At 67.6% G+C, this 57,671-nt stretch carries 53 protein-coding genes and 2 tRNA genes (1 of these 55 only partly in view); 21 read left to right on the top strand and 34 right to left on the bottom strand.

Going from position 1 to position 57,671, the window contains the following annotated elements; translation table 11 throughout:
* Positions 1 to 146 precede the first annotated feature (146 nt).
* The gene (locus J2S53_RS22405) at positions 147 to 770 is read right to left on the bottom strand and encodes a TetR/AcrR family transcriptional regulator (RefSeq protein WP_456242645.1); all 624 of its coding nucleotides are present in this window, start codon (positions 768 to 770) and stop codon (positions 147 to 149) included.
* A 300-nt stretch (positions 771 to 1,070) separates the two neighbouring features.
* On the opposite strand from J2S53_RS22405, the gene J2S53_RS22400 reads away from it, so the two are divergent.
* Positions 1,071 to 3,185 carry a RecQ family ATP-dependent DNA helicase gene (locus J2S53_RS22400; RefSeq protein WP_456242644.1) on the top strand — a complete coding sequence of 705 codons (2,115 nt, stop codon included), beginning with the start codon at positions 1,071 to 1,073 and terminating at the stop codon, positions 3,183 to 3,185.
* A gap of 249 nt (positions 3,186 to 3,434) precedes the next feature.
* Here J2S53_RS22400 and proB read toward each other — a convergent pair whose 3' ends face one another.
* The 11 genes from proB to ndk all read right to left on the bottom strand — a co-directional run bounded on the left by proB (position 3,435) and on the right by ndk (position 15,448).
* The gene (gene proB, locus J2S53_RS22395) at positions 3,435 to 4,571 is read right to left on the bottom strand and encodes a glutamate 5-kinase (RefSeq protein WP_456242643.1); all 1,137 of its coding nucleotides are present in this window, start codon (positions 4,569 to 4,571) and stop codon (positions 3,435 to 3,437) included.
* On the bottom strand, positions 4,568 to 6,076 hold the full coding sequence (gene obgE, locus J2S53_RS22390; protein WP_456242859.1) for a GTPase ObgE: 1,509 nt from the start codon (positions 6,074 to 6,076) through the stop codon (positions 4,568 to 4,570). The genes proB and obgE overlap by 4 nt, the downstream gene beginning before the upstream one ends.
* 167 nt (positions 6,077 to 6,243) lie before the next feature.
* The gene (gene rpmA, locus J2S53_RS22385; RefSeq protein WP_092923565.1) at positions 6,244 to 6,501 is read right to left on the bottom strand and encodes a 50S ribosomal protein L27; all 258 of its coding nucleotides are present in this window, start codon (positions 6,499 to 6,501) and stop codon (positions 6,244 to 6,246) included.
* Positions 6,502 to 6,515: 14 nt separating this feature from the next.
* The gene (gene rplU, locus J2S53_RS22380) at positions 6,516 to 6,824 is read right to left on the bottom strand and encodes a 50S ribosomal protein L21 (RefSeq protein WP_092630791.1); all 309 of its coding nucleotides are present in this window, start codon (positions 6,822 to 6,824) and stop codon (positions 6,516 to 6,518) included.
* Positions 6,825 to 7,115: 291 nt separating this feature from the next.
* The gene (locus J2S53_RS22375) at positions 7,116 to 7,976 is read right to left on the bottom strand and encodes a hypothetical protein (protein WP_456242642.1); all 861 of its coding nucleotides are present in this window, start codon (positions 7,974 to 7,976) and stop codon (positions 7,116 to 7,118) included.
* On the bottom strand, positions 7,973 to 8,554 hold the full coding sequence (locus tag J2S53_RS22370) for a DUF6114 domain-containing protein (RefSeq protein WP_456242641.1): 582 nt from the start codon (positions 8,552 to 8,554) through the stop codon (positions 7,973 to 7,975). Before J2S53_RS22370 ends, J2S53_RS22375 begins: the two co-directional genes overlap by 4 nt.
* 103 nt (positions 8,555 to 8,657) lie before the next feature.
* Positions 8,658 to 9,290, bottom strand: a complete 633-nt coding sequence (locus J2S53_RS22365; protein WP_456242640.1) for a DUF6230 family protein — start codon at positions 9,288 to 9,290, stop codon at positions 8,658 to 8,660.
* Between the two features lie 258 nt (positions 9,291 to 9,548).
* Positions 9,549 to 9,740, bottom strand: a complete 192-nt coding sequence (locus J2S53_RS22360) for a hypothetical protein (RefSeq protein ID WP_456242639.1) — start codon at positions 9,738 to 9,740, stop codon at positions 9,549 to 9,551.
* 463 nt (positions 9,741 to 10,203) lie between these two features.
* The gene (locus J2S53_RS22355) at positions 10,204 to 13,500 is read right to left on the bottom strand and encodes a translation initiation factor IF-2 N-terminal domain-containing protein (RefSeq protein ID WP_456242638.1); all 3,297 of its coding nucleotides are present in this window, start codon (positions 13,498 to 13,500) and stop codon (positions 10,204 to 10,206) included.
* A gap of 998 nt (positions 13,501 to 14,498) precedes the next feature.
* A complete protein-coding gene (locus J2S53_RS22350) occupies positions 14,499 to 15,035 on the bottom strand; it encodes a GNAT family N-acetyltransferase (protein ID WP_456242637.1) in 537 nt (178 codons plus the stop codon).
* The gene (ndk, locus tag J2S53_RS22345; RefSeq protein ID WP_092975575.1) at positions 15,032 to 15,448 is read right to left on the bottom strand and encodes a nucleoside-diphosphate kinase; all 417 of its coding nucleotides are present in this window, start codon (positions 15,446 to 15,448) and stop codon (positions 15,032 to 15,034) included. The genes J2S53_RS22350 and ndk overlap by 4 nt, the downstream gene beginning before the upstream one ends.
* 209 nt (positions 15,449 to 15,657) lie before the next feature.
* On the opposite strand from ndk, the gene J2S53_RS22340 reads away from it, so the two are divergent.
* Entirely contained in the window at positions 15,658 to 16,758 is a 1,101-nt protein-coding gene (locus J2S53_RS22340; RefSeq protein ID WP_456242636.1) for a zinc-binding dehydrogenase, read from the top strand.
* 193 nt (positions 16,759 to 16,951) lie between these two features.
* On the opposite strand, the gene J2S53_RS22335 is transcribed toward J2S53_RS22340, so the two are convergent.
* The 3 genes from J2S53_RS22335 to J2S53_RS22325 are packed head-to-tail and all read right to left on the bottom strand — an operon-like array spanning position 16,952 to position 21,485.
* The gene (locus J2S53_RS22335; protein WP_456242635.1) at positions 16,952 to 17,416 is read right to left on the bottom strand and encodes a DUF4233 domain-containing protein; all 465 of its coding nucleotides are present in this window, start codon (positions 17,414 to 17,416) and stop codon (positions 16,952 to 16,954) included.
* The gene (gene folC, locus J2S53_RS22330; RefSeq protein WP_456242634.1) at positions 17,413 to 18,780 is read right to left on the bottom strand and encodes a bifunctional tetrahydrofolate synthase/dihydrofolate synthase; all 1,368 of its coding nucleotides are present in this window, start codon (positions 18,778 to 18,780) and stop codon (positions 17,413 to 17,415) included. Before folC ends, J2S53_RS22335 begins: the two co-directional genes overlap by 4 nt.
* 56 nt (positions 18,781 to 18,836) lie before the next feature.
* Positions 18,837 to 21,485: a valine--tRNA ligase gene (locus J2S53_RS22325; protein ID WP_456242633.1), complete on the bottom strand. Its 2,649-nt coding sequence runs from the start codon at positions 21,483 to 21,485 to the stop codon at positions 18,837 to 18,839.
* 88 nt (positions 21,486 to 21,573) lie between these two features.
* On the opposite strand from J2S53_RS22325, the gene J2S53_RS22320 reads away from it, so the two are divergent.
* Positions 21,574 to 22,251 (top strand): maleylpyruvate isomerase family mycothiol-dependent enzyme, encoded by a 678-nt coding sequence (locus J2S53_RS22320; RefSeq protein ID WP_456242632.1) that lies wholly within the window; start codon positions 21,574 to 21,576, stop codon positions 22,249 to 22,251.
* A 173-nt stretch (positions 22,252 to 22,424) separates the two neighbouring features.
* Positions 22,425 to 22,886, top strand: coding sequence for a DUF6247 family protein (locus J2S53_RS22315; protein WP_092975593.1), 462 nt, complete (start codon positions 22,425 to 22,427; stop codon positions 22,884 to 22,886).
* 107 nt (positions 22,887 to 22,993) lie between these two features.
* On the opposite strand, the gene J2S53_RS22310 is transcribed toward J2S53_RS22315, so the two are convergent.
* Genes J2S53_RS22310 through J2S53_RS22300 form a run of 3 tightly spaced genes read right to left on the bottom strand, consistent with a single transcriptional unit; the run spans position 22,994 to position 24,339 of the window.
* Positions 22,994 to 23,203 (bottom strand): DUF397 domain-containing protein, encoded by a 210-nt coding sequence (locus tag J2S53_RS22310; RefSeq protein ID WP_456242631.1) that lies wholly within the window; start codon positions 23,201 to 23,203, stop codon positions 22,994 to 22,996.
* Between the two features lie 9 nt (positions 23,204 to 23,212).
* Positions 23,213 to 23,437, bottom strand: coding sequence for a DUF397 domain-containing protein (locus J2S53_RS22305; RefSeq protein WP_092975602.1), 225 nt, complete (start codon positions 23,435 to 23,437; stop codon positions 23,213 to 23,215).
* A complete protein-coding gene (locus J2S53_RS22300; RefSeq protein ID WP_456242630.1) occupies positions 23,434 to 24,339 on the bottom strand; it encodes a helix-turn-helix domain-containing protein in 906 nt (301 codons plus the stop codon). Before J2S53_RS22300 ends, J2S53_RS22305 begins: the two co-directional genes overlap by 4 nt.
* A 131-nt stretch (positions 24,340 to 24,470) precedes the next feature.
* Between J2S53_RS22300 and J2S53_RS22295 the strand changes: the two genes are divergently transcribed.
* On the top strand, positions 24,471 to 24,791 hold the full coding sequence (locus J2S53_RS22295) for a hypothetical protein (protein WP_456242629.1): 321 nt from the start codon (positions 24,471 to 24,473) through the stop codon (positions 24,789 to 24,791).
* Between the two features lie 175 nt (positions 24,792 to 24,966).
* Positions 24,967 to 25,428, top strand: coding sequence for an Imm1 family immunity protein (locus J2S53_RS22290; protein WP_456242628.1), 462 nt, complete (start codon positions 24,967 to 24,969; stop codon positions 25,426 to 25,428).
* A gap of 274 nt (positions 25,429 to 25,702) precedes the next feature.
* Here the strand turns inward: J2S53_RS22290 and J2S53_RS22285 are convergent, their stop codons facing one another.
* A complete protein-coding gene (locus J2S53_RS22285; protein ID WP_456242627.1) occupies positions 25,703 to 26,380 on the bottom strand; it encodes an AMIN-like domain-containing (lipo)protein in 678 nt (225 codons plus the stop codon).
* 263 nt (positions 26,381 to 26,643) lie between these two features.
* On the opposite strand from J2S53_RS22285, the gene J2S53_RS22280 reads away from it, so the two are divergent.
* Both J2S53_RS22280 and fdhD read left to right on the top strand, forming a co-directional pair.
* The gene (locus J2S53_RS22280) at positions 26,644 to 27,000 is read left to right on the top strand and encodes a peptidoglycan-binding domain-containing protein (protein WP_130466660.1); all 357 of its coding nucleotides are present in this window, start codon (positions 26,644 to 26,646) and stop codon (positions 26,998 to 27,000) included.
* Between the two features lie 159 nt (positions 27,001 to 27,159).
* Positions 27,160 to 28,002 (top strand): formate dehydrogenase accessory sulfurtransferase FdhD, encoded by an 843-nt coding sequence (gene fdhD, locus J2S53_RS22275; RefSeq protein WP_456242626.1) that lies wholly within the window; start codon positions 27,160 to 27,162, stop codon positions 28,000 to 28,002.
* A gap of 27 nt (positions 28,003 to 28,029) precedes the next feature.
* Here the strand turns inward: fdhD and J2S53_RS22270 are convergent, their stop codons facing one another.
* From J2S53_RS22270 to tig, 5 genes are all read right to left on the bottom strand, one after another.
* Entirely contained in the window at positions 28,030 to 28,659 is a 630-nt protein-coding gene (locus tag J2S53_RS22270; protein WP_456242858.1) for an RBBP9/YdeN family alpha/beta hydrolase, read from the bottom strand.
* 315 nt (positions 28,660 to 28,974) lie between these two features.
* On the bottom strand, positions 28,975 to 30,261 hold the full coding sequence (clpX, locus tag J2S53_RS22265; RefSeq protein WP_456242625.1) for an ATP-dependent Clp protease ATP-binding subunit ClpX: 1,287 nt from the start codon (positions 30,259 to 30,261) through the stop codon (positions 28,975 to 28,977).
* 422 nt (positions 30,262 to 30,683) lie between these two features.
* Positions 30,684 to 31,316 (bottom strand): ATP-dependent Clp protease proteolytic subunit, encoded by a 633-nt coding sequence (locus tag J2S53_RS22260; RefSeq protein ID WP_092630842.1) that lies wholly within the window; start codon positions 31,314 to 31,316, stop codon positions 30,684 to 30,686.
* 52 nt (positions 31,317 to 31,368) lie between these two features.
* Complete coding sequence (locus J2S53_RS22255; protein WP_092630845.1) at positions 31,369 to 31,995, bottom strand: ATP-dependent Clp protease proteolytic subunit; 627 nt, start codon at positions 31,993 to 31,995, stop codon at positions 31,369 to 31,371.
* 224 nt (positions 31,996 to 32,219) lie between these two features.
* Positions 32,220 to 33,614 carry a trigger factor gene (tig, locus tag J2S53_RS22250; protein WP_456242624.1) on the bottom strand — a complete coding sequence of 465 codons (1,395 nt, stop codon included), beginning with the start codon at positions 33,612 to 33,614 and terminating at the stop codon, positions 32,220 to 32,222.
* 189 nt (positions 33,615 to 33,803) lie between these two features.
* Here tig and J2S53_RS22245 point away from each other — a divergent pair, with 189 nt between their 5' ends.
* Positions 33,804 to 34,736, top strand: a complete 933-nt coding sequence (locus J2S53_RS22245) for a sucrase ferredoxin (protein WP_456242623.1) — start codon at positions 33,804 to 33,806, stop codon at positions 34,734 to 34,736.
* A gap of 97 nt (positions 34,737 to 34,833) precedes the next feature.
* Here the strand turns inward: J2S53_RS22245 and J2S53_RS22240 are convergent.
* A tRNA-Pro gene (locus tag J2S53_RS22240) sits at positions 34,834 to 34,907 on the bottom strand.
* 164 nt (positions 34,908 to 35,071) lie between these two features.
* On the opposite strand from J2S53_RS22240, the gene J2S53_RS22235 reads away from it, so the two are divergent.
* The 3 genes from J2S53_RS22235 to J2S53_RS22225 all read left to right on the top strand — a co-directional run bounded on the left by J2S53_RS22235 (position 35,072) and on the right by J2S53_RS22225 (position 37,658).
* Positions 35,072 to 35,143: transfer RNA gene (locus tag J2S53_RS22235), tRNA-Gly, on the top strand.
* A 323-nt stretch (positions 35,144 to 35,466) separates the two neighbouring features.
* Positions 35,467 to 36,921 carry a DHA2 family efflux MFS transporter permease subunit gene (locus J2S53_RS22230; protein WP_456242622.1) on the top strand — a complete coding sequence of 485 codons (1,455 nt, stop codon included), beginning with the start codon at positions 35,467 to 35,469 and terminating at the stop codon, positions 36,919 to 36,921.
* Between the two features lie 113 nt (positions 36,922 to 37,034).
* The gene (locus J2S53_RS22225; protein ID WP_456242621.1) at positions 37,035 to 37,658 is read left to right on the top strand and encodes a 2'-5' RNA ligase family protein; all 624 of its coding nucleotides are present in this window, start codon (positions 37,035 to 37,037) and stop codon (positions 37,656 to 37,658) included.
* Between the two features lie 116 nt (positions 37,659 to 37,774).
* Here the strand turns inward: J2S53_RS22225 and J2S53_RS22220 are convergent, their stop codons facing one another.
* Positions 37,775 to 38,581: an Fpg/Nei family DNA glycosylase gene (locus tag J2S53_RS22220; protein WP_456242620.1), complete on the bottom strand. Its 807-nt coding sequence runs from the start codon at positions 38,579 to 38,581 to the stop codon at positions 37,775 to 37,777.
* 111 nt (positions 38,582 to 38,692) lie between these two features.
* Positions 38,693 to 39,163: a ribose-5-phosphate isomerase gene (locus J2S53_RS22215; protein ID WP_092975641.1), complete on the bottom strand. Its 471-nt coding sequence runs from the start codon at positions 39,161 to 39,163 to the stop codon at positions 38,693 to 38,695.
* Between the two features lie 104 nt (positions 39,164 to 39,267).
* On the opposite strand from J2S53_RS22215, the gene J2S53_RS22210 reads away from it, so the two are divergent.
* The gene (locus J2S53_RS22210) at positions 39,268 to 39,969 is read left to right on the top strand and encodes a 2-phosphosulfolactate phosphatase (protein WP_456242619.1); all 702 of its coding nucleotides are present in this window, start codon (positions 39,268 to 39,270) and stop codon (positions 39,967 to 39,969) included.
* A 127-nt stretch (positions 39,970 to 40,096) separates the two neighbouring features.
* Here the strand turns inward: J2S53_RS22210 and J2S53_RS22205 are convergent, their stop codons facing one another.
* Entirely contained in the window at positions 40,097 to 40,717 is a 621-nt protein-coding gene (locus J2S53_RS22205) for a mycothiol-dependent nitroreductase Rv2466c family protein (RefSeq protein WP_456242618.1), read from the bottom strand.
* Between the two features lie 319 nt (positions 40,718 to 41,036).
* Between J2S53_RS22205 and pepN the strand changes: the two genes are divergently transcribed.
* Both pepN and J2S53_RS22195 read left to right on the top strand, forming a co-directional pair.
* On the top strand, positions 41,037 to 43,610 hold the full coding sequence (pepN, locus tag J2S53_RS22200; protein ID WP_456242617.1) for an aminopeptidase N: 2,574 nt from the start codon (positions 41,037 to 41,039) through the stop codon (positions 43,608 to 43,610).
* 216 nt (positions 43,611 to 43,826) lie between these two features.
* A complete protein-coding gene (locus J2S53_RS22195; protein WP_456242616.1) occupies positions 43,827 to 44,573 on the top strand; it encodes a response regulator in 747 nt (248 codons plus the stop codon).
* Positions 44,574 to 44,716: 143 nt separating this feature from the next.
* Here the strand turns inward: J2S53_RS22195 and J2S53_RS22190 are convergent, their stop codons facing one another.
* Positions 44,717 to 45,223, bottom strand: coding sequence for a DUF5130 family protein (locus tag J2S53_RS22190; protein ID WP_092975653.1), 507 nt, complete (start codon positions 45,221 to 45,223; stop codon positions 44,717 to 44,719).
* The gene (ctaJ, locus tag J2S53_RS22185; RefSeq protein WP_092976281.1) at positions 45,210 to 45,458 is read right to left on the bottom strand and encodes an aa3-type cytochrome oxidase subunit CtaJ; all 249 of its coding nucleotides are present in this window, start codon (positions 45,456 to 45,458) and stop codon (positions 45,210 to 45,212) included. Before ctaJ ends, J2S53_RS22190 begins: the two co-directional genes overlap by 14 nt.
* Before the next feature lie 489 nt (positions 45,459 to 45,947).
* Between ctaJ and J2S53_RS22180 the strand changes: the two genes are divergently transcribed.
* Positions 45,948 to 46,340, top strand: coding sequence for a hypothetical protein (locus tag J2S53_RS22180; protein WP_456242615.1), 393 nt, complete (start codon positions 45,948 to 45,950; stop codon positions 46,338 to 46,340).
* Here the strand turns inward: J2S53_RS22180 and J2S53_RS22175 are convergent.
* On the bottom strand, positions 46,332 to 46,982 hold the full coding sequence (locus J2S53_RS22175) for an HNH endonuclease (RefSeq protein WP_456242614.1): 651 nt from the start codon (positions 46,980 to 46,982) through the stop codon (positions 46,332 to 46,334). The two genes, J2S53_RS22180 and J2S53_RS22175, sit on opposite strands and share 9 nt — an antisense overlap.
* 250 nt (positions 46,983 to 47,232) lie before the next feature.
* Between J2S53_RS22175 and J2S53_RS22170 the strand changes: the two genes are divergently transcribed.
* From J2S53_RS22170 to J2S53_RS22150, 5 genes are all read left to right on the top strand, one after another.
* Positions 47,233 to 49,350, top strand: a complete 2,118-nt coding sequence (locus J2S53_RS22170) for a prolyl oligopeptidase family serine peptidase (RefSeq protein ID WP_456242613.1) — start codon at positions 47,233 to 47,235, stop codon at positions 49,348 to 49,350.
* Positions 49,351 to 49,559: 209 nt separating this feature from the next.
* Positions 49,560 to 50,540 carry a mechanosensitive ion channel family protein gene (locus tag J2S53_RS22165; protein ID WP_456242612.1) on the top strand — a complete coding sequence of 327 codons (981 nt, stop codon included), beginning with the start codon at positions 49,560 to 49,562 and terminating at the stop codon, positions 50,538 to 50,540.
* 25 nt (positions 50,541 to 50,565) lie between these two features.
* Positions 50,566 to 50,949 (top strand): globin, encoded by a 384-nt coding sequence (locus J2S53_RS22160; RefSeq protein WP_092923663.1) that lies wholly within the window; start codon positions 50,566 to 50,568, stop codon positions 50,947 to 50,949.
* A 389-nt stretch (positions 50,950 to 51,338) separates the two neighbouring features.
* A complete protein-coding gene (locus J2S53_RS22155; protein ID WP_456242611.1) occupies positions 51,339 to 52,637 on the top strand; it encodes an alpha-amylase family glycosyl hydrolase in 1,299 nt (432 codons plus the stop codon).
* A 234-nt stretch (positions 52,638 to 52,871) separates the two neighbouring features.
* On the top strand, positions 52,872 to 54,101 hold the full coding sequence (locus J2S53_RS22150) for an alpha-amylase family glycosyl hydrolase (RefSeq protein ID WP_456242610.1): 1,230 nt from the start codon (positions 52,872 to 52,874) through the stop codon (positions 54,099 to 54,101).
* Between the two features lie 64 nt (positions 54,102 to 54,165).
* On the opposite strand, the gene J2S53_RS22145 is transcribed toward J2S53_RS22150, so the two are convergent.
* From J2S53_RS22145 to J2S53_RS22135, 3 genes are all read right to left on the bottom strand, one after another.
* The gene (locus tag J2S53_RS22145) at positions 54,166 to 54,807 is read right to left on the bottom strand and encodes a hypothetical protein (RefSeq protein ID WP_092975677.1); all 642 of its coding nucleotides are present in this window, start codon (positions 54,805 to 54,807) and stop codon (positions 54,166 to 54,168) included.
* Positions 54,800 to 55,240, bottom strand: coding sequence for an acyl-CoA thioesterase (locus J2S53_RS22140; protein ID WP_092975680.1), 441 nt, complete (start codon positions 55,238 to 55,240; stop codon positions 54,800 to 54,802). The genes J2S53_RS22145 and J2S53_RS22140 overlap by 8 nt, the downstream gene beginning before the upstream one ends.
* 190 nt (positions 55,241 to 55,430) lie before the next feature.
* On the bottom strand, positions 55,431 to 57,671 hold the end of the coding sequence (locus J2S53_RS22135; RefSeq protein ID WP_456242609.1) for an NAD-glutamate dehydrogenase. 2,751 nt of this gene lie beyond the right edge of the window; the window shows 2,241 of its 4,992 coding nt (coding positions 2,752-4,992); its start codon lies beyond the right edge, outside the window — the gene reads right to left on this strand; the stop codon is at positions 55,431 to 55,433.

The raw sequence follows: 57,671 nt of genomic DNA, 5'->3' as shown, positions 1-57,671 counted from the left end.
CGAGACGACAAGTAAGCAACCGCTTACTACCCGCATAGTAAGATCCCGGACCGTGCCACGCATTCCGCCGAACAGGTAACGGAAGCACCCATCGCCCGGAAGTACCCGCGCTCGGAGTACGCCCCGGAACGACCGGAGAACATCGGTCACTCGTCGTCGGAAGGCTCGTTCCGCTCCAGGAGCAGCGGAACGGCACGCATCAGGTAGTCGACGATCAGCTCGGGCGAAGCCTCGGCCAGCGGACTCTTGCGCAGCACGGATCGCATCATGCCCACACCGAAGAACCAGGCCAGCACGAGGTCGGCACGCAGCTCGGCATCCGGGGCGTCGGTGAGCGAGGCGAGCCGCTCCGAGTAGGAACCACCCAGCTCGTCGCGCAACAACGTGGCCGCCCGCTCATCACTGAGGGAGCGCAGCAGGGCCACCAGCGTGTGCTCGGCACCGGAACGCGTGTGCTCGGAGAGCACGCTCTCCAGGATGCGACGCGGCAGCTCCGCCGCGGGACCGCTCCGCAGCAGGGCCTCACTGTTGTGACTGAGCACCTCGGCGAACAGTTCCTGCTTGGAACCGAAGTACCGGAACAGCAGTGCCTGGTTGACCTCGGCACGCGCGGCGACCTCGCGGACCGTGGTCTGGTCGAAACCGCGCTCCGCGAACAGTTCGCCCGCCGCGCGCAACAGCGCCGTCCTGGTCGCCGTCGGATCGCGCTTTCGCCGTGGCTGCCGGTCCTCGCACAAACCCGCCTCCCGAGACGGTGCCGACACGCTCATCCGATCACCGGAAGTAACTCACCGAACGCCGGAAATCGTGACACGGCCCACTACAACACAGGAGTGAGGCGAGGAACACTTCAGCAGTGTCCGATTCGTGGTCACCTCACACGGTCAGCCGTGCTCGTCGGTACCCTATCGCTCCGCTCGGTCGTCCGCCGCGTGTTCGACGGCCGTACTGGCGTGCCCGCGAGGCGCGTGGGGTCGCGGGCGATCCGATGACACCCGAGAAGTCATCGGACGATGGACGGCAACCCACCCGTTAACCCGACGACAGCGGGTTTCGGTAAGAATCGGCCCGTGGACGAACAGGCGCTTCGAGAAATGGCCGAACAACACCTCCGTGCGCTGGCCGGACCGACGGCCACGCTGCGCGAGGACCAGTGGAGCGCCATCCGCGCCCTGGTGCTGGAGCGGCGTCGGGCCCTCGTGGTGCAGCGGACCGGTTGGGGCAAGTCAGCCGTCTACTTCGTGGCCACGGCCCTGCTGCGCGACCTGGGCGAAGGACCGACCGTCATCGTCTCCCCACTGCTGGCGCTGATGCGCAACCAGGTCGAGGCCGCCGCCGCGGCGGGGGTGCACGCCGCCACCATAAACTCGGCCAACCAGGAGGAGTGGGCCTCGATCGAGGAGGAAGTCGCCGTCGGCGATGTGGACGTACTGCTGGTCAGCCCGGAGCGACTGAACAACCCCGACTTCAGGGACAACGTACTGCCGGAACTCACCCGCAACACCGGGCTGGTGGTGGTCGACGAAGCCCACTGCATCTCCGACTGGGGACACGACTTCCGGCCCGACTACCGCAGACTGCGGACCCTGCTGACCGAGCTGCCCGACGGGGTGCCGGTGCTGGCCACGACCGCCACCGCCAACGACCGGGTGGTGCACGACGTCTCCGAGCAGCTCGGGGTCACCGAGGATTCGGACGCCCCCAACACCCCGCTGGTGCTGCGCGGCTCGCTGGACCGCGAGAGCCTGCGACTCGGCGTGGTCCCGCTGCACTCCACCCGGGAACGCCTGGCGTGGCTGGCCGACAACCTCGAACGACTTCCCGGTTCCGGGATCATCTACACCCTGACGGTGTCCACCGCTGCGGAGGTCGCGGACTTCCTGGGTGACCGCGGTTTCGCTGTCAGCTCGTACTCCGGGCGCACCGAGGCGAACGAGCGGGCCGCAGCGGAGTCGGCACTGCTGAACAACGAGGTCAAGGCACTGGTGGCGACCTCGGCACTGGGTATGGGCTTCGACAAACCGGACCTCGGTTTCGTGATACACCTGGGCGCACCCGCCTCCCCGATCGCCTACTACCAGCAGATCGGCCGCGCCGGACGCGGTGTGGAACGAGCCGAGGTGGTGCTGCTGCCCGGCGACGAGGACCGTCGGATCTGGGACTACTTCACTTCACTGACCTTCCCCGGCGAGGACACCGTGCGCGCGGTACTGGCGACCCTGGAAAGCGCCGACAAACCGCTCGCCACCGCCGCGCTGGAACCGCACGTGGAGCTGAGCAGGTCCCGGCTGGAGATGGTGCTCAAAGTGCTCGATGTGGACGGCGCGGTGCGGCGCGTGAAGGGCGGCTGGACCAGCACCGGCGTCGAGTGGTCCTACGAGAGCGAACGTTACGAACGGATCGCGCGGCAGCGAGAGGTCGAACAGCAGTCGATGCTGGAGTACCAGCGAACCACGAAGTGCCGCATGGAGTTCCTGCGTGCCGAGCTGGACGATCCCCACGCCGCACCGTGCGGACGTTGTGACAACTGCACCGGAACGGTCTACTCCACCGAGGTGAGCCCGGACACTTCCGAGTCCGCCCGGCAACGACTGGAGCGCGCCGGGATCACGCTGAGCCCCCGCAAGATGTGGCCGAACGGGATGCGGGAGGTCGGGATCCCCGTCTCGGGCAAGATCCCACCGGCCGAACAGCACGAACCGGGACGTGCGCTCGGCAGGCTGAGCGACATCGGGTGGGGTGACAAGCTGCGCGAGCTGCTGCGTCCGGACACTTCCGATCGCGAGGTTCCGGAGGAGCTGGTGCAGGCCTGTGTACGGGTGCTCGCCGAATGGGAGTGGAAGGAACGACCGGTGGGGGTCGTGGCCATGGGCTCGTCCTCGCGACCGATGCTGGTTTCCGGGCTGGCGGAGCGCATCGCCACCATCGGCAGGCTGCGGTTGCTCGGTCACGTGGCACACGATCCGACTCGGACACCGCGACGCAGTCACAACAGTGCACGGCGGTTGGCCGGGCTGTGGTCACGGTTCAGCCTGCCGGAGGAAGTCCCCCTCGCCGATCTCGGCGGGCCGGTGCTGCTGGTGGACGACTACGCCGACACCGGATGGACCCTCACCGTGGTGGCCCGCATGCTGCGCAAGTCCGGCGCGTCCGGGGTGCTCCCCCTCACCCTCGCCAGCACGTGAGAATTCTCGGGACCGTTGCCGTGGGGTGCTTCCGCGGTGGAACCTCCGACGGCGCCCTTGGTGCTCCGAAAGCCGAACCCCCACCACCCTCGCATCCGGCACCGCCGCGGGTACTCCCGGGCGGCTCTCGCGAGGAAGGCCCGACGTTGTGCAGGTCGCTACCCGATGTCGGGTCTCCCCGCAGCGAGAGCCGTGCCGGAGGTTCCGCCACCCGAGCACCTGCGGAAAACGCGGCGGCGAGACATGTAATCAGGTGAGGGGGGCCAGGTCATCTGCGTGCACGACCTCACGCCGCTGTTCGAACGGCAGCTCGTGGCTGGAACGGCCGATCAGGTCGGGCAGCTCGGCGGCGTCGAAGCACACCACGCCGCGTGCCACCACCGCACCGGACGGTCCCGCCAGCTCGACGACGTCGCCGCCCTCGAACGCCCCCTCGACACCGGTGACACCGGCGCTCAGCAGGGAACGCCGTCGCCGCAGCACGGCGTCAACGGCTCCCTCGTCGAGGTGCAGCCTGCCCTGTGCTCCGGCGGCGTGTGCCAGCCAGAAACGTCGTGCGGACAACCGCGGTCCGGTCGCCGCGAACACGGTGCCCACGTCGGCCTTCCCGAGGGCGTCGCCGGCCAGGTCCGCCGAGGTAAGCAGGACGGGGATACCGGCCGAACAGGCCACCCGGGCGGCCTGCACCTTGGAGGCCATCCCGCCGGTCCCCAGCCCGGAGGCTCCGCTCGCCCCGACTGTGATCCCTTCCAGGTCCCGCGCCGCCGAGATCTCGCGAACCGGACCGGCCGCACCGTCACGCGGGTCGCCGTCGTAGAGCGCGTCGACGTCGGAGAGCAGCACCAGGGCGTCGGCACCGACGAGATGGGCCACCAGCGCCGCCAACCGGTCGTTGTCACCGAAGCGGATCTCGGCGGTGGCGACCGTGTCGTTCTCGTTGACCACCGGGACGGCACCGAGGTTCAACAACCGGTGCAGCGTGCGGTGCGCGTTGCGGTAGTGCGCCCTGCGGACGACGTCGTCGGCGGTCAGCAGTACCTGTCCCACGGTGAGTCGGAACCTCGCGAACGAGGCGGCGTAGGCGTGTGCCAGCGCCTGTTGCCCCACGCTGGCGGCAGCCTGCTGGGTGGCCAGGTCCTTGGGCCGTTTCCCCAGTTCCAGCGGAGCGATTCCCGCCGCGATGGCTCCGGAGGAGACGAGCACGAGCTGACTGCCCTCCGCCATCCGTGCGGCGACGGTTTCCACCAGAGCCGCCAGACGGTTCTCGTCGAGACCGCCCTCCGCCGTGGTCAACGAGGAGGAACCGATCTTGACCACGACCCGGCGCGCCGCCGAGATCGCGTTCCGGGTCGGAGATGTCAGGGCGGCGAGTTCACCGGAACTCATAGCGAGTCGTCCTCGTCCTCGGAGTCCTCGATCGTGTCGTACTCGGCCATTGGGTGCCCGGACTCGTCGGTCGTCCCGGTACGTCGGGCACGTTTGGCGGCCTTGCGCTGGTCGGCCGAGGTCCGGGGCTGTCCCCCGGCACGAGTGGCACGCACGGCGGCGTTGCCCTCCGGGGTGGTTGGTTCCCAGTCGAAGGTGACCGAACCGATCGTGACCTGACTGCCGGGCTGGGCCCCCTGCCTGGCCAGTTCCTCCTCGACGCCGAGTTTGGCCAGCCTGTCGGACAGGTAGTCGACGGCCTCCTCGTTGTCGAAGCTGGTCTGCATCACCCACCGCTCGGGCTTGTCCCCCCGCACCACGTAGGCGTCGGGCTCTTCGGGATCGGCTTCCACGGTGAAACCACCGCTGTCGACGGCCTTCGGCCGCACCGTCGGGCGGCTGGGCTCGGGGGCGGGCAGGCTCGCCCGGAACCGCTCCACTTCCTCGGCCAGGGCGAAGCGGAGTTCCCGAAGCCCGTCGTGGGTGGCGGTGGAGACCTCGAACACCGGCCAACCGCGTTCGCGCACCTGCTCGTGAACCAGATCGGCCATGGCGCGGCCGTCGGGGATGTCCATCTTGTTCAGCACGATCAGTCGCGGTCGTTCGGCGAGGTCAACCGCGCCCTGCTCCTCGCTCAGGGCAGGGGTGTAGCGATCCAGCTCGCTTTCCAGCGCGTCGATGTCGGAAAGCGGGTCGCGCTCGGGGTCGAAACTCGCGCAGTCGACCACGTGGACCAGCACCGCGCACCGTTCGAGATGCCGCAGGAACTCCAGCCCGAGGCCACGTCCCTCGCTGGCACCGGGAATGAGCCCGGGAACATCGGCGACGGTGAAGACCTTGTCGTCCGCGCTCACCACACCCAGGTTGGGGGTCAGCGTGGTGAACGGGTATTCGGCGATGCGGGGTTTGGCGGCGGAAAGCACCGACACCAGGGAGGACTTGCCGGCCGAGGGGAACCCGACCAGCCCCACGTCGGCTACCGACTTCAGCTCCAGCACCACGTCCTGCCGCTGGCCGGGCTCGCCCAGCAGCGCGAAACCGGGAGCCTTGCGGGCCCTGGAGATGAGCGCGGCGTTGCCCAGTCCGCCTCGGCCGCCATTGGCGACCACGAACCTGGTGCCCTCACCGACGAGGTCGGCCAGTACCTCCCCGTCGGGGGTGGAGACAACGGTTCCCTCCGGAACCGGCAGTTCCAGGTCCGCACCGGCGGCGCCGTTGCGCATACTGCCGCGGCCCTGGGTACCGCGGGTCGCGGTGACGTGCGGACGGTAGTGGAAGTCCAGCAGGGTGTGCACCCCGGAGTCCACCACGAGCGTGACGTCACCACCCTTGCCCCCGTTGCCGCCGTCCGGTCCCCCCAGTGGCTTGAACTTCTCCCGGTGGATCGAGGCGCAACCATTACCTCCGTCACCTGCGGCGACATGAATCGTCACGCGATCGACGAAGCGCGACACGAAAACCTCCAGGACCGGGGAGAAACCAAGCGAGGGGCGGGTCACGGTGCACGGACCGGACCCGCCCCTCGCGGAAAACAAGTGTGTGCCCGAAAGCGGATCGCCCTACCGGAGTCGATCACCTCGTGCGAGGGAGTCCGGTCAGAGAGTTCCCACTCGGGGCACGCGGCGAAGCCGGTTCAGGCCTCGCTCGGTACGACGTTGACAAACTTCCGGCCGCGCCTGCGCGCGAACTCCACCGAGCCGGCCGAGAGCGCGAACAGCGTGTCGTCACCGCCGCGCCCCACGTTGCCGCCGGGGTGGAACTTGGTACCGCGCTGCCGCACCAGGATCTCGCCTGCGTTTACCTTCTGGCCGCCGAAACGCTTCACTCCCAGGAATTTGGGATTCGAGTCACGGCCGTTCCGAGAGTTGGACGCGCCCTTCTTGGTTGACATGTATTCTCACGCCCTCACTTGGTGATGCCGGTGACCTCGACGCGGGTCAGCTTCTGCCGATGTCCCAGCCGCTTGTGATAGCCGGTCTTGTTCTTGAACTTGTGGATCCGGATCTTGGGACCCTTGGTCTGCTCGACCAGCTTGCCGGTCACCGAGACCTTCCGCAGCGCTTCGGCGTCGGCGGTGACTTCGGAGCCGTCGACGACCATCAGCGCCGGGAGGGTGACCTCGGAACCCTGCTCGCCCTCGAGCTTCTCAACCTCGACGACGTCCCCGACGGCCACCTTGTACTGTTTGCCGCCGGTCTTGACGATCGCGTACATGAGTCGGAAGTCTCCTGCTGCTCGGTTTCGCTAGTTCACCAGTCTGCGACGGACGCCCTCCCCGGCTGTCCGGAGATCCCAGTACGCCGACCAGGCGGCGTCACAGGGGGTTCTCGCCACAGCGACGAAGCTGACCCTGCCGGGTGAGCCCCATTCGGATGAGCCCCGTCTCCTACAGGCGTGGAACCCCTGCCGCCCGTCCGGCGGCGAGAATTTCCCGCTTATCATACAGTCCGACATCCGGCGCCCCGCCGCAGGGGCCGAACCGTGCCGAGCCGGTGGGACAGTCGATCATTCCAGGGCTATCCCCGCACCCGGTATGAACAGTTTACCGCCACTGAGCTCGGCGTTGCGCACCACCGCGTCGCTGAACGTCAGCTCGGGCAGTTCCAGGAAGCCGAGATCCACGTCGGGCAGCAGGAACGCCTCGGGCGACATCTCCACGGGGACCAGCGGATAGCCGACCACGTTGAGCGTGCCGGTCAGTTTCTGGGTGTAGAGCTCGATGGGCCCCTCGGTGATGGTCGAGACCGACCCCGGGTCCGCCGCCACCCGGGCCACCTTGCCGTTGCCCAGGTCACCACGCTGCACGAGGTCGCGGATCAGCAGTTCGTCGACGGTGAAGTGCATCGTACGCACCTGCTCACCCGCGACTTCCCGCATGGCGAAACCGTGGTAGTGCACCCCGCGCAGCGTCAGGGAGCTCGCGGTCAGCGTCCAGCTGCGCCCCGGGCCGGGGCGCACGTCCGGGGATTGTTCCGAGGCGAGCGGGAGCCGGGTGTCCCCGTTCTCGGAAGGGGATGTCGTGGCACCGGTCTCCGTGGAAGCCGGGGGCGAGGAGCTCGTCCCGGTCTCCGAGGAAGGTGCCTCTGATGCCGGGGGGACCGTGGATTCCGGAGACGCGGTTCCGTCCGGAGCAGCGGTGGTTTCCGGCCCGGCGGACGGTGAACCGGGTTCGCTCGGCGCCGCTTCCGAGCCCGACGGCTGCGGCTGTTGTGCCGCCACGAGAGCGGGCCGGGCCAACCCGCCCGCGCTTCCCAGCACCACCAGCCCGGCGAGCAGCGCGGCCACGGCGCCGACACGGGGGTGAGGGGGCACCAGTCCCGACACTCGCCCCGGGCCGCCCCGCCGGGTTCGCTGTTCCTCCCTCACTTGTCTCCTTCGCCGATTCTCGTAGCCTCGGTCAAGTCTGCCGTCTCCCCGCCGCGTGCCGTCTCCCCCTCACGCGCCCCGTTCTCCCTAGGAACCGGGGAGGGCTTGTACGCGGCAGGCCCCCGTCGAGCACGCTCGGAGCGTCCGGAGCGGTCGGCGGCGGTTTCGCGGGTTTCGCGTCCCGGCGCGCGCCGGGGCGACCAGGCGATCGCGAGCGAGGAGCCGATCACCCCCAGCGTCGTTCCGATCAGGAAGGACCCGAGATTGACCACCACCAACGCGACCAGGGACAGCAACAGCGCCACGATGCCCGCGGACAACCGCCACTCGGGACGGATCCAGAACGACAGGGCACAGGCGATCATCACCACTCCGATCACCAGAGCGGAGATACCGGCCGTCGTACGCAGTGACACCTCGATATCGCCGAACTTCAACGAGGCGTAGGGCGGGTACAACAGCAGCAGGGCCGCGAGCAGGGTGAACAGCCCACCCCAGAAGGGTCTCGTGCGACGCCAGCGCCGGAATCCGGCCAGTACAGCCGGGACACCGCCACGGTTGCCGATGGTTCCTCTCACCGTTGGTCCTCCCTCCCGGTGCGACCGAGCCGTGGGCCCGTTCCTTCTTCCCGAGCGGACGCGAGGCCGCCCGCCGCGTAATCAGAAGCGGTCCACCGCGTGATCAGAAGCAGGGGTGATGACCGGGTTTGGTCGTGATCTCGACGTCCCGGAGATTGAGCGTGGAGGCGGTGGTCGACCACGCCTGCTGCCGCAGACCGTCGATCTGCGCACCGGTGGCCTGGATACCGAACGCTCCAGGAGAACCGCCCACGCCCTCGGGGCCGAGGTCCAGCTGGGAAGCGTCCCTACCGATCTGCACGTCGTTGAGGGTGAGGTCACCGTTGACCTGCTCCACTCCGAGCACGAGGCGCTGCGCCTCCATACCGCCGGGCGCCTCGATGCGGACGGTGGCATCACCGATCCCGGGTAGGTCTTCCACCACGAAGGACTGGCAGAAATCACTCAGCTCGGCGTGCTTGAACGCGTTGACCAACACGGGGTGGTTCTTCTCGCCGGATCCCTTGTCATAGGCGCCGAATTGGGCCACTCCCTCGGCCACCAATTTGTCGGCCGATGCTTTGTAGGTGACTCCCGACACGGCGAAGTTGGCGGCCATCGCCCCCTTGGAAAGACCGGTCAGCATCAACGCGATCGCGGAAAAACTTCCGAGCAACACCAGCGCGAAGACGCGCCACCGGGTGCGCCCGTTGGACGCGTTGCCGTCATCGGTTTCGATCTCGCGATTCGCCGCCATGTATTCACCTCGGTGTGTGCGGTACTTGATCGGACAGTCCCCACCGGAGCGTTGCGACACAGAACACAGTGAGTGACCTGCATTACTCTTACCGAGGAGTAACCATAGACGGAAATCACAGCGAACACCATACCGTGACACTAAACACGAATGTTTTTCGTGAAGTTAGTCACGCTCTGCCACTGTACGTGTCCAGACGAGTCGGCAAGGTCGCCACCCGAAACAACGATCTCGCCACGAGAATCTCGCACGAAAGAATCAGACGGAACCGATCAAGCTGTCCGCGCCCCACACGATTGAGTGGATATCGATCGCGAAGCGGAAGAAATCGAACACGGCGGCCGTCATCACCGAAGCGTTCGGCGAAGTCGAAGACTCGATCTCAACCGCCGCGAAAAACCGAAATCGGCCGGGACGGCGAAAGTCACGCACCGGGAGCGGTGCCGCCACGTCCCGGAAACCGTTTCCCGATTCGGGAAGAACCAACACCCGCGACGTGCCGAACGGGCAGACCGAACTCCACGCGCGATAAACGAAATGTCGGACCTGCCCGAAAGCACCGTCCGAACACCGCGGGTGTTTCCGCGCCACCGTCCAACGGCCGGTGGCTACCGGCGAACCGGTCGGAACACCGGCTCGCAGATGTTCTCAGACGTGCCCGACCACCGAAGAACGCCCCTCAAGTCGGCCCATCGTCGGCCTCGGGTCGGCGCCCGGACGGTAACGGGCACGCGACGTGGTGGTGGGGCTCCCGCCTCGCCTTCTCCCGGGGAAGGACCGACGTGGTACAGCTGTCCACTCGATGTCGGTCCCACCCTGCGAGCGCGGGCGGGAGGATCCGCCAACCGGATGTCCCGGCGAACCGGGACGACAACACTCCGCTACGACCCGTCACGAAACGACAGGATCGGTATCACTCCGACTCGGAGCCCGTCCCCGCCTCCGCGGGAGGTCCGGCCGCACGTCCGGCCGCACGCCGGGACGAACGTTGTACCGGACCGGCGGAAACCGCCGTGGAACTCGTGGAGCCGGCGGGTTCGGAGACGTTGCCCTCGGTCCGCTCCGCGGGATCCAGCACGACAGGCTGTGGGGCCGTGCCGGTGATACCGGTCGGCCTGCTGGCCTTGCGCCTGCCCCGCTGAGCCGGTTCGGTTTCGTGCTGAGCGGTCTTGTCCGAAGTGGCACCGTCCGCTCCGAGCTTGCCGGCGGTTGGCTCGGCGGCTGGCTCGGCAGCGGCGGTCCGCTGAGCCACCGGCGCAGCCGAGGTCTCCGGAGCAGCCGAGGATTCCGACGAGCGCGCACTTCCGTTGGAAGCCGGTTTGGCAGCCGACTTGGCAGGCTGCTCGGCCACGACGTCCTTGGTGGCCTCGGCGGTCCGAGGCACCGCCTGATCCGCGTTGCCCGAACCGTTCTGACGTCGCTGACGTCGACGGGAACGGGAGTCGGATCCGTTGTCACCGTCGGCACGGGTGGTCTCGCTCTCGGCCGCCGTGGTCTCCGCACGAGCGGATTCCGTCACCTCACCGGTGCTCTCGGCCTGCTGACCCGACTTGTTGCGCTGCTTACCCCGGCGGGAGCCGCTCGTGGCCGTGACGTGCTGACTGTGATCGATCGGTTCCGTGGAAACGAGGACACCGCGACCACGGCAGTGCTCACAGGTACTGCTGTAGGCCTCCAGCAGACCCGTACCGACCCGCTTGCGGGTCATCTGCACCAGACCGAGCGAGGTCACCTCGGCGACCTGATGCCGGGTCCGGTCCCGGCCGAGGCACTCGGTCAGCCTGCGCAGCACCAGATCACGGTTGGCCTCCAGGACCATGTCGATGAAGTCGATGACGATGATGCCACCGATGTCGCGCAACCTGAGCTGACGCACGATCTCCTCGGCGGCCTCCAGGTTGTTGCGGGTCACCGTCTCCTCGAGATTTCCGCCGGAACCGGTGAACTTGCCGGTGTTGACGTCGATGACGGTCATCGCCTCGGTGCGGTCGACCACCAGGTATCCCCCGGAAGGCAACCAGACCTTGCGGTCGAGCGCCTTGGAGATCTGCTCGTCGATCCGGTACTCGGTGAAGACGTCCTTGGTGCCGACGTGCTTGCTCAGCCGGGTCATCAGATCCGGTGCCACGTGCTTGACGTAGGCCTCGATCGTTTCCCACGCCTGGCCGCCCTGCACCGCCAGCGAGGAGAAGTCCTCGGTGAACAGGTCCCGAACCACCTTGATCAGCAGGTCCGGTTCGGCGTAGAGCAGCTGCGGGGCCTGCGCTCCGGAGGCCTCGGCCTTGTCCCGGATGTCCTCCCACTGCGCCTGCAGCCGACGAACGTCCCGGTCCAGCGCCTGCTCGCTGGTTCCTTCCGAGGCGGTACGGATGATCACGCCCGAGTCCTCGGGGACGATCCGCTTGAGGATGTCCTTGAGCCGCTTGCGCTCGTTGTCCGGCAGTTTGCGGCTGATACCGGTGGCGCCGCCGCCCGGCACGTACACCAGGAAACGTCCCGGAAGGCTGACCTGGGTGGTCAGCCTGGCGCCCTTGTGCCCCAGCGGATCCTTGGTGACCTGCACCAACACGCTGTCGCCCGTGGAGAGAGCCTGCTCGATCCGGCGGGACTTGCCTGCCAGCCCGGCGGATTCCCAGTCGACCTCACCGGCGTAGAGCACCGCGTTACGGCCCCTGCCGATGTCGACGAACGCGGCCTCCATGCTCGGCAGCACGTTCTGCACGCGCCCCAGGTAGACGTTACCGACCAGTGAGCCACTGCCGGAGGAGGTCACGAAGTTCTCGACCAGGACGTCGTCCTCCAGGACGGCGACCTGGGTCTGTCCCTCGTTCTCACGCACGACCATCTTGCGGTCGACCGACTCCCTGCGTGCCAGGAACTCGGACTCGGACAGCACCGGAGCACGTTTGCGGCCCGCTTCCCTGCCGTCCCTGCGCCGCTGGCGCTTGGCCTCCAGCCGGGTGGAGCCCTTGACGGAGCGGACCTCGTCCTCCGCGTCCTGCCGGGAGTTGTCGGGCGCGGTCTCGCGCACGTGCACGACGGTGTTCGGCGGATCGTCGTCCCGGCTGGCCACGTTCTCGGACTCACCCGAGGACTTGCGGCGCCTGCGTCGTCTGCGCTTGCTGCCGGCGCCACCACTGCCGGAGTCGGTGTCCTCGTCCACCGCACCGGAACGTTCGGCTTCCCGCTCGCTCGTCTCGGCCGGTTCCTCCGAGCCGGAGCCACGGGATCCCCCGCTCCGCTGACCGCTGGACTTGTTCTCACCCTCCGCGGACTTGTCCTTCTTGTCCTTCTTGCTCTTCTTGTCCTTCTTGGATCCCCGGGAGGATTTCTCGACGTTGTCCGGTTCGGCCGTGGTCTCGACTTCCGCGCCGGACTCGGAACCCGAGTCCTCGGAGTCGGCGGAACCCTCGGAGTCGCCCTCACCGCCGCGCCCACGACCACGACCACGCCTGCCCCGACGCCGCCGACGGCGCGTGGCGACGCTCTCGGACTGCTCCTCCTCCGAAGGCGTCCCGTCGGAGTCCGAGGAGGGCTCCGCTGCCTCCGTCACGGCCTCGGTTGCGGATTCCGCGGATTCCGACCGCGACGACGAGCCCGTCTCGGACGGAGCCAGGAACATCGCCTGCGGGGCCGCGAAGGCCGGCGCGAACGCACTGTTGTCCGAAGTATCGTCGCCGGTGGCGGCGACCCCGTCGGAACCGCTGTCACTACCCGTCCGCACCTCGTCGGAGGCGGTGCCGCTCTTCACTGCCGCATCCTCACCGCTGTCGGTTGCCGACCCCTGGTCCGTCGTCGACGTGCCCGTGGCGGACCGCGCCTCGGACGCACTCGACTGCCGGGAACCGGAACCACCCGCCGAATGGCCGCCCCCGGCGTCCGACGTCGTGACCCGCTCGTCGGTGGCCCGCTGTTCGGATCTCCCCTCCGACTCGGACTGGATCCGGTCCGGACGCAACGAGCGCACCACGTTGAGCGCGACATCCCGGGTGATATTGGACTGCGCACTGCGCACGGACTCACCGAGTTCACCGAGTGTGGCTATGACCTCGCGGCTGGTGGCCCCCAGCATCTTGGCCAGCGCGTGTACCCGCAGCTTGGCGGGCATCTCGAAAGTCCGGTGAGCGGATTCGCCCTGTGCCCGCTCCTGCTGCTCCGATGTAGCCGAAGATCCGCTGGAGTTACCAGCGGACGTCTCCCTGTTCAACATTCAGCTCCTTCGCCCCCGGGCGCGTCCGACGCGGACGCGGCCGCACGAGGGTCTGCATACGTTCGCTGCCCTCCGCCACTGGTGGCGGTAATTCTGTTCGCTCCCCCTGCTTCCCTGGTCCGAACCCAGGAACCGCACGGTGGGTCGACGGCGCCCCCGCCGAATCCGTCACCCTAGGGTGAGATCCACCTGTCGAGATCCGGCCGCCGCCCTGTCCTCGGACAGCGGTTCGGCGATCGCGCCTCCTCCGTCGGGCCGACCCTGCGCCAACCGTGTGGCTCGCGCAACCCCCGGCACGGGCAAGTCGGCGACGACGCGAAGGGCGTCGAGTACGTCGTCGGGTCGCACGACCGGAGTAGCATGCCGTACGACCATTACGATTATCCCATATTGTCTCGCGCGATCCGGGCAATCGTCCGTCTGTGGGGCGTCAACCGAAAAACGGTCACGCACCGCGTTCAGCCGAACACCTCGCCCGGAAAAGCCGTGGATCGGCAGACCACCACCGTGCCACGGGTTTCACAACACGTCGCCACTCGTGACGACATACTTCCACCGCCGCTCGGCTACCCGCTGCGACGGCCGGGAAACCGGTACCCGTGAGCGGACCGGCGGGGTGCCGACCGGCTCACGGAGCCGGGTAACGCGTGCTCGAAAGTACGCGCCGGATCACGATGCGAGACGAACCGTGACTGATCACGTCCGAAGCTCCGGTCAAGAGCTCTCCGCGGCGCCACGGCCGCGGCCTGGTAGTGACTCAGCGTTTCCTCCGTAGTCCGATCGAAGGTCCGCCCCGCCGAAACCGCTCGGGAGGCACCCCGCACCCTACAGCCTAGGCCGGGGGCACACGGCCGCTTCGAAGGCAGCGTTTCGGACGGCTTCGGAGGCGTTCGAACCGCGAGGCCCGGCTGCCCCGGCGGATCCGAAACCGACCACTCCGCCACACCCGAGGGGCCGTCCCGCACGATGGGACGGACCAGGTCGCTCGGAACGTCCGATCAGAGGTCGCGAGTCAACCAGACCTCGTCCCTCGGTTCACCTTCCCCCACGAGCAACGAGCCGGGCCAGCGACCACGCTCGGTCCAACCCCGCTCGGTGTAGAAGCCCTCGGAGTCGGGGGCCGAACGCATCCGCAGCTGCAACCGGGTTGTCCCCAGCGCACGGGCGTGCGACTCGGCGGCGTCCAGCAGCTGTGCACCGATGCCACGCTCGACCACCTGCGGATCGACCAGCAACCACTCCAGCTCGGCCCGGTGCCGCTCCACCGGGAGTTCTCCCGGCCGCAGCACCACCGCACCGGCGAGGGTGTGCTGCTTGCCCGCCGTGAGCACGTGGCGTCGTTTCGGCCTGGTGGAAGCGTCGTCGACGATCTCCTGCGCGGTCGTGGTCAGCGTCTCCAGCTCGGCATCCGCGGTGAAACCGGTGGCACCGCCTGCCACGGTGACCCGCCCCAGCAGATCGGCCAGTGCCTGCGCCAGCTCGGGATGCGGCTGGTCCACCCGATGGGGGCCGCTGATGAACTCCGCTTCGGTCATGCCGACAGGTCCGGGAACCACAGCTTGAGCTCGCGCTCAGCCGACTCTGCGGAGTCGGAACCGTGCACCAGGTTGTACTGCACTTCCAGCCCGTAGTCGCCGCGCAGACTGCCCGCCTCGGCCTTTTCCACCGGGTCGGTGCCGCCGGCGAGCTGCCGGAAAGCGGCGACGGCCTTGGGGCCCTCCACAACGGCGGCCACCACGGGCCCCGACATGATGAACTCCAGCAGCGAACCGAAGAAGGGCTTGCCGTCGTGCTCGGCGTAGTGCTGCTCGGCGAGTTGTTGGTCGACCTGGCGCATTTCGAGCGCGACCAGCTTGAGCCCCTTGCGCTCGATTCGGCTGATCACCTCACCGACCAGGCCTCGCTCGACGCCATCGGGTTTGACGAGGACGAGAGTGCGCTCGCTCAACGGGTGTTCTCCTTGGTTTGCTGGGGCCGTCGCGGGCCCGGTCGACAACGGTCGATGCTTACGTTGTCAAGGGTATTCGCAACCGGTGCGCTACCGATGGGGTGGGTAGCTCCCCCACTGTCAAGTCTGGTCCGCGATTCGTTCGCACGATAGCTTCTGGTCAAGCATACCGACCGGCTGGTCTGTCGCCGAGTGATGAGGAGCCCCGCATGCGCGCCGCCGTACACACCGCAGCGAACGAACCGCTGCGGATCGAGGAGATCGAAGCAGAGCGTCCCGCCGAGGGTGAGGTTGCCATCGACGTGACTTCCTGCGGTGCGTGCCACTCGGACCTGCATGTGCTGAAGGGCGAGTTGCCGTTTCCCACCCCCGCGGTGCTCGGCCACGAGGTCGCCGGGGTGATCAGCGAGCTGGGAAGTTCGGTCAGCGGTCTGGAGGTCGGTGACCGCGTGGTCACCAGCTTCATCATGCCGTGCGGCAGGTGCGCGCAGTGCGCGGCGGGCAACGAGGAGATCTGCCTGGAGTTCTTCGCCTACAACCGCGCCAAGGGGCAGCTCTACGACGGGCGGACCAGGCTCTCGCGCGGTGGCGGCGAACCGGTGTGGATGTACTCGATGGGTGGGCTGGCCCAACGCGCGGTCACCCCCGCCACCTCGGTGTACCGGGTGCCGGACGGTGTGGAGCTGACGGACGTGGCGGCTGTCGGCTGTTCGACCATGACCGCCTACGGGGCGCTGCGACACGCCGCTGACGTGCGGGTGGGCGACACGGTGGCCGTGGTCGCTGCCGGAGGCGTGGGATCGGCGCTGATCCAGCTGGCGCGGGTCTTCGGGGCCGCCGAGATCATCGCGGTGGACGTCGCGGCGGAGAAGCTGGAGGCGGCTCGGGAGCTCGGCGCCACCAGCACGGTCAACTCGACCGAGACGGACCCGGCGACGGCGGTCCGCGAACTCACCGGTGGACGCGGTGTGGACGTCGCCTTCGAGGCACTGGGCTCGTCCCGGACCTTCGAGGTGGCGCGGGACTCGGTGGTCGAGGGCGGCCAGGTCGTCGTGGTGGGCATCGCGCCGCCCGGTGACACGGGAGAGCTGAACCTGGGCACCATCGCCCGACGCAAACTGCAGGTCAAGGGCTCCTACGGCGCCAAACCCCGCAGGGACATGCCGGTGCTGCTGGATCTGGTGGCCCGTGGACTGCTGCGGCCGCAGGACGCGATCAGCGAGCACTACCCGCTGGATCAGGCGGCCGAGGCGTTCGCCGCGCTGGACCGGGGGGAGATTCGCGGGCGGGCCGTGATCGACGTGGCGTAATCGGAGTTTCTGGTTTCGGCCTGTCAAGGTGCATGAAGTGGCGGAACCTCTCGCACGGCTCTCGCTGCGGGTGCCCCAACATCGAGTAGTCACCGAGCATGGCCGCCATGCGCAGTGGTGCGCATCGCTAGAACGAGCGAGATCCGAGGAAGGCCGTCGGACGAATCTCTGGGCGGCACGACGGCGAGCGGCCTCACTCCGGCGGTGGGTAGCCGGGCGGGTGGCCGAGCTGGTCGGCCAACCGCCCCTCCCGCATCCGCTTGGCCACGTCGTGCCGCACGTACAGGATGTAGCCCCAGATGAGCGCGAAGACCACTCCCATGATCCCCACCGCCGGGTGCACGAAGTAGCAACCGATCAGGCACAGCTGCAGCGCCAGCGCCACGCCGAGCCCCCACCGACGGCCCTGCACCCCGCTCGCCAGCAGCAGCAGCACGGTCAGCACCGCGACCACGACGAACCCGGCGCTGCTCACTCCCGAACCGAGCTGCCAGACCACCGGCAGCGCCAGGCCGAACACGATGAACTCCAGCACCAGCGTGCCCGCCATGATGCCGCGCAGTCCCTTCCAGGGATCGCGCACCTCGGGCGGCGCCTCGGGAAGTCCCGACCGACGCCGCCCGGAGTCCTCGCCGTGGGAATCACGCTGGTCGCTCACGTGGGCTCCTTGCCGAACAGGGCGCGGGCCTCGCCCGCGGTGACCACCGAACCGGTGATCACGATTCCCGCCCCCGAGATGGACTCGCTCGGATCGGTGGTGTGCTCGGCGAGGCCGATCGCCGAGGCGACCGCGTCGTCCAGCCTCGGCTCGGTGTGGACCCGATCCCTGCCGAAGAGCTCCTCGGCCAGCGCCGCCAGGTCGTCCGGATCCATGGACCGCGGCGCGGAGTTGCGGGTGACGACGAGCTCCTCGACCACCGGTTCCAGTTCCGCCAGGATACCCCTGGCGTCCTTGTCGGCCATGACACCGACCACGCCGATCAGCCGCCGGAACGAGAACTCGGAGCTGACGGCGTCGGCCAGCGCACGCGCGCCGTGGGGGTTGTGCGCGGCGTCGACCAGCACGCTGGGGGCCGAGCGCACCCGCTCCAGCCTGCCGGGGGTGATCACCTCGGCGAAGGCGTCCCTGACCTGCTCGATGTCGAGCTGCCGCTCCGAACCGGCGCCGAAGAACGCCTCCACGGAAGCCAGCGCCAGCGCCGCGTTGTGTGCCTGGTGCTCACCGTGCACGGGCAGGAAAACGTCCTCGTAGACGCCTCCCAGTCCCTGCAACCGCAGCATCTGGCCGCCGACGGCCACGGAGCGCTCCAGCACGCCGAACTCGTGTCCCGCGCGGGCCACGGTGGCGTCGACCTCGGCCACCCGTCGCAGGATCGGCTCCTGCGCCTCGGGGGTCTGCGAGGCCAGCACCACCACCGACCCCTCCTTGATGATTCCCGCCTTCTCCTCGGCGATGCCCGCCACGTCGTTGCCGAGGTACTCGGCGTGGTCCAGCGAGATCGGGCACAGCACCGCGACCTGGGCGTCGGCGACGTTGGTGGCGTCCCAGCCGCCTCCCATGCCGACCTCCAGCACGGCCGTCTCCACCGGGGCCTCGGCGAACGCGGCGAAGGCCATGCCGGTCAGCACCTCGAACTTGCTCATCGGGACCTCGCTGTTGGAGTCCACGATGGATACGTACGGCGCGATGTCGCGGTAGGCCTCGACGTAACCGGCCGGGCTGATCGGGGCGCCGTCGATGCTGATGCGCTCGGTGACCAGCTGCAGGTGCGGGCTGCTGTAGCGACCGACCCGCAGGCCGATGCGGCTGAGCAGCGCGTCGACCATACGGGCGGTGGAGGACTTGCCGTTGGTCCCCCCTACGTGCACGACCGGGTAGCCACGCTGCGGCTCGGCGAGCAGATCGGTCAGCGCCCTGATCCGGTCCAGCGTGGGCTCGATCTTGGTTTCGGGCCAGCGCTCGTTGAGCTCGGACTCGACGACCCGCAGTTCCTGCAGGTTGCCGGGCTCGGAGTCGGCCACCAATTCACTCTCCTCCCAGGTGCGGCCGTCTCGCTCGACGGCCGCACCGGACACGGTCACGCCCCCGGAAGCGATTCCAGCCGGGTGTTGATTCGTTCGATCTCGGCGAGCGCGTTGGCGCGCCGCGTGCGGATCTTGTCCACGACCTCGTCGGGTGCCTTCTCGGTGAACGAGGGGTTGTTCAGCTTCTGCTCGGTACCGGCGAGTTCCTTCTCGGCGGCCTCGAGGTCCTTGTTCAGGCGCTTGCGCTCCGCCGCGACGTCCACCGTCCCCGACAGGTCCAGCCGCACGGCCACGTCGCCGCCGGCCAGGCCGACCTGCAGTTCCGAGGACGTGTTGAACTCCTCCCCCGGTTCGGTGAGCTTGACCAGCGCACGGATCGCCGCCTCGTGCTCGGCGATGCCCACCCCGGGCAAACCGTCCAGTTCGGCCGCGACCTTCTGGTTGGGTTTGACGCCCTGATCCGCCCGGAACCTGCGGATCTCGGTGACCAGCGAGCGAACCGCGTCGATCCGCTCGGCCGCCGCGGTGTCGGCAGGCTGCCGTGTCGGGGTGGGCCAGTCGGCGATGACGACCGACTCCCGACCGGTCAGCGCCGTCCACAGCGCCTCGGTCACGAACGGGACCGTGGGGTGCAGCAGCCGCAGCAGGACGTCGAGCACGTGGCCGAGCACCTCTCGGGTGGCCTCGGCGCGCCGTCCGCCCTCGTCCAGCTGGACCTTGGACAGCTCCACGTACCAGTCGCAGAACTCGTCCCAGGTGAAGTGGTAGAGCGCCTCGACCGACTTGGCGAACTGGAAGTCCTCCAGCAGCTCGTCCACCTCGGTGATCAACGCGTCCGCCCGGTCCAGGATCCAGCGGTCGGCGTCGGTGAGCTCGGCGCGCTCCGGCAGCCGCTCGGGGACGTGGGCGTCCTTGCCGAGGGCGAACTTGGTGGCGTTGAACAGCTTGGTCACGAAGCTGCGCGCCCCGGCGACCCACTCGTCGCTCATCGGCGCGTCGGCACCGGGGTTGGCTCCCCTCGCGAGCGTGAACCGCACGGCGTCGGTGCCGTAGGTCTCGATCCACTGCAACGGGTCCACGGTGTTGCCGGAGGACTTCGACATCTTCTTGCCGTGCTTGTCCCGCACGATGCCGTGCAGCGCGATCCGGCGGAACGGCACGGCCTGCTCCGGCTCGCGGTCGGACATGCCGTAGAGCCCCAGCATCATCATCCGCGCCACCCAGAAGAACAGGATGTCGTAGCCGGTGACCAGCACGCTGGTGGGGTAGAACTTGCGCAGGTCGGCGGTGTCGTCCGGCCACCCCAGGGTGGAGAACGGCCACAGCCCGGAGGAGAACCAGGTGTCGAGCACGTCCTCGTCCTGGTGCCACCCCTCGCCGGTGGGCGGCTGCTCGTCCGGGCCGACGCAGACGACCTCGCCCCCCGGCCCGTACCAGATGGGGATGCGGTGGCCCCACCACATCTGCCTGGAGATGGCCCAGTCGTGCAGGTTGTCGATCCAGTCGAAGTAGCGCTTGGCCAGTTCCGGCGGGTGCACCTCGACCCGACCGTCGCGCACCGCGTCACCGGCGGCCTTCGCCAGCGGGCCGACCTTGACGAACCACTGCATGGAAAGCCGCGGCTCGATCGGTTCCTTGGAGCGCGAGCTGTGGCCCACGCTGTGGGTGTAGGGGCGCTTCTCCGCGACGATGCGGTCCTGCTCGCGCAGGGCCTCCCGCACGGCGACGCGGGCCTCGAACCGGTCCATGCCGTCGAACCGGGTGCCGGTTCCGGCGATGCGCCCGCGTTCGTCCATGATCGTCGGCATGGGCAGATCGTGCCTGCGGCCGATCTCGAAGTCGTTCGGGTCGTGCGCCGGGGTCACCTTGACGGCGCCGCTGCCGAACTCCGGGTCGACGTGCTCGTCGGCCACGATCGGGATCCCGCGTCCGGTCAGCGGGAGCTCGATCTCGGTACCGATCAGGTGGCGGTAGCGCTCGTCGTCGGGATGCACCGCGACCGCCGTGTCACCGAGCATGGTCTCCACCCGGGTGGTGGCCACCTCGAGCGCCGAGTCCCCGTCGCCGTAGCGCATGGTGACGAGCTCGCCCTCGACCTCGCGGTGTTCGACCTCGATGTCGGAGATGGCGGTACGCATCTCCGGCGACCAGTTGACCAGCTGTTCGGCGCGGTAGATCAGCCCGTCGTCGTAGAGCCGCTTGAACATCGTGTCGACGGCGCGGGAGAGTCCGGAGTCCATGGTGAACCGCTCGCGGGTCCAGTCCACCCCGTCACCGAGGTGACGCATCTGGGACAGGATCGAACCGCCGTGCTGTTCCTTCCACTGCCAGACCCGTTCCAGGAAGCCCTCCCGGCCGAGCTCGCGATGGTCGATGCCCTCCTGCTGCAGCTGTCGCTCGACCAGCGCCTGCACCGCGATGCTGGCGTGGTCCATGCCGGGCAGCCAGAGAGCCTCGTAGCCCTGCATCCTGCGACGTCGCGTGAGCAGATCCATCAGGGTGTGCTCGAACGCGTGACCGATGTGCAGGCTGCCGGTGACGTTCGGCGGGGGGATGACGATCGAGAACGGCGGGCGGTCGCTGTTCGCGTCAGCGGTGAAGTATCCGGCGTCTACCCAGCGCTGATACAGCTCGGCCTCTACGTCGGCCGGGTTCCAGGTCGACGGAAGTTCACGGGGCTGTGCTGGGCTGGTCTGTGTCACACCGGGATTCTACGAACCCCGTCGGGCATCCTTGTACGGTGCTAGGCTTCAACGGCGGAACCGAGCGTGGGAAGGCGGCCTGCGAACCATGGACGAAGCCGGTCTCGACCCCGTCCGGGAGGGTCACCACAGACTGCTTGACCTGGTCAGCGAGTTGGAGACCAGTGATCTCCGCGAACCCTCCGGGTTGCCCGGGTGGTCGCGCGCCCACGTGGTGGCGCACCTCGCCCACAACGCGATCGCACTGGCGAACATGACCAGCGCCGCCGGGCGCGGCGAGCTGGTCGACCCGTATCCGGACGGTGACCGCGACGAGGCGATCGAGCGCGACGCCGCGCAGGACGCGATCGGGCTGGTGCAGCAGACCGCAACCGCCCACGCACAGCTGGAGATCGTCTGGGACTCGGTGTCCGAGCAGGACTGGCAGCGGCCGGTGCGGCTCCGCGACGGCACGGTGGCGGGCCTGGTGTCGTGCCGGTGGCGCGAGCTGGAGATCCACACGGTGGATCTGGACCTGGGCCACACCGAGCTGGAGTGGTCGCCGGAGTTCTGCGAGCACACCATCGACTTCCTGCTGCCGCGGCTGGAGGGCAGCGGGGTCGTGCTCGCTCCCAGCGATCTGGAGCGCACCTGGGAGATCGGCGACTCGCCGACGCGGAAGATCGAGGGCTCCGGCGCCTCACTGGCGTGCTGGCTGGCGGGCCGGACCCTGCAGCGGCTCCCGAGCGGCGACGGACCGCTGCCCGAGCTGGGGCCCTGGCCGTGATCGGCTTCCCGGCCGTGAACTACTGAGCGCGCGCTCCTGGCCGTGACCCGCACGGCGATTTTCGCGAGAAATTGACGCCCGGCCGCAAGCGCGGCTCCCCGCCGCTCCGGACTCTCGCCGCTCGATCGTGGCCACAACTTGCCGCGAGTTCAGAATTAATTCATAATTCGAATGTGACTACCGAAGTTCAGTGGAGCGAACTGCAACGCGATCCGCGTTCCGTGGCGGAACGTGCCGAGCAGGGGGCAGTTCGAGTCCGTAGAAGAGGCCGGGCACCGTTACTGCTGTTGCAGGAGGAGGACGTGGCGGTGGCAACCGAGGGCGCGGCCACCGCGGCGCGGGCGATGCGCAGCATGCTGCACCACCTGGACTCCGCCGGGATCGCCGAGATGCTCGCCGAGACCTTTCCGTGGACCGATGTACTGCCGGAAGAGGATCGCCACCGGTTCGCCACCGAGTTCACCAGGGCGTTCGAGACGGCTGCCGAACTCGAACGCTGGAACGTGCTCGCTCAGACCATCCGCGAGTGGCGCGCCACGGCGGCCGTGCACGCCGATCCCGAGCTGCACCGCGCTCTTTCCGATCCGCTGGAGGAGGACCACGGTGCCGTTCCGCCTCCCGAGACCGAACACTGATGCCCGTCAAACGGAACGGTGGAAACAGCTTCTCGACAGTCGGCACCTCGGTCTCGGCTCGCTTCCTCGGTTCCGGACAGGACCCCGGAAGAAGGGTGCGATTACCCTTACGCCTCGCCACGGACACTCACCAGGAAGGACCGCCACTGGGCGGCGGGCACCGCGAGCACACCCGCGTCGGGTGATTTCGAGTCCCGCACAGCGGCGAAACCCTCACCGAAGGCGACCTCGACACAGTTGCCACTGCCGCTGCCAGCACCTCCGGAGCGGCTGCTCTTACGCCAAACAAGACCAGCCGAGTTCCGCGTTCTAAGCACCACCACTCCTCAGCTACCGCTTCCGTAGTGACCACTGTGCACCTTGTCCAAGAAGGATCGCCACTGCACAGCCGGAACCGCGAGCACGCCCGCATCGGGTGATTTGGAGTCCCGCACAGCGGTGAAATCTTTGCCGAAGGCGACCTCGACGCAGTTGCCGCCGCCAGTGCCTCCACCCCCGGAACGGCTGCTCTTTCGCCATGCTGTCAACAAGGAGTTCTCGATGTCGCTCACTGGTGTGTCTCCTTCGAGTGCGGACTACAGCGAAGTATCGCCTGCTCAATCCTCTTACGTGAATCGTCCGCGGAAAGTGCCTGTTCGGTAAGGGTACCGAAGCGCAAGGTGTAAGATCTCACGTCATCACGATCCTCTATGTAGACAGCACGTCCAGGGCCTTCCGAGTAACCGATATCCGGCATCGGTGCTGGTGGCGTGAGCACCGAGAAAGGCCCTTCCAAAGCGGGACTCGCCCCGGAACTCTTCGGTAGTACCTGCAAGGTGACGTTCGTCCGCTCGGCTACCTCGTTGAGATGGACAAGTTGAGCACGCATAACGGCGAGCGGTCCTACGGGCCTGTCGAGCAGAGCTTCGTCGATGATCGTGTGCAACTGCGGCGGATGGGCACGCTCCAACACACGCTGACGTGCTACGCGGGCAGTCACCCGGCGCTCTACTTCATCTTCGATAAGGCCAGGATTGACGCTGCTGATGATGGCTCGTGCGTACTCGGGAGTCTGTAGCAAGCCGGGGACCAGCAGGGTTTCGAACTGTCGTAGGGCGACGAGTTCACCTTCCATGTTGAAGAAGGTCTGAAAGTCCTCCGGAAGGTTCTTACGAATGTCAACAGACCATCCTCGTGTACGCGCCGTAGTAGCGAGCTCAAGCAACCAGTCACGAACCGAACTGTCAGCCACCCCGTAGAGATCCAGCAGCTGTTCCACCTCACGAGCTTTGATCCCTTGCGCACTGTTTTCGATACGGGACAACTTCGGTCGTGACCACTTACCCGGCATCTTCCGCAGTTCGGCGATCACCTGATCGTGGGTGAAGCCTGCCTCTTCACGAGCTCTGCGCAGTGTCTCGGCGAGTTGCCATCGTCGAACCATCGAGCCCGTTGCCTGAGCCTCATGTGTCATCGCAGCCTCACGTTTCAACCGCCTTCGTCCGTTCGAGTGTTCATGTGGACGTTCACTTTTAAAAATGGACGTCCACATGCACGCTAACTGTTGCACGCAGTGTTAGTACAGATACAGAGCGGGAGATTGCGATGCTATCCGGATCCGATGAGAGCACGAGCCACTCCTCGCAGGAGGTCACGGCAGGAACGGGCGAGACCACATCACTGGCGGAATCCATAGACCTCGAATGCTGCCCGAAGGTGTTCGCCCTGCTGGAGAGAACCGACCCCGAGTCCGGCGAGCTGGAGCTGTACGCCTGGGGTGTGAAAGTGGGTGGGAGCGCCAACGTGTTCCGGGCCGACGGCCACGTGCTCGCTCACTGCGGCTCGGCCGAAGGGGCGCGACGCATGTTCGGCATCATCCGTGACGTCGTGCTGGTCTGGCCCGAGGAAACCAACCTGACCGAGTGAAAATCGGCGGGAGCACCTTACGCACCGAGAGTCCGACCCCTACGAAGAAACCGGACCACCCGGCGGCGCTGAAACAGCGGAGATCGCCGGGTTGGTTCACCGGTAACCAGCCCCGCATTCGGCACGCGAAGCAGAACGAGCGGAACCGACGGTAATCTAGGGACATCGAGGCGACATGATCAGCGCATTCATCGAACGTGTTCCCACCCGACTCGTTGCCGATACGTCCGACGAACTCGAACGCGTAATCGAAAAACTGCTCTCGGCTCCCGAGGACTATCCGGTCGGAACCGTGGGGGACCCCCACGTCATCGCGGACCTGTATCCCGGCGATGTGGACGGCGAGGAGGATGAGGACGAGCAGCAGCTTCCGATCGGGTGGCTACACGTCAGCGTCCAGCCGCACGACGGCGTCGGCGCGGTCAACTACATCCGGACCGACGGAACGACGATCGAGTCCTGGGAAGCCTCCGGCTCCGAGCACAGCCCGGGGCTGCTGTACTCGCCCCACAGCGGCAGCCGGTTCAAAACCGACGCCGCTCTCCCGGTGGACACCGTCGCACGAGCAGTCCGCGAATTCGCGGAAAACGGCACGAGGCCAACATGCGTGACCTGGCGGCAGGGAACACTCGTCTGAAACGCGAGCCGAGCAAGACGAGTCGTTCCCGGACCGACTACCGGTCGTCGGTCCCACACCTCAACAGACAGATCGATGTCATCGGGTAGCCGCCGGGCCTACCCGGCAACAAGCCCGATGAGTGCCCTCCCAAAGACCCCTGGCCAAGCCCTTCCGAAGTCTTGCGCTCACCCCAGGAACCGATCCCAGTAACGGATCCGGTCGGCAACGGCGTCCAGTAAGACTGCGTAGCGGACGCCTCGCGGTCACGCCGCGATCCGCGAACCGCCCCTCTTCACGAACAGTCGGCTGCGTCGACCTCCACGACGATGGCGGTGTCGGCCTCGCGGACGTCGTACTCGGGTTTGGTCGGCGTGCCGTGGCAGCTGGCGATCCCGATCGCGGCTTCCTGCACCTTCTCGAAACCGCCCAGGTAGCGCACCTCGGCCACAGTGGGCAGCTCGGGCTCGACCGCCTCGCGCAGCGCACCGGCAGCAGTGGCGTGCGTGAAGGTCACGCCTAGGAAGTTCTGCCCGGACATCTCCACCGGTTTGCCCGAGCCGGGAGCCTTCGGATAGCCGTCGAGGTACTTCACCCGATGACTCGGCAACTCGCTGCTGCCACCGACACCGTCGAAGCGAAAGACGACCCGCGCGGAAGCATCCTCGCCTTCCTTGGCGTCCAAACCGGTCAGCTCTGCGAAATCCCCACCGGCTCCGGAATTCGACCCGTCACTCGAACCGCCGGAGTCCGCGGCCGTGGAACGGCCGTCGGAAAAGCTGTCGACGACATCGGTGGCGGTACTCTCCGCGCTGTCACCGTCCGAGCTCACGCTGCCTGCCTCGGTGGAGCCGCTGGTCTCGGCATCCGTGACTCCTGAGGAGGACGCCGAGTCCGAGGCGCATCCGGCCAGCGGCAGCACCAGTGCTACCGCCGCGCCCGTCAGCAGCATCCGTGCACCACGACGTCGCATCTCCCTCACCCTTCCAAGTGATCTCACCGCGTCGCTCTGACATTCCGTGGGACGCCCGATCGTTCCGACAGGTTGCGAGCGATCCGGCGGGAGCGGAAGAACGACACCCCGGTATCGGGGACTTTCGGTCAGGACTCGCCCCGACCCGAACGCGTCGAATAGGCCGAACGGCGGAGCCGCTCCGACACCCCGCTCGCTAGAGTTCGAGTCCGCTCGACTGATCGTCAGTACCGAGCGGAATCTCGACTTCACTGGGAGAACCGATGAGACGAATCCTGTCGCTCGCGATCATGCTGCCGCTGCTGGTCCTCGCGCCCGCCACCGCTACCGCCGCCGCGCAAAGCTCCGAGGAGTCCCGGCAGAGCGCTGCTCGGACGACAGCCGTCGCGCAGTGCCCGCCCACCTTTTCACGTGGCGACAACGCCGAGATGATCGTCGCGTTGCAGCGCGCTTTGAACGACTACTCCTACGAGGTCAAGGGGCCGGACCTGTTCGTGGACGGTGCCTACGGTCCCAAGACCGAGGCAGCGGTGATCAACTTCCAGAGCTGGTACGGCCTGCAGGTCGACGGGATCACCGGCCCCGAGACCTGGGGACAGCTCGGTTTCTGCACCTGGTGATCAGTGCGCCGGGAGCGTTCCGCACGAACGCTCCCGGTGAACTCCCCCGCAGCGTCCGCCCGGCCTGCCTCGGACACGCCGCGTGAACGACGTGGGAGTTATGCTGTGCCTCCACGACGCCGGTGACGACTCGGAGAGCTGGCTGGGAGGCCCACCCGCATGGGACGGATCACGGTACGCAGGCCGGTGCGGCGCATCGGCCCGAACGGCGAGACCACCCGCCCCGACACGCTGGCCGCCGAGGAGCCGCTGGAGATCCGGCTGGACGGCAAACCACTGACCGTGACCATGCGCACCCCCGGTCACGACGTGGAACTCACCCACGGTTTCCTGCTGACCGAGAGCGTCATCACCGCGCGGCAGGACGTCGCGGCGGCGCGCTACTGCGACAGCCCCGGTCCCGATGGTCGCAACACCTACAACGTGCTCGACGTCCAGCTGGCTCCCCACGTCCCTCGACCGGACAACTCGGTGGAGCGCAACTTCTACACCACCTCGTCCTGCGGAGTCTGCGGCAAGGCCGCACTCGACGCGGTAAGGCTCCGCAGCGCGCACCCGCCGGAATCCGACGACTCACGAGTCAGCACGGAAACGCTGGTCGAGCTGCCGGAGAAACTGCGGGCGGCGCAACGCGTGTTCGACACCACCGGCGGGCTGCACGGCTCGGGACTGTTCGACACGGCGGGCGAACTGTTGGCGGCCCGGGAGGACGTGGGCAGGCACAACGCGGTGGACAAGGTACTCGGCTGGGCGCTGCTGGACGGCCGCACACCACTGCGGGGGCACGTGCTGATGCTGTCGGGCCGCGCCTCGTTCGAACTGGTGCAGAAGGCCGCGATGGCGGGCATCCCGACGATCGCGGCCGTTTCCGCACCCTCCTCGCTGGCAGCCGAACTGGCCGAGGAACAGGGCATCACCCTGATCGGCTTCCTGCGCGGGTCCTCGATGAACGTCTACACCCGACCGGACAGGCTGTCGGGAACCGGATCACCCGAAGAGTGAGCCCGACAGCTCCGAGAGCGGGACCGGTCACACCAGGCGGAACGTACTCGGGGCCGCTCCCCCGGTCTGGGGTGGCGTCTCGAACCTGTCCGCCACCGGCGTCGTACCGTGCGAGACCCAGCGCAGCACCGCCGGCCAGGGGCCGTAGCCCGCGTCGGTGTTGAGGTGTTCGCCGTCCGGGATCACGTCCAGCGCCACCCGCATGGTCTCGGCCAGGTAGTGCCCGTCCTGCACGGACAGGTAGGGATCGCCGGAACCGACCACCAGCCGCGTGGTGCCCGCCGCCCTGCGCAAGGCGTGCGCGTCGACCGGGTAGGGGGCGATGCCGTGGACATCGGGATGACGCCAGTCCGGTCCGGGCGGTGAGACCAGCAGCACCCGGTCGGCGCGGCGAGCGGTGCCGTGGATGCTCGCGGCGTGGTGCAGCCACAGCGCCGCCCCACAGGAATGCGCGGCCACCACCAGCTCGGACTCCGCGGGAACGTCCTCCAGCCGCGAACGGAGCACGGCCAACCATTCCTGCAGCACCGGTTGGTCCTGTTTGGGCAACCGCGGCATCTCGCAGGTCACGCCCAGTTCGTTCAGCCGTCCACTGAGCCACTGCTGCCAGTGCCACGGCCCCGAACCGCCGAACCCGTGCACCAGCAGGACATGCATCTCACTCACCGTGTTCCCCTCCCGACATCGGCAATCACGATGGTCGGCACCATGATTGCCCATCGGGGGACATTACGCGCGCGGTACACGCGGAGGGGAACACCATCCGGCTAACCGGGAACTTTCTTCAGCTCGGTTGCCGTAGCTGCGCGGGTGGCGGAACCTCCGGCACGGCTCTCGCTCCGGAGAATCCGCGGCGGTGCCGATTACGTAAGTGGTAGGGGTTCGGCCTGCGGGAGTGGTGGGGGTTCGGGATCGGAGCGCCGAAGGGGCGTCGATTTCTCGCGAAATTGACACAGCGCCCGGGGCGAGAACTCAGGCGGACTTCTCGCGGCGCTCGTGGCGGTTGCTCTCGCGGGCGACGATCGTGGGATTGACGTTCTCGTCGACCGTCTTCTCGGTGATGACGACCTTGGCCACGTCGGACCGGCTGGGAATGTCGTACATCACCGGCAGCAGCACCTCTTCCAGGATCGCCCGCAGTCCACGGGCGCCGGTGCCGCGCACGATCGCCAGGTCCGCGATGGACTCCAACGCGGCCTGGGTGAACTCCAGCTCCACACCGTCCAGGTCGAACAGCCGGGTGTACTGCTTGATCAGCGCGTTGCGCGGTTCGGTCAGGATCTTGACCAGTGCGTCCTTGTCCAGGTTCGAAACGCTGGCGACGGTGGGGAGCCTGCCGATGAACTCCGGAATGAGACCGTACTTGATCAGGTCCTCCGGCAGCACCTCGCCGAAGTGGTTCGCCGATTCGATCTCGGCCTTGGAACGCAGGTCCGCGCCGAAGCCCACGCTGTGCTTGCCGACCCGGTCCTCGACGATGTCCTCCAGACCACCGAACGCACCGGCGACGATGAACAGCACGTTCGTGGTGTCGATCTGGATGAACTCCTGGTGCGGGTGCTTGCGGCCACCCTGCGGCGGCACGCTGGCCGTGGTCCCCTCCAGGATCTTGAGCAGCGCCTGCTGCACGCCCTCGCCGGAGACGTCCCTGGTGATCGAGGGGTTCTCGCTCTTGCGGGCGATCTTGTCGACCTCGTCGATGTAGACGATGCCCTTCTCGGCCTGCTTGACGTCGTAGTCGGCGGCCTGGATCAGCTTGAGCAGGATGTTCTCGACGTCCTCACCCACGTAGCCCGCCTCGGTCAGGGCGGTGGCGTCGGCGATGGCGAAGGGCACGTTGAGCATCTTGGCCAGCGTCTGCGCCAGGTAGGTCTTGCCGCAGCCGGTGGGGCCGAGCATGAGGATGTTGGACTTGGCGAGTTCGACTTTCTCGTCCTTGCCCTCCCGGGATCCCTGCTGCTCACCGGCCTGGATGCGCTTGTAGTGGTTGTAGACGGCCACCGAGAGGTTGCGCTTGGCGCTGGACTGGCCGATGACGTACTGGTCGAGGAAGTCGTGGATCTCACCCGGTTTGGGGAGCTCGTCGAGCTTGACCTCGCCCGATTCGGCGAGTTCCTCCTCGATGATCTCGTTGCAGAGGTCGATGCACTCGTCACAGATGTACACGCCGGGGCCGGCGATGAGTTTTTTCACCTGCTTCTGGCTCTTCCCGCAGAAGGAGCACTTCAGCAGGTCGCCGCCGTCACCGATACGTGCCATGCCGCTGACCTCGTCCCCTCCGGCACGCAGCCGCGTGCGCGCCTAACCTGTTTTCACCGTCGGTTCCGCATTCGACGGTACCCGCCATTTCGACCCAGCGGGGTGGATCACGGTCCCGAATTCGTTCGTCCGTCCGAGATCGTTCCCCGTCCGGGAGGGGGCGCGGGGCACCGCCTGATCAACACCTTGCCTCGCCGGACCGAGCACGTCGAAAACATCGACACGCTCGGCGTGTCGGCGATTCCACGCCTGGTTGACCACTCGGTCCGCCGACCGGCGCGACTCGACCTCCGCGGAGCACATCGGGCCGGGCCGGAACCGCATCCGCCGTCCCGTGGCCCACACCGGCCCACTCGAGCGCCGAGAACGCCCCGGTCGACACGGACCGACACACCAACCCGAGAAACGGGCCGGTCTCGCTCTCAGGACTTCTTCGCCGAGAGCTTGCGGTACGGCATGACCTCGTCGATCAGGCCGTACTCCTTGGCCTGGTCGGCGGTCAGGATCAGATCCCGCTCGACGTCCTTGTGGATCTGCTCCTGCGAGCGCCCGGTGTGCACCGACAGCGTGGACTCCATCTGGTTCCGCATGCGCTGCACCTCGTTGGACTGGATCTCCAGGTCGGAGACCTGCCCGTAGATCCCCTCGGTGGCGGGCTGGTGGATCAGCGCACGCGCGTTCGGCAGTGCCATCCGCTTGCCGGGAGTACCGGCGGCGAGCAGCACGGCCGCGGCCGAGGCGGCCTGGCCGAGGCAGGCCGTGCGGATGTCGGGCCGCACGTACTGCATCGTGTCGTAGATCGCCATCAGCGCGGTGAACGACCCGCCCGGCGAGTTGATGTAGAGCTGGATCTCGCGGTCGGGATCATCGGACTCCAGGTACAGCAGCTGGGCCATGATGTCGTTGGCCGAGACGTCGTCGACCTGGACCCCGAGGAAAACGATCCGTTCCTCGAACAGCTTCTGGTAGGGGTTCGACTCCTTGACCCCGTAGGCCGTGCGCTCGACGAACGACGGCACCATGTACCGGGATTGGGGGAGCTGGAATGAGCTCACTGGGGTGACTCCTCGTGACTGTGATGCCGGCAGGGCTCGGTGGTTCGTAGGATCAGCTGCTCGGCAGGTTGGCACGGTTGGCGATGTGGTCCACGAAGCCGTACTCGAGCGCCTCGTCGGCGGTGAACCAGCGGTCACGGTCGGAATCCTCGGTGATCTTCTCGACCGTCTGGCCGGTCTGCTCGGCGATGAGCTGGGCCATCTCCCGCTTCTGCCTGGAGAACACATCGGCCTGGATCGCGATGTCCGAGGCCGTACCGCCCAGACCGGCCGAGGGCTGGTGCATCAGCACCCGCGCGTGCGGCAGGGCGAATCGCTTGCCCTTGGCGCCCGCGGAGAGCAGGAACTGCCCCATCGAAGCGGCGAAGCCCATCGCCACTGTCGCCACGTCCGGCTTGATGAGCTGCATCGTGTCGTAGATGGCCATTCCGGAGGGAACCGAGCCACCGGGCGAGTTGATGTAGAGGGCGATGTCGCGTTCCGGGTCCTCGGCCGCCAACAGCAGCATCTGCGAGCAGATCTGGTTGGCGATGGTGTCCTCCACCTGGGACCCGAGGACGATGATGCGTTCCCGCAGCAGCCGCTCGTAGACCGAGTCGTTGAGTGAAAGCCCGTTGCTACCGGTCCGCATCTGCGGTGACTGCGCGTCGAACGCCGGAACAGTCTGTTGCTGGGTCACGTCTCCCTGCCTTCTTCCACAATGGACCCGGTAAGCGCTTCGTCGAACCGGGCCCGCCTGAAGTATTGCCCGTTACCGGGGTGCCGGAGTCCGGGTGATCCGTTACAACCGACCCTAACGAACGTGGGCGGCACCAGCTTCCCGGTGCCGCCCACGTTCGCTGAGAGCTTGTTAACCGAGTCGGGATCGTCGTCGGATCCGACCGGCGCTCCACCACCTGTCGCTCACTGCGCGGTGGTGCGCTCCTCCTCGTCGGCTACCGCACCCTCGACCTGCTCCGGCTGCTCCTGGTCCTCGTCCTGGGTCCCCAGCAGCTCGTCCATGTCCAGCTGCTCGCCCGCCGAGTCGGTGACCGTCGCCTGCCGGACAACGGAGAACAGGGCCTTGCTGCGCCGGATGTCGGAGTAGATGCGGCCCAGCTGCCCGGACTGCTGGATCTGCTGGACGTACTGGTCCGGGCTGATGCCGGACTGCTGCGCCTGGTAGATGATGCGCTCGGTGAGCTCGTTGTCCGAGACCGAGAGCTCTTCGCTGTCGGCGATGGTGTCCAGCACCAGCTGGGTCTTGACCGCCTCCTCGGCTTCCTCGCGCGTCTCGGCGTCGAAGTCCTCGCGGGTCTTGCCCTGCTCCCGCAGCGACTCGGCGAAGCGCTCCTCGTCGTGGTCGTAGGGGTGGACCGCGTCGTGCTCGCGGATCTCGACCTCGGACTGCACGACGCTCTCCGGCAGCGGAACCTCGACCTTCTCCAGCAGGGACTCCAGGACCTTGTCCCGGGCCTGCATGCCCTGCTGCATCCGCTTGACCCGGCCGAGCCGCTCACGCAGATCGGCGATCAGCTCGTCGATGGTGTCGAACTCGCTGGCCATCTGGGCGAACTCGTCGTCGGCCTCGGGGAGCTGGCGCTCCTTGACCGAGTTCAGCGTGACCTCGACCTCGGCCTCGCGGTTGGCGTACTCCCCCGCCATCAGCGTGGTGGTGAAGTGCTTGGTCTCGCCCTCACTCGCGCCGATCAACGCCTCGTCGATGCCCTCGACGAGCTCATCCGAACCGATCTCGTAGGACAGGCCACTGGTCTGGGCGTCCTCGACCTGCTCACCGTCGACGGTGGCCGAGAGGTCGATGCTGACGTAGTCGCCGTTGGCGGCGGGACGATCAACCCCGGTCAACGTCCCGAAACGGGCACGCAGCTCGTCCAGCTGTTCCTGGACGTCCTGCTCGGTGACCTCCTGGTCGTCCACGCTGACCTGGATGTCGTCGTAGGCGGGAACGGTCAGTTCCGGCCGTACGTCGACCTCGGCGGAGAACTCGATCTGCTCGCCGTCGGCGATGTTGGTGACCTCGATCTCCGGGCGACCCAGTGTCTGGACCTCGCTGCTGGTGACGGCCTCCGTGTACTTGGAGGGAACGGCCTCGTTGACGACCTCGTCGAGCACGGGTCCACGGCCGATCCGGCTCTCCAGCACCTTGGCCGGAACCTTGCCGGGACGGAAGCCGGGGATCCGGACCTGCTTGGCCAGTTCCTTGTACGCGCGGTCGAAGTTCGGCTTGAGCTCGTCGAACGGCACCTCGACGTTGAGCCGTACGCGCGTCGGGCTCAGGTGCTCGACGGTGCTCTTCACGTGGTCTCCTCGTGCGAACGTGCTTGAAAGACTCCCGGCCTCCCTGGGCTTCCCACGGCTGTCACCACGGGAAACACTTTCCGTGCCGGGCTGACCTCCGATTCTATGGCCTGAGCTCACGGGGGGCCGTTCCGGGTACCGACCCGCCCGAGCGGGCGAATTACGACACCCTCGTGCTTGAGTGGAAACGTGCAGGATCCACGGGAACAAGCCGGTGCGGCGCCGCGGACGTGCGCGGCGTGGTCCGAGACCCTCTCGGAGCCCCTGGCCGGCACCGCGGCGGTGGCGGCCAGCTGGTTGTGCCTGGAACAGCCGGGCCCCTGGGGCGGGGACGCGCTGGTGCGGAGCCATCTGGATCCCGATATCGGAGCCCGACTGGCCGAGCGTGCCGCCGACACCGGGGTACGGGTCCAGCTCATCCGCAAACCGGGCAGGTACCCGGACACCGGGGTGGACGCACCACGCACCGTTTACTTCGCCCACACCCGCCCCGGGGCGAGTTGGCTGCGCCGTACGGAACTGACCGACCCGGCGGAACTTCTCGACCTCGACTTCCGGGCCTTCGCCCGCGGCGAACACGGCGGCTGGGGAGTCCCGACCACCGAGCCGGTGCTGCTGGTGTGCACCAACGGACGCCGTGATCAGTGCTGCGCGCTGCGCGGAATCTCCCTGCTGCGCGAGATGGGACCGCGACACGAGGGAAAGCTGTGGGAAACCACACACACCGGCGGTCACCGGTTCGCGCCCACAGGGGTGGTGCTGCCCTCGGGCTACAACTACGGGCGCCTCACGCCGCACGGCGTGGACGCGGTGCTCTCAGCCGCCACGACCGGAAAGATGACAACGACACACTGCAGAGGGCGCTCCGCGTTCTCACAGCGCGCCCAGGTGGCCGAACTGGCGCTGCGCGAGAATCTGGGTGAACACGCCGGGGAAGCGCTGACCGTGGCTTCGGAAGCCGACGAGGAAGTGGTGCTGCGGCACCGTGACGGGCGCCGCTGGAGCATCCGACTGCGCGAGATCACGCTGTCACCACCGCGCCCGAACAGCTGCGGCAAGTCTCCGGCGCAGGCAGGTACCTGGACCACCGAGCGGATCCGCCGGCTGCCGGATCCCGAGTGAACCGGGCTCGGAAACGACGGATTCCCGCCGCTCGGGACGAACCTCGGAGTTCGAGACGAACAGGGCCGGACATCCACCCGGATATCCGGCCCGAACGTCGGGGTGGCGGGATTTGAACCCACGGCCCCTCGCACCCAAAGCGAGTGCGCTACCAAGCTGCGCCACACCCCGAGGACCCCACCGGAACGACTCCACCAGGAGAATTCCCACGAAAGGGGTCCTTCGCGTGTACTCTATCGCTGTTGGCTAGAATACGGCACACGTGGTCGTCGAGATCGACGGGACCCCCGGGGATCACCCACGGGGATCGACTGTTGTAGTATCGGTGGCGCACTGCGGGTGTAGCTCAATGGTTAGAGCCCCAGCCTTCCAAGCTGGTTATGCGGGTTCGATTCCCGTCACCCGCTCGGTCTGTCGAATCGGTGGTCATCCGCACAGCGGGTGACCACCGATTTTCATGGCAGGCGCGGGTTTTCACGGCAGGCTCGGGCATCCTCGGATCCGGTCGCGTCCCGGCACGACCGTCGAATCATCGTGCGGCTCCGTCATCCGAGGAGCACCGCGCCGGACACGACGCCGACCCAACGGCGGCCCCCGAGGAATCGGGTTGGCCCGCGGCGCGCGGTGCGCGCATCCTGAACGTTCGCCCACGCACCCCGGTCGACGCGTCCCAGCGTTCCGCGCCGGGATGCCGCGCGTTCCACTCGACACTTACGGAGGCGATGCGCCGTTGCGACGGCTCGAGTACAAGTGGCTCGTCGGGATAACTTTCGTACTGGCACTGGTCATGCAGATCCTGGACATGACCATCCTCAACGTCGCGCTGGCGACACTGGGAAAACGGTTCGACGTCGACGCCGGAACCCTGCAGTGGGTACTGACGGCCTACATGATCAGCCTGGCGGTGTTCATCCCCTCCTCGGGCTGGATCTCCGACCGATTCGGCAGTAAGCGAACCTTCCAGTTCGCCGTGATCATGTTCACCGGGGCTTCCGTCATCTGCGGCGCTGCCCCCGGGATCAAAACGCTGATCGCCGCGAGATTCCTGCAGGGAATCGGGGGCGGCATGCTGGTCCCGGTCGGACAGGCGATGCTCTTCCGGGCGTTCCCGGCCGACGAGCGCGCCAAGGCCTCCGCGATTCTGGCCATCCCGATCACCGCCGCACCGGCGCTGGGGCCGCTGCTCGGTGGGACGTTGATCGAGGTGGCCAGCTGGCGGTGGATCTTCTTCATCAACGTTCCGGTGGGCGCGCTGGCGCTGTTGTGCTCGATCCTGTTCCTGGTGGAGGAGCGGGGACAGCGCCCGGGACGTTTCGACCTGCCCGGCTTCCTGCTCGCGGGCAGCGGGCTGGCCGTGCTGCTGTTCGGGCTGGACCGGGCCGCGCAGGACGGTTGGACCGACTCCGCGGTGTGGGCCTGCCTGCTGCTGGCCGTGGTACTGATCTGCGGGCTCGTGTGGCGGGAGCTCCGGGCGGCCGAACCGATGCTGGATCTGCGGCTGCTCGGCAACCGGATCTTCGGAGCCGGTAACGTACTGCTGCTGTGTCAGACGGGTGCGATGTTCGGGGTGCTGTTCCTCATCCCGCTGTACTTGCAGAACCTGCGTGGTGCCTCCGCGTTACAGGCCGGCGCGATCCTGATGCCCCAGGCACTGTCCATGCTGCTGGTCACCCAGGTGATCAGCAGGATCTACGGTCGAGTGGGGCCACGACGTCTGGTGGCGGGTGGATTCGCGATGCTGCTGGTCAGCACCGCCACCCTGCAGTGGCTGAGCCTTTCCGTCTCGCTGTGGGCCGTGGTCGGTTCGCTGTTGCTGCTCGGCGCGTCGATGGGGCTGTTGATGACTCCGCTGCAGACAGCCGCGTTCGCACAGATGAGCTCGGCGGCCATGGGGCAGGCGACCTCGTTGTTCAACGTGAGTCGCCAAGTGGCCACGGCACTGGCCACGGCCGTGGTAGCCAGTGCGCTGGTGATGTTCACCGAGGCGGCCAGGAGCGGGTTGAGTTCACCCGATCCGGGGGAACTGGCGCGGGCGCAGCTGAGCGGTTTCCACGGTGCCTTCCTGGTACCGGTTGCCTTCGGTGTGCTCGGACTGCTGCTGACCTTGCTGGTACGCGACTCGGACGCGATGGCCACACTCGATCAGCAGGGGAAGGCGCGGCGGGAGAGATCCTCGGTGAACTGACACGGCTCCGAACCACCCCGCGCCCGGGAGGCAGACTTGCCTCGTAGACAACCGAACGCCGTCAGAGCAGTCCCGCACCGTCGCGGACGGTGCATCGTCTGGGAGTGACCCACATGCCGCACGCAGATCAGGTCCGCAAACACGCACGCTGGCGCCAGGGGTGGTCCTCCGGCCGTAGCAGCCTGGCCTGGCTGCTACCGCTCGGTGACCAGCCGGAGCTGCGGAGACTGGCCAATCAGTACCAGTACTCGCTGCGCGATCTGCCCGGTTTCGACCCCGTGCCACTGGAGTGGATGCACATCCTGCTGCAGGAGAACGGATTTCACGACGAAGCCCCGCAGGGACGTGCGGCGGCACTGCTGGAGGCGGCACGCGAGCGGCTGTCCTCCTTCGCCGCGCTCTCGTTGTCGTTCCACGGCGGGCTGGTGCTTCCGGAGGCGCTGGCGCTGCCCGCCGAGCCGCAGGCCACGCTGACGGACCTGCGGACACGGCTGCGTGAGGCCACCGCGACGGTGGTGGGAGCGGATCTCGCCGGGGAGCCCGAGGAGATCGACCAGCACGTGAGCCTCGCCTTTTCCACGGCAGACGGACCAGCGGTCTTCGCGAAGGCGACGCTCGACGCGACCAGCGCCGAACCGGCCACGGTGCGGGTGCCCAGCATCTCGCTGGTACGGCTGAACCGGGATCACGCCTGCAACGAGTGGGAGGTCCTCGGCGAGGTCCAACTGTCCGGTTGACGGATCCGGCCGTACGGCTCTTCGGCCGTACGGCCGTACCAGTGGTTCGCGACGAGCGCCCCGGCTTCGGCGCCATCGGGGTTCCGGATCGGGTGGGTCGGTCGTCCTGCCAGTCGTCAGTCACCCTGGCAGCCGGGGCACCAGTAGAGCTTGCGCCCGAGCAGCTCCGTCATGGCGATCGGGGTGGTGCACACCAGGCAGGGAGCGCCGGCGCGCCGGTAGACGTAGACCTCACCACCGTGACGATCGTTCCTGGGCTGTCTACCGGTCATCTCGGGCGAGTGCTGTTCCCGAACGGTGTCGATGCGCCCGGTACGGACTCCGTCGGACATCAATTCGACCAGGTCGTCCCAGAGTGCGTCCCAGCACCGCCGGGACAGCGCGTTGCCCGGCGACCGGGGTGGGATCCCCTGCCGGAACAACACCTCGGCCCGGTAGGCGTTGCCCACCCCGGCCAGCACGGACTGGTCCAGCAGCAGCGCCGCGATACCGGAGCGCGAGCGCGTCACGCGCTGCCAGGCGGTCTCGGGATCGGCGTCCGAACGCAACGGATCCGGCCCCAGCCGGGCGAGCAGCTCCGTCAATTCCTCCGCGGTGAGCAGTTCGCAGGCGGTGGGACCACGCAGATCGGTTCCGTGCGTAGGACCGACCAGGCGCATGCGGACCTTGCCGCGCGGCTGTTCGAGCGGCACGGGTGCCTCGGTGAACTTGCCGTAAAGCCCCAGGTGAACATGCACCACCCGATCCGGAGCGTAGTGGTGCCAGAGGTGTTTGCCGTGGGCCCCCGCGTCACGGAAGGTGACGCCGTCGAGCACCTCGGCGGCAGTGAAACGCCCCTGCGGACTGGTCACCCGGACCGGGTTTCCCGCGAACCGACGCCGATGCAGCTCGGCGAGCCGATGCACGATGTGTCCTTCCGGCACGACACCTCCATCCACGACCACCCTGCCCGCATCCACGACCACCCTGCCGGCGCCGACCGCCGCGGGGCCGCGGAACAGGGCTGCCCGTCTGACCGGCGGTGGCGGCGGGGATCACTGCTCGGGAAGGGCTGGGGGCTCGCCGGTACGTTCGTAGTCGGCCAGCATGTCGATCCGGCGCTGGTGCCTGCCGCCCTCGAACTCGGTGGTCAGGAAGGTGTCGACGATCCCCTCGACCTCGTCGAGGCTGTGCATCCTGGCACCGATGCCCGCGAGCAGAGCGTTGTTGTGCTGCCGGGAGAGCTTCGCCGTGTCCTGGTTCCAGACCAGCGCGGCCCGCGCTCCGGGAACCTTGTTGGCCGCGATCTGCTCCCCGTTGCCGGAGCCCCCGATGACCAGACCGAGGCTGCCGGCGTCGGCGACCACGCGGCGCGCGGCCTCGACGCAGAACGGTGGGTAGTCGTCCTCGGCGTCGTAGACGGCGGGACCCACGTCGACCACCTCGTAACCGAGACGGTCGAGTCGTTCGACCAGGTGTGACTTCAATTCGAGACCGGCGTGATCGGAACCAAGATAGACGCGCACACGTGTAGTCTGCCAAACCGCTCCACGCGCATTACTCACCCGGTCAAGGGACAGAAATGCCATACGAACAAGCGACATCACCGACCGCACAGTCCGATCACACGGTGAGGTTCGAATGGGGGACGGCGGGCCTTCGCTCCCTCGGGGAGCAGTGTGCCGTGCTGGTGGTGGTGGACGTGCTCTCCTTCGCCACGACAGTGGACGTGACCACGGCCGCGGGCGCCCACGTGCTTCCGCTCCCCTACCGGGACGACCGAGCCGGTGACGCCGCGTCGGCGGCCGGAGCGGTGCTCGCCGGTGACCGGGGCGGCGGCGGGTACTCGTTGAGCCCGACCTCGCTGGTGAGCGCGCCCGCGGGCACACTCGTCGGACTGCCCTCACCCAACGGGGCCACGCTGTGTTCGGAGGCGGCCGGATTGGGCGCGGTGGTGTTCACCGGCTGCCTGCGCAACGCCGCCGCGGTCGCGGCGGCAGCGGGCTCGGCTGCCCACAACGGTCCCGTCGGCGTGATCGCCGCCGGTGAACGCCACACCGACGGTTCACCGCGTTTCGCTGCGGAGGACCTGCTCGGGGCCGGGGCGATAATCTCGGCACTGCCCGTGCCCGCGTCCGCTCGTTCGGCCGAGGCGAACCTGGCCGCGCGAGCCTACGAGGCCTCCGACGACCCCGCGCGAAATGTACGGGAGTGCGTCTCCGGCCGTGAACTGGCCGAATGGGGCTACCGAGCGGACGTCGAGCTGGCGCTCGCGCGGAACGCCAGCTCGACAGCGCCCCGGCTGCACGCGGGAGTGTTCAGCCACCACTGACCGCTCCGACGACACCGGAGCGGGTGCCCACCAGAAGTCGTGACCGGCGGCGATGACCGGGAGCACGCACAGCGGCGGGAGCGTCCGGACGATCCCGTCCCGGAGACCGCGAGCAGTCGGACCGCGATCAGTCGAACCGGGGATTTTCCGTCCGGGTGCGCTTGAGCTCGAAGAAGTACGGGTACCCCGCCAACGTGCGCGCGGCGTCGAACAACTCGCCCGCCTGCTCGCCGCGCGGAATGCGGGTCGTGATCGGGCCGAAGAACGCCACGCCGTCCACGTGGATCGTCGGTGTGCCCACCTCGTCGCCCACCGGATCCATCCCCGCGTGGTGGCTGGCACGCAGCTGCTCGTCGTACTCGTCGGTGGTCGCCGCCTTGGCGAGCGTGTCGGGCAGCCCGACCTCCGCCAGGGACTCGGCGATCACCCGGTCGAAGTCCTTGTCACCGTTGTCGTGGAACCGCGTTCCCATCGCGGTGTAGAGCGGGGACAACACCTCGTTGCCGTGGTGCTCGGCGGCGGCGATGGCGACTCGGACGGGCTTCCAGGCCCGCTGCATCATCTCGTCGTACTGGTCCCCCAGTTCACGCTCCGCGTTGAGCACGGAAAGGCTCATGACGCGGAACCGCAGATCGATGTCACGAACCTTCTCGACCTCGAGGATCCACCGGGACGAGACCCAGGCGAACGGACAGATCGGGTCGAAGTAGAAGTGGACTTGCGGCTTCTGCGGGCTGTCGGTGCTCATCAACACGCCTTCCACGATCACGTGTGGTCACGATTCCGGTTGGTCAACCACCCGAGGGGCCATCGTGTTCCCGGCTGCCGTGGATTCGCGGATGCGGGAGCGCACACCGGACACGATTTCCGCTCGTACCTCCCTGATCGAAGTTCTCGGTCGGGTCGGTGGGTCTCCCGCTCGGGGGAACCTCTGGTCGGCTCTCCCTCCGGAGGCCCGACATCGGGTAGCGAGTGCCGGAGCGTGATTTCATTCCGGCATGATTGTTTCCGGGCAACGCGTGACCCGCGGCCCGACTCCCATCCGACGACGATCAACGAGGTGATCCGTGGCTCCGCCGAACCTGACCCGCCAACAGGCAGAGCAGCGCGCCGAACTGCTGCGCGTGCACTCCTACGCGATCGAGCTCGACCTGTCCGACGGCGCGGGCGGGGAGAACGTGGAGGTCTTCGGATCGAAGACGACCGTGCGGTTCGCCGCCCGGCAGGGCGCCACCACGTGGATCGATCTGATGGCCGCACAGGTGCACCAGGCCTCCCTCAACGGCGTGGACCTGGATCTGTCCGACTACGACGAGGGAACGGGGATCGCGCTCCCCGAGCTGGCGGAGCAGAACGAGCTGGTCGTACGCGCCGACTGCTACTACACCAACACCGGTGAGGGGCTGCACCGTTTCGTCGATCCCGTGGACGGCGGGGTGTATCTCTACAGCCAGTTCGAGACGGCCGACGCCAAACGGATGTTCGCCTGCTTCGACCAGCCCGACCTGAAGGCGAGTTTCCAGCTGACGGTGACGACGCCGAGCTCGTGGCGGGTCGTTTCGAACTCCCCGGGCGCGATCACCGCTTCCAGCGAGACCCGCGCCACGCACACCTTCGAGGCCACGCCCCCGATCTCCACCTACCTGGTGGCGCTGGTGGCGGGCCCCTACGCGGAGTGGCGCGACGTCTACAGCGGCCCGGAGGGCGAGATCCCGCTCGGGCTCTACTGCCGTGCCTCGCTGGCCGAGCACCTGGACCCCGAACGGCTGTTCACCGAGACCAAGCAGGGATTCGGCTTCTACCAGCGGGCGTTCGGCGTGCCCTACCCGTTCGCCAAGTACGACCAGTGCTTCGTGCCCGAGTTCAACGCGGGTGCCATGGAGAACGCAGGCTGCGTGACCTTCCTGGAGGACTACGTCTTCAGGTCGAGGGTCACCGGGTACTTCTACGAACGCCGTGCCGAAACGGTGCTGCACGAGATGGCGCACATGTGGTTCGGCGATCTGGTCACCATGCGCTGGTGGGACGACCTCTGGCTGAACGAGTCCTTCGCGACCTGGGCCAGCGTGCTCGCGCAGTCCTCGGCCACCGAGTACACCCACGCCTGGACTACCTTCGCGAACGTGGAGAAGTCCTGGGCCTACCGGCAGGACCAGCTGCCCTCCACGCACCCGGTGGCAGCCGACATCGAGGACCTGCAGGCCGTCGAGGTCAACTTCGACGGGATCACCTACGCCAAGGGCGCCTCGGTGCTCAAACAGCTGGTGTCCTACGTGGGGCTGGAGAACTTCCTCAGCGGGTTGAAGATCTACTTCGACAGGCACGCCTGGGGCAACGCGCGGCTCTCCGACCTGCTCACCGCGCTCGAGGAGGCATCGGGGCGGGACCTGTCGTGGTGGAGCGCGCAGTGGTTGGAAACCACGGGGCTCAACACGGTGCGCCCCGAGTTCGAGACCGACGAGCGGGACCGCTTCACCGAGTTCACTGTGCTGCAGGGCCCCGCGAGTCCGGGCGAGGGCGAGTACCGCACGCACCGCATCGCGGTGGGCGTCTACGACGACGACCCCACCACGGGCAAGCTGGTCCGCACGCACCGGGTCGAGCTCGACATCTCCGGTGAGCGCACCGACGCCCCCGAGCTCGTCGGAGTACCGCGCGGCAAGCTCGTGCTGGTCAACGACGACGACCTGAGCTACTGCACGATGCGGCTGGACTCACGGTCGCTGGCCACCCTGGTGGAGCGGATCGCCGACATCGACCAGTCGTTGCCGCGCGCGTTGGGCTGGTCGACCGCCTGGGAAATGACCAGGGACGCGGAGCTGCGGGCGCGCGACTTCGTCAGCCTCGTGCTCGGCAAGGACAGCGACGGCGGTATCGGAGGCGAATCCGAGATCGGCGTGGTGCAGCGGGTCCTGATGCAGGCGCGCACGGCACTGGGTGCCTATGCCGATCCCGATTGGCAACCGGAGGGGTGGCAGCGCTACACGGATCGGCTGCTGGAGCTGGCACGTGCCGCCCGGCCCGGTTCGGACAACCAGCTCGCCTTCGTCAACGCGTTGACGGCCGCGAAGCTCGACGAGGACAAGCTCACGTTGCTGCGCGGTTGGCTCGACGGTTCGCGGGTGCTGGAAGGGTTGGTGGTGGACACCGACCTGCGCTGGCAACTGCTGCACGCCCTGGTGGCACACGGCGCCGCGGACGAGCCCGAGATCGACGCGGAGCTGGCAGCGGACTCCACCGCCACCGGCAGGCGGCGCGCGGAGCGCGCGCGGGCGCTCGTGCCCACCCCCGAGGCCAAGGAACGGGCGTGGCAGCGAGCCGTGCACGACGACGAACTGCCCAACGCCATCAACGAAGCGATCATCTCCGGGTTCCAGCATCCCGCCCAGCACGAGCTGTTGCTCCCCTACGTGCGGCGTTACTTCGACGAGATCGACGAGGTGTGGCAACGCCGCTCCAGCGAGCGGGCACAGCCGACGGTGATGGGGCTGTTCCCCTCCTGGTCCGTGGATCCCGGGACGGTCGAGGCCGCGGACACCTGGCTCGCCGGGGAACACCCCTCGGCCCTGCGTCGCCTGGTCTCGGAGGGCCGTGCCGGTTTGGTGCGCGCGCTCGCGGCACGCGAGTTCGACCGCTCCTGAGCGGAAGCAAGCACGGGTGGCCGGGCCCGCGAAGCCTCCTTCCCCGGCCCGACCACCCGATTTCCGATGCGAGGGCACGCCGCTGCCCGCTCCCCACCGGACGGCACCGCCACGAGCACGCCCTTCCGGGTGGCATCCGGCGAAGATCACCCAGTCGCAGGATCACCGCGCGTAGGCTTGTGATCGCGCACCGTCCAACACGTCGTGGAGCGGCCGATGCCCGAGCTGATAACCGCCATCGCCACGCTGTTGTGGCCGCTGATCACCCTGCTGGTGCTGCTGCTGTTCCGACAGGGGATCGGAAGAGTGCTGCGTACCGCCGAGAAACGCGAGCTGGAGTTCGAGGTGGGCGGGCAGCGGCTCACCTTCCACGAGCTCAACGATCAACAGAACGAGATGATCCAGGACCTGCAGCGACAACTCAGCATCCTGAGCAGTCGACTGGACGAGCGGGAAGCGGTGCCGGCGGGCACGGTCCCGGGCAGGGGCGGGGACGGGGCGAGCACGCCCGAGGAACCCTCCGGGTGGGAACTGGACGGCGATCCCGAGTCGGCTGAGCTGCCCCCGGTACAGGCACCGGTGGGGCCGGAACCGTTCGCCGTGCTGTGGGTCACCGATCGCGCCCAGAGCCACGCGCTGCTCGTGGAGCAGCTCCGCAACAACGGGGTACGGGTGACGATCACGGCCACCACGTCGGAGGCGGTGGCCGAAGTGTCCAAACGGCCCTACCGCGTGGTGGTTTCGGACATGGCCCGCAAAGAGGACGGGCAGTGGATCACGGACGCGGGCCTGGCGCTACTGCGCGAGCTGCGCGACCTGGGCATGGAGATACCGGTGATCGTCTTCGGCACGCAGCGCGGGCAGCTGCAACACGCCAACCAGGCTCGCCAGCTGGGCGCCGTGGCCACCACGTCGTCGTCCTACGAGATGTTCCGACACTTCCAGAACTTCGGACTGCTCTGAGCGTTCGCCGACGTCACCGGGACCGGATCGTGATCGGGTGTTTCGGCACGCCCCGGGGGTTCCGGCGAGTCCGCCGCCGGAACCCCCGGGGCCGCGGCCCGAAGCCCTTCCGGTGGACATCGGGGCCTTCCGTGGAAACCGGGTCAGTGATGCTCACCTTCGGTTTCGAACTCGGTTCCGGCCGCGTCGGAGAGCATCCGCAACGCGCTGATGAGCCCGTCGATCAGGTCACCCTCCTTGAAGGAGGCGACCATGTTCATCACGGCCAGGTTGCAAGTGCGGTCGGGTACCCGCCGATAGGCCTGTTCGCCGGTGACGATTTCCAGACAACGCTGGGCGGGCGAGACGGCGATGAGCACACCGCGCGATGCGCGGCCGCCCAGGCCGGCGTGGATCTGCTCGGCACGATCACGGGTTCGCTCCCCCAGCCCACCGAGGTAGATCGCGAATTCGAGCCCGGTCGTGCGGGTGGACAGCGTCAACGCCTCATCCAACCGCGCGAGCTCTCCCGGGGAGAACGGCAGCTTCGGGCGCTCCGGCTCGATACGGCGCGCGATCGACAGCCGACCACCCGCGGTAAGAGCGTGTCCCGCCTCGAGTTCGGCCGGGTTCACGTCCGCCGCTGTTCGGGTCATCTCACCAGTTGCCACGAGCGCCTCCCCTTGCGGTACCGGTCTCCGACTCGGACTCCGCGTGTTCGGTAGGTGGGCTGCTGGGACTCACACCGGCAGGGTTCGCCACCCACAGCACCGACGGGAAGTTCCACTCCCCGTTGGGGCGGTAACGGGCACGGAACAGTCTCGGCCACAGCACCATCAACATGACGAGGCCGTAGACAGCCGCCGGTATCACGGCCAAGACGAGTACGGTCTGCACGACAGTCACACCAGCACGGTATCCGATTTCCCCCACGAGCGGTCGACTACCTGTGCTTCCTGCCTCACCCACTGGGAAAACCTCGCCCTGTTCCCGGCACAGCCGGTCCGCGACGCCGTGAAGTAATCGCGCGGTCACGAAATACACACCACGAGCGACACCATTCCTTGCCCCCGGACATCTTCGGTGCTGCTTTCGCCCCATTCGGAACCGCCATTCGGAGCCGAACCGGACGGCCGCTCGGAGGGGTCGAGTTGGCGGCTTGTACCGGACAGTTTCCGATTCTAGATTTCACCTGTATGGATCTTGCGTAATTGATCGCATCCATGACAGGAGCAGTTCCGAACACGTGAGGAAACAATGATGACCATCGAAACCGGGAACAGCGGCGCCAATTTGATCTTTCCGTGTGACGGATTCATCTCGCATGAATACGCTGCGTACACGAAACAGGTGATCCGAACCGGGACCGGGGCCGGAAATCGGCTCCGGACTGGGGTGCGAATCAGTGGCCGGGAAGGCGTGCGGATCAGCGGACGCACCGGGGTACGAATCAGCAGCAGGAGCGGCGTACGAATCAGCGGACGCGCGGGAGTACGGATCAGCTCCCTGGGCGGGGTGCGGATCAGCGGACGCGCGGGCGTGCGGATCAGCGGCAGCCACGACTCCCGCGAGGCGGACTCCGGCGCGGGCGTGCGGATCAGCGGCAGCACCGGAACGGGCGGAGCGAGCGAACGCCGACCTGCCATGCCGCGCTGCGCCGAGCGGCGCAGGGGCGGGTGGCAACCGCTCGCACCGGCGGGAGGCACACCGCGACCCGGGCAGAGCCGCGGTGCTCATGAGGACGGGCCGTACATCGAGAACGACGGCCCGCCTCACCGTTCAGTGTGATGCGACTTCGCCGAGATAGGGCAACCACATCGGATCGGGGTCGCTCGCGCCGGCCAACAGCCGCCAGTGCCTGCCGCGCGGCGCCTTCGGCGTCTCCGGAAGGCGCCACCCCAGCTCACGAAGCGTCCGATCGGCCTTTCGATGATTACACCGCGTACAACAGGCCACACAGTTCTCCCAGCTGTGTGCACCACCCCTGCTCCGAGGAACCACATGATCGATGGTCTCCGCACGCACGCCGCAGTAAACACAGCGATGGTTGTCCCGCAACATCAAGGCGGAACGGGACAGCGGAACCCGTCCGCGATAGGGAACGTGCACGAACCGGCTCAGTCTGATGACCGAGGGAACCTCGATGCTGTGCGTCGCCGAATTCAACATCGATCCAGCGGAATCACCGTGCACCACTTCGGCCTTGCCGCAGACGATCAACACGATCGCCCTGCGCACGGGCAGTGCGGTCAACGGTTCGAACGTCGTGTTCAGTAGTAGGACCCGCCGCTTCGGCCAAGCGCCCACGCCCTCCGATCTGTCGGCGGAGGCCGACAGCCGGTGACCCCGCTTACGTCCGGCAGGACGCGCGGGGGCGCGGGGCGGCGCCGCCTTCGGAGCGCCGCACGGGATCGGTTTTCGGTCGGGCACTCGACCACCTCCACCGTGTATGTGCATCAGTCGAACACAGAACCCGCCCGGAACGCACGTGTGATCCGCGCCGCACCGACCGACCGGATATCGAAAATTCGACGACGAGAAGGCAACACGATCGGAAATGTACGGTTATCCGTGGCGACGAGGCCACTCCGATCATTCGGATCCAATCGATTCGGCACGCTACCGACCGCCCGCGTCATGTGAACGGACGAACGTTTTCGATACCCGTATCGTCCGAGGAGTGAACGAGGTTCAGTCATTGCCGGAGTCATATCCGAACGCGCATCGCACGGACACGGTGGAAACGCCGCACGGGCTCGAGGTGCGCGATCCCTACCGCTGGTTGGAGGACCCTTCGGACCCGGCCTGCGAGGCGTGGTCACGTGAGCAGGACCGGCTCACCGACGCGTGGCTGCGCGGTCTGCCCCGGCGCGAGGAGATCGCCGAGCGGCTGAGCACACTGCTGCGCACCGGGTCGGTGTCGGCGCCGGTGTGGCGCAACGGCCGCTCGTTCTTCACCAGACGGGAGAGCGACCAGGAGTTCCCGGTGCTGTTCGTGCGTGAACCGAGCGGAACGGTCCGACAACTGCTCGACGTGACCGAGCTCGATCCGTCCGGGCTGACGACGCTGGACCGGTGGAGTCCCAGTCCGGAAGGGGACCGACTCGCCTACCAGGTCTCGAGCGGCGGGGACGAGGAGTCGCTGCTGCACGTGCTGGACGTGACCACGGGCGAACTGCTGGAAGGTCCCATCGACCGGTGCCGCTACTCCTCGGTGGCCTGGCTTCCCGGCGGCGCCGAGTTCTACTACGTCCGCAGGATCGCCCCCGAGCTGGTCCCCGAGGACGAGCGACAGTTCCACCGCCGGGTGTGGTTGCACCAGGTGGGAAGCGATCCGGACGAGGACGTGCTGATCCACGGCGAACAGCTGCATCACACCTACTTCTACTCCGTGAGCCTGTCCCCGGACGGCAGCTGGCTCCTGGTGCACGGTAGTCCGGGAACGGCACGTCGTGATTCGCTGTGGATAGCGGACCTGCGAAACGGTGAGCGCGTTCCCGAGCTGCGACGCGTGTTGGACGACGAGCAGGGCGTGCGGGCGAGCGCTCGGGTGGAACCGGACGGGTGGATGTACATCCGCACCACGCTGGACGCCCCGCGCGGCAGGCTCTGCGTCGCCGACCCGGACCGTCCGGACCCGACCGACTGGACGGAGCTGATCCCGGAGGATCCGGAATCGGTGTTGGAGACCTCGCGTTGGCTCGACAGCACGGGGTCGGATCCACGGCTGGCCGTGTTGCGCACCGCACACGCGGTCTCCGAACTGACACTGCACGACGCTGGCACCGGCGAGCTCCGTCGTGCGGTGCCGTTGCCCGGCACCGGCCAGGTGACCACGGTGAACACGGTGGACACCCGGACCACGACCGGACGTGACCGCATCTGGCTCGGCTGGACCGATTTCGCCACTCCACCGTGCGTGTACTCGTACTCGGTAGCCACGGACGAGACGGAGGCGGTGGAACACGCCCCCGGCCAGGAGGCCGTACCGGAGATAACCAGCACCCAACTGAGTTACAGCTCGGCGGACGGCACCACGGTACGGATGTTCGTGCTGGCTCCCGCCACACCACCGCCCGGGCCACTGCCCACGCTGCTGACGGGGTACGGCGGTTTCGCACTCTCCAGGGAACCCGCCTACACCCCCAACGCGCTGGCGTGGGTAGCCGCTGGCGGCGTGTGGGCGTTGCCCTCGTTGCGCGGTGGTGCCGAGGAAGGGGAACAGTGGCACCGAGCGGGCATGCGGGAGAACAAACAACGCGTTTTCGACGACTTCCACGCCGCGGCCGAGCACTTGATCGAGCGGGGCTGGACCACCTCGGACCAGCTGGCCATCAGCGGTGGCTCCAACGGCGGACTGCTGGTGGGAGCGGCGCTGACGCAACGCCCCGAGCTGTACCGGGCAGTGGTCTGCTCGGCGCCGCTGCTGGACATGGTGCGCTACGAGAAGTTCCTGCTCGGCAGACTGTGGAGCGAGGAGTACGGCAGCGCCGAGAATCCCGAGGAGCTCGAATGGTTGCTGTCCTACTCGCCGTACCACAACATCGGCGAAGCCACCGAGTACCCGGCGGTACTGCTGTCGGTGTTCGAGTCGGACAGCCGGGTCGATCCGATGCACGCACGCAAGATGTGCGCGGCACTGCAGCACGCGACGAGTTCACCACCGGACAAACGCCCCGTACTGCTCCGGCGCGAGACGGAGGTGGGGCATTCGGCACGTTCGGTCTCCCGTAGTGTGGGCATGGCGACCGACCATTTCGCGTTTCTCGCGGAAGCCACCGGACTCATCCGGAAGTAGCAGGTCAGCGGCGGGTGCTTCGCAGGAGCACCCGCGCTCGCATCGTGGACGGCGGGGCGTTCACGAAGCTCGCTCGACCACGCCGGGCCCGCTCGACGACACCGGGCGCACCGGCCCACCCGTCGGATCGCCGAAGCGCACGTGTGGGAGGCCCCACTCGTACGCCGACCGTGAAGAAGTTTCCAACGTCCGCGTGGAGCCCCGAAACCATGACGACCACGTTGCCCCTGGCACAGTCCCACTGCTCGGACGATTCGAGCCGATGGTGCGAGACCGTCTTCGACTGGACCAGCAACTCGTGGCTGGCCAACTACTCGGAGATGCTGATCGCCACCCCGCTGCGGATTCTGCTGATCGTCGTGGTGGCGTTTTTGACTCGCTACATCCTGCACCGGATCATCACCAGGCTCAGCCGCACCAACGGCGAGGCGCCGAAGCTGCTGCAGCCACTGCGGGAACGGCGTGGCGAGGCGGTATCGGGCGAGACGTTGGCCGAGCAGCGGAGCCAGCGAGCACGAACGCTGGGCTCGGTGCTGAAGTCGGTGGTCAGCTTCGTGGTCTTCGTGTTCGCGGGTTTCTACGTACTGCGACAGTTCGGCGTGGATCTGGCACCGTTGATCGCCTCGGCCGGAATCGTCGGTGTCGCGCTGGGATTCGGCGCGCAGAACCTGGTGCGCGACTTCCTGTCCGGCATGTTCATGATGATCGAGGACCAGTACGGGGTCGGCGACTGGGTGGACCTCGGTGAGGCCGGCGGTACCGTGGAGACGGTGGGACTGCGAGTCACCACGCTGCGCGACATCAACGGTACCGTCTGGTACGTGCGCAACGGCGAGATCCTGCGGGTCGGCAACTCCAGTCAGGGCTACGCGGTCGCGGTGGTGGATCTGCCCGTGGCACACAGCAGTGACGCGGCGCGCGCGCAGGAGGTGGCGCAGTCGGTCGCGGCCTCGGCTGCACAGCGGGAACCGCTCTCCAAGGACGTACTGGAGAAGCCGGAGATGCTCGGTATCAACCAGATCACCTCGGATACGATCACGCTACGGTTAACCGCCAAGGTGCGTCCGGGACAGCAGTGGGCCGTGCAGCGCCTGCTCCGCGCCGAGATCAAGCGGGCCTACGACGAGGCGGACATCAAGCCGCCCTACCCGGCTGGGCGCTTGATGCCGGAGCCAGGCGAACAGCAGTGACGTCGAAGCCTCCCGAGGAGGGCATGTGAGCACTCCGGAAACCTTCTACGACGAGGTAGGTGGCGAGGCCACCTTCCGAACCATCGTGGCCCGCTTCTACGAGGAGGTCGCCAAGGACGAGCTGCTCAGACCGCTGTACCCGGAGGAGGATCTCAGCGGCGCCGAGCAACGGCTGCGCCTGTTCCTGATGCAGTACTGGGGCGGCCCGCAGACCTACTCGGAGCAGCGCGGGCACCCTCGACTGCGGATGCGACACGCCCCCTTCAAGATCGGACTCGCCGAGCGTGACGCCTGGCTGCGCTGCATGCGAATCGCCCTGGACGAGGTGGAGCTGACGCGGCAACAGCGTGACCGGCTCTGGCAGTACTTCGAGATGGCCGCACACAGCATGGTCAACTCGTGGTTCTGACCTAGTGGTTCCGACTCCGCGTCGGCACGAGGCGGTCGACCCGCCACCGTTTGTTCCGGACGAACACCCGGTCGGCTCAGGACCGTCCACCACCCCACGACCTCGCTGCGTATCCTGATCAGGCGTGCTCGGTCGCCTCAGCTTCGAAGTGATCGGTCCTTTCGGGCAGGTCCACACCGGACCGCCGTTCTCCGGTGATCTCCCCAGCGACGACGGGCGGCGGTGGGAGTGCTGGAATACCCGGCACGACACCGCGGCAGAGTTCGCGGTATTACGGTTATCGACAACATCGACACCGGAGACCGGCGTCGCAGCCGGCGTCCGGGCGCATCGGCCTCGTCGCCGGACACTCGGCTACGGTGGCCGGACGCAGTTAAGGGGTGACCACTGTGCGCCGCTGGACAGAACAAGACGCCCCCGCCCAGGAGCGGCTTCCCTGGTGGTGGGACGCGACGCACTACGCGATCGACGTCAGACTGTTCGCGGATTCCGACGGTGACGGTGTCGGCGATCTGGACGGGCTGCGCAACCGGCTGGGGTATCTCGAACTGCTCGGCATCGACACGGTGTGGCTCACCGGGGTCGCGATGACCGGTGTGGGCCCCAACATCGGTGAACCGCGGCAGGCCGCCGCGATCCTGGAATCGTTCGAACACCTGACCACGGCCGCCCACGACTGCGATCTGCGGGTGACCCTCGATATCGGTGCGGACATCTCCGATCTCCGGCAGCCCCGGGCGCAGCAGGAGCTGGTCCGCACGCTGCGGTTCTGGACCGACCGGGGGGTCGACGGTTTCCGCCTCGCCCTCTCCCGTCGTGGTGCGTACGCCGGCGGCCCCGACGCCGAGGGGCTGGATCCGGAGACCTCCCGCGCCATCAGGGCGGCGCTGGCGGAGGAGTCGGACAGGCTGATCGGCTCTCTGGTGGAGGAACAACAGTCCAGCCGGGGGGTGTGGGACGTCGACTTCAACCGCTCCCTCGCGGAGGCGGAGTTCGAGGCGGGTGAGATCCGGGAGGCGATCAGCAAGGAACTGGCCGCCTGCCGGGAGTTCGGAACGCGCCCCGGCTGGATGGTTTCCGGCCGGAGCACCCCGCGACAGGTCACCCGGTACGGCGGTGGTGAACTCGGTCGTGCGCGTGCGCAGGCGATGTCACTGGTGACGCTGGCGCTGCCCGGAGTCGTGTGCATCGACAGCGGTGAGGAGCTCGGGCTGCCCGAGGTCATCGACTCCGACGCCGAGAAACGCCCCGGCGAACTCGTCGGTGCGCGGGTGCCGATGCCGTGGGAGGGCAACGAACCACCGTACGGCTTCAGTGCGAACCCGACCTCCTGTCTACCGGTACCGGCCGACTGGCGGGAGCTCACGGTCGAGGCACAGTTGGAAAGCGCGGATTCCACCCTGTCGCTGTACCGTCAGGAACTGGAACTGAAACGCACCGCTCCCGCGGAAGCCGGTGTCGGCGAGAGCTCCGGCACCGCGGGGCTCTTCGACGAGGACACCGTGGAATGGTACGGAGCCCCGAGCGGTTGCCTGGCGTTCCGACGGGGCGTGGGCGGAGTGATCTGCGCGCTGAACACCTCGGAGCAACGGGTGCCACTCCCCCCGGGAGAGCTCCTCCTTTCCAGCACTCCGCTGGTGGACGGGCAGCTACCGCCGAACTCGGCGGTGTGGCTGACCGCGAACTGACCGGGTTCGCCCGCGTTATCGACGACCGGTCTCGGGACCGCTGGTTTCGGGGGCACCGGTTCCGGTCACGCCGGAAGTGTGGCGCGGGGAAACCGTGGTGCGTGGACGACGGACAACGGCTAGACGCCTCGTTCGATCCGACGAGATTTCAAGATCCACTCGATCGTGGTCCCGTCGACATCGCTGCGACGGGGAAACTCAGTGACAGGATGGGCCACCGTGGGCTTGAGCGAATTGAGCCGCGAAGACTCGACGGCGGGGCGTGGCTGGTGGGAAGACCGAATCTTTTACCGTATCGATGTCCGGGCGTTCAGCGACTCCGATGCCGACGGGGTCGGTGATCTGGAGGGTGTTCGGGACAGACTCGGGTACTTGGAACTGATCGGTATCGACGCCATCTGGTTGACCGGTGTGCTGGCTTCACCCGTGGGGCGCCCCGGGCAAGGGCGGGACGTGGATCCGTTGGTAGGCACCCTGAGCTCGTTGGAAACGCTGCTGGCCGAAGCACACGCGGCGGGGATGCGGGTGACGTTGGACCTCGCCGTGGACGGCACGGAGATCGTTCACAGCGAAAACCAACGGGAACTGGCGGAATCGCTGCGGTTCTGGAGCGGGCACGGCGTCGACGGGTTCCGTGTCGCCGCACTACCGGGCATCACCGGCCCGGTCGACGAGTCCACGCACCGGATCGTGCGAATGATCCGCTCGGTGTTCGACGAACGGGAATCGGTCATGCTCGGCGGCCTGGTCGACGGCTGGCGCACCGGACTCGGCGATCTCGTGGAGCTGGACCTCGGCGTGGACCTGCGATTCAGCCTGACCCAGTTCGACGCCACCGAGATACGCCGGATCGTGGACACCGTGCTGACGGACTCGGACAACAACGCGGGAACACCGGTATGGACGCTGTCCACATGGGAGAACCCGCGCCCGACCACCCGGTTCGGGGGTGGTGCGCACGGCCTGGCACGCGCACGGGCGATGGCGTTGGTCCAGTTCGCGCTGCCGGGGTCGGTCGGAGTGGACAACGGAACGGAACTGGGCCTGCCGGAATCCGAGAAGCCGGACCGCACGAGCAGCCACCCCGCCCGCGGCCCGATCCCCTGGGAGGGGACACAACCGCCGTTCGGTTTCTCCGCCGCGCCCGGCAACTGGTGGCCCACCCCACCCAGCTGGGCCGCCAGCACCGTGGAGGCGCAGTTGGAGGACCCGTTGTCGACGCTGTCGCTGCACCGCAACGCGATGGAGCTGCGACGCCGTCACGAGATCGCGCACCGCACCACGGTGCGCTGGTACGGCGCGCCGCACGGCTGTCTGGCGTTTCGCTGCGACCGTGCCGGCCTGACCTGCGCGCTGAACGCTTCCGGCACGAGCGTGCCGAAACCGCCTGGCACGGTCGTGCTGTGCAGCGGATCGTTGGAGGGCGAACGCATCCCGCCGAACACGGCGGTGTGGCTGACCTGAGTCGGCCGGGAGGTTCCGTCGAGCGCACAATCCGGCAAACCGGCAACCCGGCCGAAGACTTCGATCAGGTCAGCAAGGGCAGCAGGGCGTACCGCCGTCGAACCACGGCCCCGAACCGGGAGTCGATGCGAAGCCACGTCTCGGTGGCGCTGACTCGTACGATCTCCTCCTCCGGAGGATCACTGGCCAGAAAACCCATCCCGGTCAGCACGAACAAGCAGCGCAACGGAACTTTGACCTGCAACCCCGAACCGCTGACGGTGAACACTTCCTGGTCCATCAGCGAAGCGGGCGGAGTGCCCTTCGGCCCAACGTTCTGCCTGGCGACACCGACCCCCTGCTCGGCGACCTCGCCGACCACCCTGGCCGGCAGGTCGTCCACGTGCCGCCACCCCTCCGGAGGAGGCAGCTCGGAGCGCCACAGCAGGTCCCGCTCCGGACCGGGATCCATCACCGGCCCGTTGGAAACCGTCAACGCGGCCAACAACTCGTTGCCCGAGACGCTCACGTCGGCGGGTTCGACCTCACCACCCACCGAACGAGTGCACAGCGCGTCGAACGGGGTGGCCGACCAGACGTCGATCCGTTCGGCGTCGGACCTGTTCCGCAACCGCACGACCGCCTGACCGTCCAGCCGCACGGCACGGGCCACGAACGCGCTCAGGTCGTCACGTTCGACCGAACCGGGCATTCGCAGTTCAGGCAATTCGCTGCTCCTCGTTCACGAGCGGATCGAGTACCCACTCCGCGAGGAACGAACGCTCACCCTCGGTGAGGCGACGCGGACGTCCGGCTCGCAGATCGTAGGGAACCATCATGGTCTCGGCAGTGGCCACCGAATCGTCACCACCCGCGGCGACAGCGTAGTCGACCACGAACGAGGCCGTGCGCAACTCGCGCACCGACATGCGCACCTGCACGGCTCCCATGCGGTACTCCACCGGAGAGCGGTAGTCGACCGATAACCGGGCCACCACCATTCCCTCCGCCATGCCGCCGTGGCCCCGCCGTTCCGCTTCGTTGAAGAGCAGCCCCGCACGGGCCTCCTCGAGCAGCGTCACGGTTCTGGCATGGTTCACGTGCCCGAAAGCGTCCATATCGGACCACCGCAGGGGCACTTCGGTGACGTAGGCTCCCACCTTTTGCCTTCCTTAACGCACAGCCGAACAACAGGGGCCGGACAACGACCGCGCTGCCGGGTCCCCCGGTTACACCGTACGCGGCCACGGTACGGAACCGGATCCGGCGAACGGCCCACCGCCTGCCGTGCAGAGTGGGAGCCCCCTCGGGCCGGTCGGCGGGTGAACGAACCGACCCGAGGGAAAGCCCTCAACGCACCATGCTGCGCAGCTGCCTGGCCGCCACGGACAGCGTCGCCAGGTCCTGACGCCCCGAATGCCTGATCTCCTCCAACGAGGCCCTGGCGCGTCCGATACGGGAGGCGTTGGCCGACTCCCACTGGGCGATCTTGTTCTCGGGATGCTCCTCCGGATCGCTGCTACGCAGCACATCCACCGCGATGGCGCGCAGCGAGGCGTACAGGTCGTCACGCAGCGCCAGCCGCGCCAGCGCGTGCCACCGGTTGCCACGCTCCAGCTCGGCGACCGACACCAGCATCCGCTCCATGTCGAGGTACTCCCACAGCGCGTAGTAGAGCTCCGCGCTCTCGCGGGGACTGCGTTCGGCCACGATGCCCGCGTCCCGCTCCGCCAACTCCGCTATCTCGGTAATGTCCAGCAGTGCGAACGTGTCCAGCAAGGTGCTGACACGCCGTGCGGTCCGCTTCGGCACGCCCCGATTCACGAGCCGGTCGGTCTCGGTCGCGGCGTTGGCCGCGGCCCGCCCGTGCAGCATCTCCCACACCGACTCGGCCAACCGGGTCACCACGGGACGGAAGCGATGTATCTCGGCGCCGATGGCCAACGGCTGCGGACGGTTGGAGAGCAGCCACCTGGAGGCCCGGTCCAGCAGGCGACGGGTCTCCAGAACCATGGAGTCGACGACATCGATGGGAACCGTGCCGTGCAGCTGTTCGATCTCCTCCCACAGCGCGGGGAGATCGTAAACGCCGGTCACCACTTCGAAGGCACGTACCGCGTCGGTGGTGTGGGCGCTCATCTCCTCCGACAGGCGGTACGCGTAGGAGATGCCCGCACCGTCGACCACTTCGTTGACCAGCAGGGTCGTGGTGATCTCGCGGTGCAGCGGGTGCTGGCGCACCGCCTGGCCGTACTGCCCGCGCAACGGACGCGGGAAGTACTCGGGCAGCCGCGAGGCGAAGGCTTCCGTGTCGGGCAGGTCGCTGGCCAGCACGTCCTGCTTCAGTGCGAGTTTGACGTGCCCCATCAGAGTCGCCAGCTCCGGCGAGGTGAGGCCGTCGTCTGCCTTCTCGAGCTCCCGGAACTGCGCCGGGGTCGGCAACGCCTCCAGTTCACGGTCCAGTCCGGTGCGCTTCTCCAGTTCGGCGACCTGCCTGGCATGCACCGACAGCATCGACGCCGCGTGCGAGCGGGAAGTGCCGAGCACGGCGTTCTGGCGATAGTTGTCCGCCAGCACCAGCTCGGAGACCTCCTCGGTCATCTCCCGCAACAACTGGTTGCGCTGGTCCCGATCCAGCCGCCCGTCGGCGACCAGCTGGTCCAGCAGCACCTTGATGTTGACCTCGTGGTCCGAGCAGTCGACACCCGCCGAGTTGTCCAGCGCGTCGGTATTGACCTTGCCACCGTTGCGGGCGAACTCGATACGCCCGAGTTGGGTCATCCCGAGGTTGCCGCCCTCACCGACCACGCGGGCCCGCAGGTCGGCACCGTCCACCCGCACCGGATCGTTGGCCTTGTCCCCCACCTCGCCGTGGGTCTCGGTGCTGGCCTTGACGTAGGTACCGATGCCACCGTTCCAGAGCAGGTCCACGGGCGCCCGCAGGATCGCTTTGATCAGTTCGGCAGGCGCCAACCGGGCGACGTCGTCGTCGATGCCGAGCACGGCGCGGATCTGGGGGTTGAGCGGGATCGACTTGGCGGAACGCGGCCAGACACCGCCGCCCTCGCTGATCACGTCGCGATCGTAATCGTCCCATGTGGAGCGTGACATGGCGAACAGTCGGGAGCGCTCGGCGAACGATGCGGCGGGGTCCGGAGTCGGGTCGATGAAGACGTGCATGTGGTTGAATGCGGCCACCAAGCGAATGTGCTCGGAAAGCAGCATCCCGTTGCCGAAAACGTCACCCCCCATGTCGCCGACTCCGACGACGCTGAACTCCTCGCGCTGCGTGTCGGTGCCGAGTTCACGGAAATGCCGTTTGACGCTCTCCCAGGCCCCCTTGGCCGTGATGCCCATGGCCTTGTGGTCGTAACCGACCGAGCCGCCGGAGGCGAAGGCGTCGCCCAACCAGAAGCCGTAGGAATCGGCGACCTCGTTGGCGATGTCGGAGAACGTCGCGGTCCCCTTGTCGGCCGCGACCACCAGGTAGGTGTCCTCGGCGTCGTGTCGGACCACGCGGTTCGGGCCGACCACCTGCCCGTTGACCAGGTTGTCGGTCAGATCGAGCATGCCGGAGATGAACATGCGGTA

This window comes from Actinopolyspora lacussalsi (assembly GCA_030803735.1).
Lineage (GTDB): Bacteria > Actinomycetota > Actinomycetes > Mycobacteriales > Pseudonocardiaceae > Actinopolyspora > Actinopolyspora lacussalsi.
The sequence above is the reverse complement of the archived record's forward strand: the minus strand, read 5'-3'. Positions and strand labels throughout refer to the sequence as shown.

Coding starts and splice junctions, on each gene's coding strand:
- J2S53_RS22295 (WP_456242629.1), top strand. CDS start 24,471: ATGCTATCCGGATCCGATGAGAGCACGAGCCACTCCTCGCAGGAGGTC.
- J2S53_RS22365 (WP_456242640.1), bottom strand. CDS start 9,290: ATGGCGGCGAATCGCGAGATCGAAACCGATGACGGCAACGCGTCCAAC.
- J2S53_RS22350 (WP_456242637.1), bottom strand. CDS start 15,035: ATGACCGAAGCGGAGTTCATCAGCGGCCCCCATCGGGTGGACCAGCCG.
- J2S53_RS22225 (WP_456242621.1), top strand. CDS start 37,035: ATGCCGCACGCAGATCAGGTCCGCAAACACGCACGCTGGCGCCAGGGG.
- J2S53_RS22280 (WP_130466660.1), top strand. CDS start 26,644: ATGAGACGAATCCTGTCGCTCGCGATCATGCTGCCGCTGCTGGTCCTC.
- rpmA (WP_092923565.1), bottom strand. CDS start 6,501: ATGTCAACCAAGAAGGGCGCGTCCAACTCTCGGAACGGCCGTGACTCG.
- J2S53_RS22205 (WP_456242618.1), bottom strand. CDS start 40,717: ATGAGCACCGACAGCCCGCAGAAGCCGCAAGTCCACTTCTACTTCGAC.
- J2S53_RS22355 (WP_456242638.1), bottom strand. CDS start 13,500: ATGTTGAACAGGGAGACGTCCGCTGGTAACTCCAGCGGATCTTCGGCT.
- fdhD (WP_456242626.1), top strand. CDS start 27,160: ATGGGACGGATCACGGTACGCAGGCCGGTGCGGCGCATCGGCCCGAAC.
- proB (WP_456242643.1), bottom strand. CDS start 4,571: ATGAGTTCCGGTGAACTCGCCGCCCTGACATCTCCGACCCGGAACGCG.
- J2S53_RS22270 (WP_456242858.1), bottom strand. CDS start 28,659: ATGCATGTCCTGCTGGTGCACGGGTTCGGCGGTTCGGGGCCGTGGCAC.
- J2S53_RS22340 (WP_456242636.1), top strand. CDS start 15,658: ATGCGCGCCGCCGTACACACCGCAGCGAACGAACCGCTGCGGATCGAG.
- rplU (WP_092630791.1), bottom strand. CDS start 6,824: ATGTACGCGATCGTCAAGACCGGCGGCAAACAGTACAAGGTGGCCGTC.
- J2S53_RS22195 (WP_456242616.1), top strand. CDS start 43,827: ATGCCCGAGCTGATAACCGCCATCGCCACGCTGTTGTGGCCGCTGATC.
- J2S53_RS22300 (WP_456242630.1), bottom strand. CDS start 24,339: ATGACACATGAGGCTCAGGCAACGGGCTCGATGGTTCGACGATGGCAA.
- J2S53_RS22405 (WP_456242645.1), bottom strand. CDS start 770: ATGAGCGTGTCGGCACCGTCTCGGGAGGCGGGTTTGTGCGAGGACCGG.
- clpX (WP_456242625.1), bottom strand. CDS start 30,261: ATGGCACGTATCGGTGACGGCGGCGACCTGCTGAAGTGCTCCTTCTGC.
- J2S53_RS22165 (WP_456242612.1), top strand. CDS start 49,560: ATGACGACCACGTTGCCCCTGGCACAGTCCCACTGCTCGGACGATTCG.
- J2S53_RS22320 (WP_456242632.1), top strand. CDS start 21,574: ATGGACGAAGCCGGTCTCGACCCCGTCCGGGAGGGTCACCACAGACTG.
- J2S53_RS22285 (WP_456242627.1), bottom strand. CDS start 26,380: ATGCGACGTCGTGGTGCACGGATGCTGCTGACGGGCGCGGCGGTAGCA.
- J2S53_RS22290 (WP_456242628.1), top strand. CDS start 24,967: ATGATCAGCGCATTCATCGAACGTGTTCCCACCCGACTCGTTGCCGAT.